Here is a 57,341-nt window from a genome sequence, read left to right as displayed (position 1 = left end):
GGCCGTTGAGCGCGGCCGTGCCCGCCCGCGCGAGCGCGTCCCCGCCCCCGATCGTGTACGCCGCCGCTCCCGCTGCAACCACCCGCTCGGCCAGCGCGACCGTACCGGACAGCGTCGGGCTGTTCTCGGCGGCGACCAGCAGCGCCGGGGTGTCGGCGTCGACCACCGCGATGGGGCCGTGCAGCAGGTCTGCGTACGACAGGCCCATGGCGTGCAGGTAGCAGGCCTCCTTGAGCTTGAGCGCGGTCTCCAGGGCCGTCGAGAACGCCAGCCCGCGCCCCGACACGACCACGCCCGGCTTGTCGAGCAGCCCCTCGACCACGGCCTCCACGTCCCCGGGCTCGGCGATCAGCTTCTCCACCGCCTCGGGCACCCGCCGCAGCTCGGCCACGTCCACGTCGGCGCCCAGCCCCAGCGCGAGCACCGCCAGCGCGGCGAGCTGCGTCGTGTACGTCTTGGTCGCCGGGACGGCTTTCTCCTCCCCCGCGACCGTGCACAGCGCCACGTCGGCGACCTGGGCGAGCGGGCTGCCGAGGCCTCCGTTGGTGATGCCGACGGTGCTGGCCCCGCAGTCCTTCGCCCAGCTCAGCGTCTCGACGATCTCTTCCGTCCGCCCCGACTGCGAGATCGCGACGGCCAGGACGCCGTCCAGGTCCAGTTTGCGCTTGTACGTGGTCGCGATCGACGGTGCGGCCAGCGCGGACAGCCGTCCCGCGTGCGATTCGACCAGGTAACGGCCGTACACTGCTGCGTTGTCGGAGGTGCCACGCGCGATGAACAGCAGTTGGCGAGCCCGCTCGCCCACCGCCCTCACCTCGCCGATCCTAGGGAGCAGGGAGTCCAATGTGGCCCGCAGCGCGGCCGGCTGCTCGGCGATCTCGCTGCGCATCTTCGTGGTCATCGTGGGCTCATCCCTCAAATCAGTGCGGCTCGGACTTGACCGTCTTTAACGATATATGGTGGTCTAGTCCGGACTAGACCAGTACGAACCATAACCTATGGCCTAGGTCAAGACGAGGGGAGGATCCGTGGCGCACATCGATCCGGACAGCCCGGTGCCCAAGTACTTCCAGCTTCGCGAGATCCTGCTGGACCTCATCGACAGCGACGAGCTCAGCATCGGCGCCGCCATCCCGTCCGAGCGCGAGCTGTGCCAGCGTTTCGGCCTTTCCAGGATGACCGTCCGGCAGGCCGTCGACCACCTCGTGTCCGAGGGCCGTCTGCACCGGGTGCCGGGCAAGGGGACGTTCGTCGCCCGGCCGAAGATCGAGCTGGCGCTGCAGCTCACGTCGTTCACCGACGACATGAGGGCCCGGGGCATGATCCCGGGCTCGCGCGACCTCGACAGGAGGGTCGTGCGCGCCAGCGCACACCTGGCCAAGGAGCTGGGGATCCAGCCGGGCGAGGAGGTGCACTTCATCGAGCGCCTGCGTACCGCCGACGGGGAGCCGCTGTCCATCGAGCGGGCGCACATCCCTGTCAAGCTCGCCCCAGACCTTGCCTCTCATGATCTGTCGGACAAATCACTGTACGAGCTGCTGGAGAGCCGCTACGGCCTCGTCATGGACGCCGGCGAGCTCACCATCGACGGCGGCATCGCCGACCCGAGCGACGCCGACCTGCTGAAGCTGCCGCGCGGCGGCGCCGTGCTGCTGCTGCAGCGCAGGTCCTTCTCCGGCGGCCTCTGCGCGGAGCTGGGCGTGTCCACCTACCGCGCGGACCGCTACCAGCTGCGCACCATTCTCGAAATGCCCGTAAGACGGGGCTGAGGGCCTTACCCCGCCGGGGCCGCCCCGGCTCCACCCCCCGGAGGAACGCCCGGTGAACGAGACCGCCGCCGCCCGGCCCTCGCCGTTCGCGCGCGTCATGACCGTGCTCCAGCGACTGGGCCGCTCACTGATGCTGCCCATCGCCGCCCTGCCCGCGGCCGCCCTGCTGCTGCGCTTCGGCCAGCCCGACATGCTCGGCTCCAACGGCGGCGAGCCCGGCGGGCTGGCCGACTTGGCCGGGTTCGCCTGGATGAGCCAGGTCGCCGAGGTGCTGGCCGCGGCCGGCGCGGCGCTGTTCGAGAACCTGCCGCTGCTGTTCGCCGTGGGGGTGGCGATCGGCTTCGCCCGCAAGGCCGACGGCTCCACCGCGCTCGCCGCTGTGGTCGGCTACCTGGTCTTCGACCGCGTCACCAAGGTGATGTTCTTCGGCTCCGACATCCGGGACACCGTCCTGATCAGGGAGGTCCAGGAGCAGGGCATCAAAGAGATCATCAACTACGGCATGCAGAACCCCACCAAGGTGCTCGGCGGCATAGTGATGGGCCTGGTCACCGCACTCCTCTGGCAGCGTTTTCACCGCATCAAGCTGCCGTCCTGGCTGGCGTTCTTCGGCGGGCGCAGGTTCGTGCCGATCATCACCTCCATCGTGGCGCTGCTCATCGGCGTGCTCTTCGGCTGGCTCTGGCCGGTGATCGGCGAGTGGATCCGGCACGCGGGCGAGGCCCTGACCGCGCTCGGGCCCGTCGGCACCGGCATCTACGGCGTGATCAACCGTCTGCTCATCCCGCTCGGCCTGCACCACTTCGTCAACTCGGTCGTCTGGTACGTGGTCCCGCAGTGCGACGTCGGCGGCCGGGTGCTCGGCGGCGACTGGAACTGCTACTTCGGCGGCGCCCCGGTCTCCGGCCAGTTCATGGCCGGGTTCTTCCCGATCATGATGTTCGCCCTGCCCGCCGCCGCCCTGGCCATGTGGCGGGCTGCCCCCAAGCACCGGCGCGCCACGGTCGGCGGCATCATGCTGTCGGCGGGGCTGGCGTCGTTCGTCACGGGCATCACCGAGCCGATCGAGTTCGCCTTCATCTTCGTGGCGCCGCTGCTGCTGGTCGTCCACGCGCTGCTGACCGGCCTGGCCATGGCGCTGACCACGCTGATCGGCGGCCAGCTCGGCTTCGGGTTCTCCGCGGGCCTGCTCGACATGCTGCTGAACGCCAGCAAGTCGAACACCGAGAACTTACCCGGCATCCTGCTGCTCGGCGCGATCTACGGCGTCGTCTACTACGTCGTGTTCACGTTCCTGATCCGCCGGCTCGACATCATGACCCCGGGCCGCGAACCCGAGCCCGACGTCGACTCGGGCGAGACCTAGCGCGGTTTTCCCCGCAGGCGGCCGTGGTAGGAACCCACCATTCCCCCGCGAACGGACCACCGAGCGGGGGTGAGTGCGGCGATGGGCGACGGCTCGGCCTGGTCATCGGCCTTCGCGGTGCTGCAGCGCATCGGCCGCTCGCTCATGATGCCCATCGCGGTCCTGCCCGCCGCGGGCCTGCTCTTCCGCTTCGGCCAGGACGATCTCCTCGGCGCGGACGGCCTCGGCGGCGTGCTGCCCTGGCTCCTCCCGGTGGCGGCGGTGCTGGCGGCCGCCGGCGGCGCCCTCTTCGAGAACCTCCCCGTCCTGTTCGCGATCGGCGTGGCCATCGGCTTCGCCCGCAAGGCCGACGGCTCGACGGCTCTAGCTGCCCTGGTCGGCTACCTGGTCTTCGACCGGGTCACCAAGACGCTGTTCTTCGACGCGGGCGAGGGCGCGGTCTATGAGAAGGTCCTGCTCGTCCTCCAGGACGGCACCCGTACGCTCAACGTGGGCGCCCAGAACCCGACGGGCGTCCTGGGCGGCATCGTCATCGGCCTCACGGCCGCCGCGCTGTGGCAGCGCCTCTACCGGGTCAAGCTGCCGTCGTGGCTGGCCTTCTTCGGGGGCCGCCGCTCGGTCCCCATCGTCACCGCCGTCGCCGCCCTCGTCCTGGGAGTCGGCTTCGGCCTGCTGTGGCGGCCCGTCGGCGACTGGCTGACCGGGGTGGGCGACTGGCTCTCCGCCCACGGCACCGCCGGCACCGGCATCTACGGCGTCGCCAACCGCCTGCTCATCCCGCTGGGCCTGCACCACTTCCTCAACACCATCGTCTGGTTCACGCTCCCGGAGTGCCGCGCGGGCGTGAACGGCGCGATCCGGGACGCGACCGGGGACCTGAACTGCTATTTCGCCGGAGAGCAGGGTGCGGGCATCTTCATGACGGGTTTCTTCCCGGTCATGATGTTCGGCCTGCTCGGCGCGGCCATCGCCTTGTGGCGCGCCGCCCCGCCCGACCGCCGCGGGCCGGTCGGTGGCATCATGCTGTCCGCGGGCCTGACCTCCTTCATCACCGGAATCACCGAACCGCTGGAATTCGCCTTCATCTTCGTGGCGCCGGTGCTCTTCGCCGTACACGCGGTTCTGACGGGCCTGTCGATGGCGCTGATGGCCGAGCTCGGCGCCCGCCTCGGCTTCACGTTCTCGGGCGGCGCCATCGACCTGCTGCTGAACGCCGGCAAGTCCAACACGCACGGCATGGGCCTGATCCTCGCTTTCGGCGTCGCCTATTTCCTCATCTACTACGCCCTCTTCGCCATCCTCATCCGCGCCCTGAACCTGCCCACCCCCGGCCGCGAGCCCACCGAGGTTACGGGCGCCACATAGCTTCACCAGCACCTGCCCGGAACTGCGCGGAAGGACTCCAGCTTTCGCCGACTTTCATCGTTTAAGCGACATAACCGCACGTGAATCGCGGAAGCTGGCGCCCCGCGTATATCCGAGCCGGGCCGAAAACTCTTATAAGCGTTTCTTTCTCCGCCCAGGAATTTGGAGGACGCGTGTCGGCAGCACCTCGCATCGGCCTCACCCCCGCCCCTGAGCCGCCCTACGACGACGATCGTTCGCCGGCGGAAGACCCGCACATAGACGGAGCCCTGGCTCTGGACCGCCATCCCTTGATCTGGGGACCGCCAGGCGCCATACCGGATGAGCGCAGGCTGCGCCACCTGGGACAAGCCCTGGCAGAGGTGCTCGCAGGCCGGCGCCCCCCGGAGACCGTGGCCGACCGGCTCACCGGCCGGGCCTACCGCGAGCTGGTGCGGGCGGGGCGGATGATCCAGTCGAGCCGCCCGCCGTTCGCCGGCAGCATGCACGTGAAAGAGCCCCGGGACGGCGCGGTCGAGATGTGCGTGCTCGTCCACTGCGGCGAGCGCAACCACGTCCTCGCCGTACGGCTCGAACGCCGCGGCGTCCAGTGGTTGTGCACCGACTTCGAAACCGCCTAGCTAGATGAGAGAACCCCCGCCTCGGGGAGGCGGGGGTTCTTGTGACCTACCGGATCAGCCCGCGTGCTTCGGGTCGCCGTGGCAGCGCTTGTACTTCTTGCCCGACCCGCACGGGCAAGGCGCGTTCCGCTCCACGTTCCCGTACGCGGCCCGCTCCGCAGAGCTGGTGCGCACCTTGGTGTGCTCGACCCCGCCCTGCTCTCCGGGCGCGGTGTATTCGAGCTCGGCCGGCCGCTCGGGCCCGCGCAGCCCGCGCGCGATGATCGAACGGGTCTCCGCGATGACCGCGTCCTCTTCCTCCACGATCGGGTTTTCCTGCACCTCGACCTCGAGGTTGAACAGGAAGCCCACGGAGTCCTCCTTGATGCCCTCGAGCATCGCGGCGAACATCTCGTAGCCCTCACGCGCGTATTCGATCTTGGGGTCCTTCTGCGCGTAGGCCCGCATGCCGATGCCCTCGCGCAGATAGTCCATCTCGTAGAGGTGCTCGCGCCACTTGCGGTCGAGGACGGACAGGATGACCCGGCGCTCGAGGTCGCGCGTGGTCTCCGGGCCGAACTCCGCCTCACGCCTGGCGTACGCCTCCAGCGCGTCCTTCTTGATCTTCTCGCTGATGAACTCGGCGGTCAGCTCCTCGCGGTTGCCGGCCTCCTCGACGAGGTTGTCGATCGTGACCGTGACCGGGTAGAGCTCGCCGAACGCCTTCCACAACTTGTCGAGGTCCCACTCCTCGGCGAAGCCCTCGGCCGTGGCGCCCTGGACGTAGCCCTCGATCACTTCGCCGATGAAGCCACGCACCTGCTCGTGCAGGTCGGCGCCTTCCAGCACGCGGTGGCGCTCGGCGTAGATCACCTTGCGTTGACGGTCCATCACCTCGTCGTACTTCAGAACTTCCTTGCGGATCTCGAAGTTCTGCTGCTCGACCTGGTGCTGGGCGGAGGCGATGGCCTTGGAGACGATGCCGGACTCGATCGGCTGGTCCTCCGGGATGTTGAGCCTCGTCATGATCATCTCGACCCTGGCCGAGTTGAACAGGCGCATGAGGTCGTCGCCGAGCGACAGGTAGAAGCGCGACTCGCCGGGGTCACCCTGACGGCCGGAGCGACCGCGCAGCTGGTTGTCGATGCGGCGCGACTCGTGGCGCTCGGTGCCCAGGACGTAGAGGCCGCCCAGGTCGGTGACCTCGTCGTGCTCGGCCTTGACCGCCGCCTTGGCCTTCTCCAGCGCCTCCGGGTAGGCCTTGTCGTATTCCTCCGGCGTCTCGACCGGGTCGAGGCCGCGCTGACGCAGCTCGAGGTCGGCGCGGAACTCGGGGTTGCCGCCGAGCATGATGTCGGTGCCTCGACCGGCCATGTTGGTGGCGACGGTGACGGCGCCCTTGCGGCCCGCCTCGGCGATGATCGTCGCCTCACGCGCGTGGTTCTTCGCGTTGAGCACCTCGTGCTGCACGCCGCGGCGCTTGAGCGCCTTGGACAGCCGCTCGGACTTCTCCACCGAGGTCGTGCCGACGAGCACCGGCTGGCCGCGCTCGTAGCGCTCCTTGATGTCCTCGACCACCGCGTTGAACTTGGCGTCCTCGGTCTTGTAGACCACGTCCGCCTGGTCCTTGCGGATCATCGGCCGGTTGGTCGGGATCGGGACCACGCCCAGTTTGTACGTCTGGTGGAACTCGTTGGCCTCGGTGGCGGCCGTACCGGTCATGCCGGACAGCTTCTCGTAGAGGCGGAAGTAGTTCTGCAGGGTGACCGTGGCGAGCGTTTGGTTCTCGTCCTTGATCTTCACTGCCTCTTTGGCCTCGATGGCCTGGTGCATGCCCTCGTTGTAGCGGCGGCCGTGCAGGATGCGGCCGGTGAACTCGTCGACGATCAGGACCTCGCCGTCGGCGACGATGTAGTCCTTGTCCTTCTTGAACAGCTCTTTGGCCTTGAGCGCGTTGTTCAGGAAGCCGACGAGGTGGGTGTGCTCGGGCTTGTAGAGGTTGTCGATGCCGAGCCAGTCCTCCACCTTCTCGACGCCGGACTCCAGGATGCCGACCGTGCGCTTCTTCTCGTCGACGATGTAGTCGCCGGTGCTCTCCTCGCCGGGGTTCTTCGCCTCGACGCCCCTGCGCAACCGGGGCACGATCTTGGCGAACTCCTGGTACCACTTGCCCGACTGCTCGCCCGGGCCGGAGATGATCAGCGGCGTCCTGGCCTCGTCGATCAGGATCGAGTCGACCTCGTCGACGACCGCGAAGAAGTGGCCGCGCTGCACGCACTCCTCGAGAGACCACGCCATGTTGTCGCGCAGGTAGTCGAAGCCGAACTCGTTGTTCGTGCCGTACGTGATGTCGGCTTCGTACTGCTTGCGGCGCTCGTCCGGCTGCTGGCCGGACACGATGCAGCCGACCTCGAGGCCGAGGAAGCGGTGGATCCGGCCCATGGTGTCGGCGTCGCGCTTGGCCAGGTAGTCGTTGACCGTGACGACGTGGACGCCCTTGCCGGACAGCGCGTTGAGATACGCCGGCAGAGTACAGGTCAGCGTCTTGCCCTCACCGGTCTTCATCTCGGAGATGTTTCCCATGTGAAGGTTGGCGGCGCCCATGATCTGCACGTCGTAGGGCCGCTGGCCGAGCACGCGGCGGGAGGCCTCGCGCACGGTCGCGAACGCTTCGGGAAGCAGATCGTCGAGGGTTTCGCCGTCCGTATGGCGCTGCTTGAACTCGTCGGTCAGCGCACGCAACTCCGCGTCGGACAGGCTTGTGAAGTCGTCCTCGATGGAGTTGACCTGGTCTGCGATCCGCTTGAGCTTGCGCAGGATCTTGCCTTCGCCGGCACGTAGGATCTTGTCGAGAATGGCTGCCACTTTATGTAAAGCTCCTCGCAGGTCTACCCCGGCGGCGCCGCCAGGAGGAGAGGCCGAGACAAACTTCCCCGTTGCCATCGTAGGCGGTTCCGCAACCAGACACAGCCACCGTGACGACGAGGCCGCCAGACCCGTCTGGGAGAATGGGGTCAAGGCAGAGGGTATGCCGGTTGAGCGCCGGCTCGCACCAATAGCGAGATATCCGGCAAAGGAAGGATTTGTCATGGTTGAGGGGAAGAAGGCGGAGCATACGGAGAATCTCGGCAGCCACGGCGGACGTGCATCATCGTGGCTGGCGGTGACGGTCATGCTGGCCGGATTCACCGTGGCCGGCTTCGGGCTGGTCGCCGAAAGCTGGACGCTCATCTGGATCGGCGCCGGAGTGTTCGTCGTGGGCGGCGTCCTCGCCCTCGTCTTCGATATCTTCACCGACGTCGTGATCGACGCGCCCCGCGCGGGCATGCACGCTGAAGATCACCGCTGACGCAGCCTTCACAGGCGGGCATCCGATCCCATCGGCTGCCCGCCTTTTCCCTTCCCACCCACAGCACCGCGTCTGTCCGGCCGCCGCCGCCGAACCTCTGCCAGCCGCGTGGCTCAAGTGCGGGAGGCGGATACGAGGTCGAGGGCGAACTGAGGCGCGGGCCCGCATTGCGCTGGTGGCCTGGCACGCGTGGCGGGTTGGGGCCGCTGTGACCTGGGCCCGCGTAGCGGGTTGGGGCGGAGCGAATCGGCGCGCTCGGCGTTTTGTCGGTGCCCGCCGCTAGGTTTCTCACATGCATCGCCCTACGGAAGCGCAGAAATGATGACCGGTCCGATCGGCCTGACGGCCGATGAGGCGCGCCGGATCATCCTGCGCTCGCAAGGTCTGATCGGCGCCGACGCGCGCAAGAGCGGGGTGCCCGCCATGCTGCGCAGGCTGGGCGCCGTGCAGCTCGACACGATCTCGGTCCTGGCCCGCTCCCACGAGCTGGTCGCGTACGCCCGCCTGGGCGCGGTGGACAGGACCAAGGTCGAGCACGCCTACTGGCACAATCCCGCCCAGAGCTTCGAATACTGGTGCCACGCCGCGTGCATCCTGCCCATCGAGCACTGGCCCCTTTACGCGTTCCGGCGCCGCGCCTTCCGCGACCGGCGCTACCGCTGGCACGAGGTCCCAGACAACGTGGAGAAGCTGCTGGAGCAGGTGCGCGAGTCGGGGCCGCTGATGACCTCCGACGTGGGCGGCGCCAAAAACGGCGGCCCGTGGTGGGACTGGTCGGACTCGAAGATCGGCCTGGAGTGGCTGCTGGACATCGGCGAGCTGGTCTGCACCCGTCGCGTCGGCTGGCGCCGCGTCTACGACCTGGCCGAGCGCGTGGTCCCCGCCGGCCTCCTGGCCGACGACCTGTCCGACGAGGAGTGCATCGTCCGCCTGGCCGGCATCGCCGGTCGCTCGCTGGGCGTGGCCAACCGGACCGACCTGATCGACTTCCTGCGGCTCAAGGGCCCCTTCGCGGCGATACTCGACGAGGTGCTGCTCAGCGGCGCGGCCGGTCTCGTGCCCGTGACCGTCGCGGGCTGGCCGGGCAAGCAGGGCCAGGCCAATGCCTGGGCGGATCCCGCAGCCCTGGAGTCCGAGCCGCGCGGCCGCCACCGCACGACGCTGGTGTCGCCGTTCGACTCGCTCATCTGGCACCGCGGCCGCACCGAGCGGGTCTTCGGCTTCCAGTACACGCTCGAGCTCTACGTCCCCAAGCACAAGCGCGTCCACGGCTACTTCACGATGCCGGTGCTGGCGGGCGGCCGCCTGATCGGCCGCGTCGACCCCGCCCGCGAGGGCACCACGCTGGTGGCCAGGCAACTCAGCCTGGAGCCCGGCCTCTCGCCGGCCAAGTGGGCCGGCGCGTTAGCCGACGCCCTGTGGTCGGCGGCCGAGTGGGTGGGCTGCGACTCCGTACGCGTCGAACGCGCCGACCCGCCGGAGCTCGTGCCGATGCTGAACATGACCCCGCCTCGACCGGGATGAGCCGCGCCCGTAGCCCGTTGGACGAATCAGCAGGCTACGGGCTCGCTACGTGATCTCCAGCATGCGCTCACGCACCGCGTACACCACCGCCTCCATCCGCGAGTGCAGCTGCAGCTTGTCGAGAATGTTGCGGACGTGGTTCTTCACGGTGTTCTCGGAGATGAACAGCTGCTTGGCGATCTCGCGGTTGTTCATGCCCTTGGCCACCAGCCGCAGGACCTCCATCTCGCGCTCGGTCAGCCGCGGCACGGGGAGCTGGGGCGGGCGTTCGGCCTCCTTGCGGCTCATGTTCGCGAACTCGCTGATGAGCTTCGCCGCCATCGCCGGGTTGATTAACGACTGGCCTTCGTGCACGCCGCGCACCGCGGCGGGGACGTCGTTGATCTGGACGTCCTTGAGCAGGTAGCCGGTCGCACCTGCCTTGATGGCCTCGAAGAGGTCCTCTTCCTCGTCGCTCACCGTCAGCATGATGATGCGGGTGCTCGGAACGGAGGCCTTGATGCCCTTCGCCGCCTCGATCCCGTCCTGCCGTGGCATGCGCACGTCCATGAGCACGACATCAGGCATGAGGCGATCGGCCATTTCGATCGCCTCCCGCCCGTCGCTCGCCTCACCGACCACCTCGATGTCATGCTCAGCGGCCAGCGCCAACGCCAGGCTCCGCCTGATCAGCTCGTGGTCGTCCACGATCAGCACGCGGATCGGCTCGCTCGCTGGCGTGCGGGCCTCGCCGGACTCGGTCACAAGGCCTCCTTGATCCGCCTCGCGACAGCCGTTCGCTCGCTTCGCTCGCTCATCTGAACCTGACTGAGCTCGCTCACGTCTCCTCCTCGTCGGGGGGGCCAGAGCCGTTGAACCGCCATGATGGCACGTATGCCGCGGTTCTCGGGTGGTCGAGAAGATCTTTTAGCGCGCGATCAGGGCTCTACGAGCCGCAACACGCCGTAGTTGTACCCGCGTCTGTTGTAGACGACGCTCGGCTGGCCGCTCTCCTTGTCGCGGAACAGGTAGAAGTCGTGCCCGACCAGCTCCATCTCGAGAAGAGCCTGGTCGATCGTCATGGGTTCGGCTCGGTGGAACTTCTCCCGCACGACGAGCGGCCCCTCGCCGTCCATCTCGATCGGGACGATGTCGTCGTAGAGCTTGTCGCTGCGCTGATGTAGCTCGTCCTCCTCGGGCTCGGCCCGCTCGGGGACGGTGGGCTCCATCTGCGGCGCCAGGCCGGCGACGTCAGGGACCGTCGCGGTGATCTCCGCCACCGAGGGCGGGCAGTGGCTGCCGTGATGGACCTTGCGCCGGTCGGCCAGCCGCCTGAGGCGGCCTTCCAGCTTGTCGAGGGCTATGTCGAGGGCTGTGAATCGGTCGTCGGCCGAGGCCTCGGCGCGGATCGCCGGTCCTCGAGAGTGAATGGTGAGCTCGACGCGCTCGCGCTGGTTGGCGAGACGCGGATTGCGTTCCTTCGACACCTCCACATCGACTCGGATGAGTTTGTTGTCCAGACGTTCGATCCTGGCCAGCTTGGTCGTCACGTGGTCGCGGAACCGATCACTCACTCCGGTGTGCCGGCCCTTGACGATGATGTCCATGCAACAGCCCCCCTTCCGTCTAACGACTGAGCAAGAGCGCCCGACTACTTGCATGCCGGACGGGGTCTTCTGTCTGCCTTTCTGTCACCGTTACCCTCTTCCGACTCGCGGTTACCGGGAACTCGCATGGCACCCGCCCGGCCGACCTGGTCTTCGACCCCACATCCGCCTGCTGAGGATTTCGCAGCTCTGTTGCCACTACTGCCCTTCTCTTCTGGCGAGGGGCATCTGACCCCTCGGGAAGGCAGGACTTATCCCTAAGCCGCACCGTGATCGGTCGACAAAGAGTCGCCTTACGTGGACCGTTTTGCCTGCGGCTGGCATCGGCTAGCAGAGCCGGGAACCCCGACCCTGCGCAACCACGGACCCGAACGGGTGCCATGTCAGAACGCTATCCGCATCCTGGGCGAATGTCAGCCGGAGGATCGGCCAAAGGATCACTTTCCGTGATTTCCACAGGGCGCTCGAGCCCTGCTTGATGCCCCATTTAACCGATCGGCAACCCCTATGAGTACGGGTCTCGCATCCGCTGAGCTGCCCTGCCGCGTCTCCGGGGGAAGCGACATGTGGCCTTCTGGTGAGGGTCCTGTTTTGGATCTTTCTTTACCGACTGTCACCGTAATGCTTTTCAAGATCTTCGGCGTGTCGCCGCGACAGTCACCGCCATGGGCACGCTGACCCCCGCCGACCGCAGCGCTCTGGAAGCTTCCAAAAGACTGGCACCGGTCGTGACGATGTCGTCCACAAGCAGCACACAGGCCGCTGGAGCCCCATTCGCGGCTCCCGTGACCCGGAGGGACCCCGCGAGGTTGGCGGCCCTCTCCGTGCGGCTCAGGCCCGCCTGGTCCGCCACCGGTCGCGCCTGGCTCAGCGCCGCCCACGGCTCGGCGGGCAGGCCGGACGCCCGCAGCCGGCGCGCCGCCAGCCCCGCCAGCCGCCCCACCGGGTCGTGCCCCCTGGCGCGCACGCTCCCCCGCCCGCTGGGCACGGGCACGACGGCGAACCTCCGGGTCGCCCAGAGCGCCCCGGTGCGCCCGATCGCCGTGACGGCGGTGAACGCCAGCGCCTCCGCCAGCACGCCCGCCAGCGCCACCGCGCCCCGCTCCTTGTAGGCCACGATCGCCTTGCGCACCGCGCCGTCGTACGTGCTCGCGGACCAGCAGTCCGGCGTGCCTGGCAACCGCGGCCGGGGCAGCCGCCTGCCGGGGTGGGCGGTCAGCTCGGCCAGGCAGCGCCCGCAATACCGCGCCCCTTTGGCGCGGCAGCCCGCGCAGGTCTGCGGAAGGACCAGATCGAGTACGGCGCTCAGCACGCGGACCAGGATGCCGCCCGCCACCGACAGTTCCCGCCCGGCCCCAAGCCCGGGACCGCAAGCCCGGACCGCAAGCCCCGTTCAGGGGCGCGGGCCTCAGCCCAGGGGGAAGAGCGGGGTCTCGGCGTCGGAGTCGATCTTGGCGGTCCAGCTCTGGTCCGGGTTGAGCTCCAGGATCTTGGAGCCCTTCCCCTTCTCCGCCTCCGCCTGGGCCAGGACGCGCTCGTTCAGCGCCACCACCGACCTGAGCCGATCCTTCAGCGGAATCTCGGTGATCTCCCCGTCCCCGATGTCGATCTCGTTCAGGATCTGCCCCGCCTTGCTCTTGAGGAGCACGAGCAGGTGCTCGTCATCCCGCCACGCGAGGTCCTCGATCTCGTCCCCCACAACGGTCGCGGTCAGCAGCCGGAAGTTGCCCAGCTTGAGCCCGCCCGTGACCGTCAGCGCGCCGATCTGGACGGTGTTCTTGCCGGTGGTCACCACCACCCGCACCCCGTCCCTGGCGATCCGCAGCCTGGTGACGTCCAGCCCCTTCAGCCCGGGCGCGTCGATCCGCTCGGGCGGGCGCCTGCCGGCCGGGTCGTACCGCAGCGCGACCCCGTTCTTGCGGTCGAACGTCCACAGGGACCCGTCCCGGTGCCACGACGGCGGGGTGAGATCGTTCACGCCGCCCTGGATGACCTCCTGCCACTGCGCCTCCGACATGAGGCCGGCCACGGAGATGCCGGTGGAGGTCTGGGCCGCGACGAGGAGGCCGTTCTGCTTGGACATGGCGAAGTTGGAGTAGCCCTCGCGCTGCTCCCCGGCCGGGCCGGGCACGGTGCCGCCCGGACCCTCCGAGGTCATGTAGTGGACCGCGCCCTTGCTGACGTAGTAGGCGTTGTTGCCGCTGTTGTCCAGCCAGCGCTGTTCGGAGCTGGGCTGGTAAACGGAGTATTGCTCCCCGTCCACCATGACCCAGATGCTGCGGCCCTTGGCGACGTCGTTGTTGTTGAGGCTGTACCTGATCTGCATCATGAGGGCGTCCTCGCCGCCCAGGTCCAGACGATCGAGCGGGCCGGACAGGTCGATCATCACGCGCTCCTCCTCGCCCGACTTGACCGACTCGATCTTGGTGCCGGCCGGGAAGCTCGAGGTCGCCGCGCCCTGCAGGGCCGCGCTCGGACCCTTGAGCAAACGCTCAAGGATGATCTTCGCGTACGTCTCCGTCGGCTTCAGCCGCAGGCGCACGCTGTCCACGACGGGCCGGTCCTGCGTGCCGTTCAGGTAGTAGAGCTTCGTCGCCCGGTACGCGCGCTCCACGTCGGACCTGGTGAGCACGAGCCCGTCGGGCAGGCTCCTGACGCGGTAGCCGCCCCCTTGGACCTCGACCAGTTCGAAGGGCCGCTCCCAGTTGCCGGCCAGGGGGACGTACGTGTCGTCCTCGTCGATGCGGGCCACCTGTTTGGCCTTGACCGTGACCTTCTGCAGCTCCTCCGTGCCGTCGTGCTCGAACTGCAGCCCGTCGTCCACCACCGTCACGGCACCTGACGGGGTCCAGTCGGCCAGGGCCTCGGGGGTGAGGTATTGGGGCAGGATCGTCGGGTCGTCCGCGTACGCGGCCATGGCGGCCTGCAGGCCCTCGAGGGTCTCCCTCGCGGTCCAGCCGCGCTGCGGCGGAGTGGCGATCATGCGCTGGAACGGCTTGCTCAGCGGGTCGCCGCGACCGGCGTCGTTGACGGTGTACGGGCCACTCACCGGGATCACCGTGCAGCCGGTGCCCGCGCAGGCCACGGCGGCCGCGACCGCGACGGCCACCACGAGCCTCCTAGTCCTCGTCATGAACGTCCCCCGAAGCCGGCAGCAGCACGGGTGTCATGGCCCCGCGCCACGTGCGCCGCATCTCGATCTCCGGTGGCACCAGCGACAGCGGCGAGCCCTTCAGGTCGGACCCGGCCGACCTGGGCAGCGTCAGCCTGAACTGCGAGCCCTCGCCCGGCTGCCCCCACGCCTGCAGCCAGCCGCCGTGCAGCGTGGCGTCCTCGCGCGAGATCGCCAGCCCCAGCCCGGTGCCGCCGATGGTCCTCGCCCGCGAGGGGTCGGCCCGCCAGAACCGGTCGAACACCATCGTGTCCTCGCCCGCCTTCAGGCCGATCCCGTGGTCGCGTACGGCGACGGCCACGGCGTCCCTGTCGGCGCCCACGGTGACCACGATGTCCCTGCCCTCGCCGTGCTCGATGGCGTTGAACAGCAGGTTGCGCAGGATCCGCTCGACCCTGCGGTTGTCGATCTCGGCCATGCACGGGTCCGCGGGCAGCCGCAGGTCGAAGCGGGTGCCGTGGCGCTCGGCCAGCGCCTCGGAGTCCTCGATCGCCCGCAGCACCACCTGGCGCACGTCCACGGGGTCGAGGTCGAGGGTGGCGGCGCCGGCGTCGTACCGGCTGATCTCGAGCAAATCGGCCAGCATCGACTCGAACCGCTCCAACTGCGCCTGCATGAGCTCGGCCGAGCGGGAGGCCATCGGGTCGAAGTCCTCGCGGGCGTCGTACAGCAGGTCGGCGGCCATGCGCACGGTGGTCAGCGGCGTGCGCAGCTCGTGCGAGACGTCCGAGACGAACTGCCGCTGGACCTGCGAGAGCTCCTCGAGCTGGTGGATCTTCAGCGCCAGGTTGGCGGCCATCTCGTTGAACGAGTTCGCCAGGCGGGCCAGGTCGTCCTCGCCGCGCACCTTCAGCCGCTCGTCCAGCTTGCCGGACGCGAGCCGTTCCGCGGCCTGGCGCGCCAGCCGTACGGGTGTGACGACCTGCCGGGCGACCAGGTAGGCGATGGCGGCCAGCAGCAGGACGAGCCCGAGGCCCACCACGACGATGGCGAGCCTGACGTTGGACAGCAGCTCCTCTTCCTCGTTGAGCGGGAAGAAGTGGTAGACCTCGTAGTTCTGGCCGGTGGACAGGTCGTGCACCACGCCGCCGACCACGTACGTGAGCCTGGGCTGGCTCTGCCCGGCGAACGTGAGCCGTTCGATGGAGACGACGTTCTTGTCGTACTCGGCCTTGGACACCTTGTCCTTCAGGTTCGTCCTGAGGCGGGTCGGCACGTTGGCGAGCACGACGCTGCCGGAGGCCCGGGACTGGCCGGGGCTGGCCTCGTTGACTATCAGCACGTCGTAGCGCTTCTTGGAGCCGTCGTCGCTCGTGCCGGTGACGGTGTCCATGACCTTGTCCAGCGGGTTGGCCGAGACCTTGCCACCGTCGGCCGGCAGGGCCTGGTCGTCCGTCTCGGGGGTCAGCGCGTCGGCGATCTGCAGCCGGTCGGCGAACGCCTCGCTGACGGAGGACTGCGTCCGGCTGTCGATGACCGACTTGTTGATCTGGGTGGACAGGAACGCCCCCAGCACGACCACCACGATGACGGAGATCACCAGCGTGCTGGTGACCACCTGGAGCTGGAGCGATCGCCGCCAGATGCGGCGTGCCCTGCCGGCCGCACGACGCACCCGCCGGCGGACTCCGCCGAGAATCTGGCGGAGTGTCCGTCGGCGGGACCTCTTCTTCGTCGTCGGGGGCATGGCGGGGGAGAGTGAGGACTACGCGGGGCCGGCTTTGTAGCCCACGCCGCGGACCGTCACGACGATCTCGGGGTGCTCGGGGTCCTTCTCGATCTTGGCCCTGAGCCGCTGGACGTGCACGTTGACCAGCCGCGTGTCGGCCGCGTGCCGGTAGCCCCACACCTGCTCGAGCAGGACCTCACGGGTGAACACCTGGCGCGGCTTGCGGGCCAGCGCGACGAGCAGGTCGAACTCGAGCGGCGTGAGGTTGATGGTCTCCTCGCTCCGCTTGACCGAGTGGCCCGCCACGTCGATGGTGATGTCGCCGATCTGCAGGATCTCCGGGGTCGGCTCGTCGGTGCGGCGCAGCCGCGCCCGCACCCGTGCGACCAGTTCCTTCGGCTTGAACGGCTTGACGATGTAGTCGTCGGCGCCGGACTCCAGCCCGAGAACGACGTCGATCGTGTCGCTCTTGGCGGTGAGCATGACGATCGGAACCCCCGACTCCGCCCTGATCCTGCGCGCGACGTCGATGCCGTCCGCCCCCGGCAGCATCAGATCGAGCAGCACCAGGTCCGGGCGTGTATCCCGGAACGCGTCGAGGGCCTTGTCGCCGTCGGACACAAAGGATGGTTCGAAACCCTCGCCCCGCAGCACGATCCCCAGCATCTCGGCGAGAGCGGCGTCGTCGTCGACGACCAGCACGCGACCTTTCATGGCCCCTCATTCGTTCTACGCATTGTGGGACATACCCGCCCGATCGCTGAAGGTTACCCTTGGTGAGCCCATGAGTGTGACCCGAGCCCGGCAAAAGGCCAATTTTAAGCCCGTCCCCGCGACCGTAATCTCAGTCTGCGGTAACAGAGCGACTTTCGGCCATCCCCGGACACGAAGCTTGCACCGATTCGCCCAAGAATGCGGCCAAGATGAAGCGGCGAATCCACTCCGTGACACCAAGGCCCCGTTCAGCATGCCAGGATTGGGATATGTCAGACGGTCACGGTCCCACGCCCGAGACGCCATCAGGCTGGTCGGCCGAACAGCCCCCGCCCTACAGCGCCCCGCCGGCCTCCCCGTGGACCGCGCCAGGCTCGCCACAGCAGGCTCCCTACGGGCAGCCCCCGCAACAAGAGCAGCCCCACGGACAGCCCCCGCAACAACAATCGCCTTACGGACCTGGGCCCCAAACACCATATCCGCCCCAGCCGCAACCGGGTTACGGCTACATGCCGCCGCCTCCGATGGCGCTGCGGCCGGGCATCATCCCGCTGCGCCCGCTGGGCCTGGGCGACATCCTCGACGGCACGATCAAGCTCATCCGGTCCAACCCGAAGGCCGTGCTCGGCCTGTCCGCCATCGCCGCCCTGCTCGCCGCCGTGCCCCTGGCCGTGGGGCAGGCGTTCGTGCTCAACTCGATGGGCGGCGTGCTGACCGACCCCGAGAGCACCACCGCCGCCGACCAGCTGAGCGGCGTCTACGGCGTCGCCGCCCAGTGGGGCGGCACGCTGGTCTCGTACGCGGTCCAGTTCGTCGTGGTCACCCTGCTGACCGGCGTGATCACCCGCATACTCGGCCGGGCCGTGTTCGGCGGCACCATCACGGCCGGCGAGGCCTGGCAGCTCGTCAAGGGCCGGATCCCGGCGCTGTTCGGCGTCGTGGGGCTGATGGCCGTCATCATGCTGGTGCCCGTGATCGTCTTCGTGCTCCTCATGGTGGCGATCTCGCTGAACGCCACCTCCACCGACTCCATCGGCTTGGTGCTCGGGCTGACCGTCCTGTTCCTCATCGTGTACATCGCCTATTACCTGTTCTTCAGGACCCGCTTCGCCTTCGCCTCGCCCGCCGTGGTCCTGGAGGGCAAGGGCCCGATCGAGGCCATGCGACGCTCGTGGCACCTGGTCACCGGCGACTTCTGGCGGGTGTTCGGCATCCTGCTGCTCACCTCCCTGCTCGTCGGGCTCGTGGCGGGTCTCCTTTCGGTGCCGTTCACGCTGGCGGGCACGCTGTTCGGCATGTTCGGCGCGGGCTCCGTGGCCACGGCCGTCGTGTCCGCCGTGCTGATCGCGATCGGCGGCACGCTCGGCGCGATGTTCACCTACCCGTTCGAGGCCGGGGTCGCCGGTCTGCTCTACGCCGACCGGCGCATGCGCAGCGAGGCCTTCGACCTCGTGCTGCAGACGGCGGCCATCGAGCAGCAGCGCCAGGGCTGGGTGCACGCCTCGGCCGACGAGCTCTGGCACCCGTCCAACTCCGCCAGGTCGTGAGCCCGATCGACAGGGAGGAGGCCGCGCGGCGTGCCGCGGAGGAGCTCCTCAAGCCTGGCTACGAGAAGGAGTCGCTGCTCGACCTGCTCTACCGGCGGTTCGACCAGTTCCTGGGCGACCTGGTCGACGCGGCCACGGGCGGCGGGCCGGTGGGCGGGATCATCGCGAGCGCGGTGATCGTACTGATCATCATCGGGGTGATCGTGCTGATCTCCTGGCGGCTGCGCAAGACCGCGCGGAGGAACGCGCTGGCCGTGGGCGCGCTGTTCGGGGAGCGCGCGATGAGCGCGGCCGAGCACCGGCAGGCCGCCGAACGGCTGGCCGCCGAGGGGCGCTGGGGCGAGGCCATCCAGGAACGGCTCCGGGCCATCGCCCGTGACCTGGAGGAACGCGCGCTGGTCGACGGCATGCCGGGGCGCACGGCCGACGAGCTGGCCGCGGAAGCCGCGCTGGCGCTGCCGGGCTTCGCCGCCGAACTGGCTGCGGCGGCCCGGTCGTTCGACGACGTCACGTACGGCGGGGTGCCCGGCACCCGAGAGGCTTACGAGGCGATGAGCCTCCTCGACGACCAACTCCGCCAGGCCCGCCCTGTCCCCCTCGCCACCCCGGCCGGGGTCGGCACCGGGGTCCCGGCCGGCGCCGGACCCGCGATGGGCCGCCCGGTCCCAGGCCCCGCCGGGCCGCCGGCGAGCGCGCCACCGCCACCGCGGGGCCCGTCCGGCGGGCCCGGGGAAGGGCCGGCGCGGGAGCAGGATGGAGGGGTGTCATGAGCGTGGTCACGCGTTCCAGCTCCGCACCCGGCGGGCCGCCTCCCCCCACGGCGGCCGGCGGCTCGCAGCCCACCTCCGCGACCGCCCGCTCCACCTGGCGCGCGAGCCGCATGATCGTGCTGCTGGGCGCCATCATCGTCCTGGCCGCGGTCGTCGGGGTGCTGATCGGCCCGCAGCGCGGCCCGTCGCGCCCTCTCGACCCGTCGGACACCTCCCTGGCCGGCTCAAAGGCGCTGGCCGAGCTGCTGCGCGCCCGCGGCGTCACGGTCGACAGGGTCGACTCGGTGCAGGCGGCGGCCGACAAGGCGGCGACGGGCAACCGGTTGCTCCTGATCACGGGCATGACCTACTTCGACGAGTACGAACTGGCCAGGATCCGGGGCGACCGCCTGATCGTCGGCGGATTCTTCGGCCTCGACGCCCTCGCCCCCGGCGTGCGCACCCGCCCGGAGCCGGCGCGCACCCGCTCCCGCGAGCCCCAGTGCGAGCTGCCCGCGGCCAAGCTGGCGGGCAGCGCGTACATGGGCGGCGTGGCGTTCGACCGCCCGGCGGGCGGCACCGGTTGCTACCCGGCGTCCGGCGGGGGGTACACGCTGGTCAGCTACCCGAACGCGGACGGCGTCACGACGGTCGTCGGCGACGGCTCCTTCATGACGAACCTGCGCCTGGCCGAGGACGGCAACGCGGCGCTCGCACTCAACCTGATCGGCACCGGCAGGCCCGTGACCTGGCTGGTGAGCCCCGACAACCCGCCCCCGGGCGAGCTGGCCGGCGAGCAGGGCAAGTCGATGTACGAGCTGATGCCCGACAACATCCGCTGGACCATCTACATGGCCATCATCACGGTGGCGCTCGCCGCGTTCTGGCGCGGCAGGCGGCTGGGGCCCGTGGTGGCGGAGCGGCTGCCCGTCGTCGTGCGGGCGGCCGAGACGGTCGAGGGGCGCGGCCGGCTCTACCGGGCCAGGCGCGCCAGGCAGCGGGCGGCCGACTCGCTCCGCGCGGGCACGATCGACCGGCTGACCCCCAGGCTGGGCCTCGGCTCCGGCGCGGACCGGCACGAGGTCGTCGCGGCCCTGGCCGCCCGTACCGGGCAGGACCCGCACCAGGTCGGCGCGGCACTGTACGGGCCGCCGCCGGCGGACGACGCCGGCCTCGTCGCCCTGGCCGGATACTTGGACTTCATCGAAAGGCAGGTCAGTGAACTCTGAGGAGACTTTCCGCGTGACGAGCTCGGCCGACTCGGCCAGAGACGCGCTGGCCGCGCTCCGTACCGAGGTGGCCAAGGCCGTGGTCGGGCAGGACGCGGTGGTGACGGGGCTGGTCATCGCGCTGCTGTGCCGGGGGCACGTGCTGCTCGAAGGCGTGCCGGGCGTGGCCAAGACGTTGATGGTGCGCACGCTGTCGGCGGCTCTGTCCTTGGACTTCAAGCGGGTGCAGTTCACGCCGGATCTGATGCCGGGCGACGTGACCGGGTCGCTGATCTATGACGCGAAGACCGCGGAGTTCGAGTTCCGCGAGGGCCCGGTGTTCACCAACCTGCTGCTCGCCGACGAGATCAACCGTACGCCGCCGAAGACGCAGGCGGCGCTGCTGGAGGCGATGGAGGAGCGGCAGGTCAGCGTGGAGGGCTCGGCCCGGCTGCTGCCGGACCCGTTCGTGGTGTGCGCGACCCAGAACCCGGTCGAGTACGAAGGCACATACCAGCTTCCCGAGGCGCAGCTCGACCGGTTCCTGCTCAAGCTGACCGTGCCGCTGCCGCCACGCGATCAGGAGATCGCGGTGCTGGAGCGGCACGCCAGGGGCTTCGACCCGCGCGACCTGTCGGAGGTCAAGGCCGTGGCCACGGCCGACGATCTGGCGGCGGGCCGGGAGGCGGCGGGGAAGGTGCACGTGGCGCCCGAGGTGCTCGGGTACATCGTGGACGTCGCCCGCGCCACGCGGAACTCCCCGTCGCTGCAGCTCGGCGTCTCCCCGCGTGGTGCGACGGCGGTGCTGGCCGCCGCACGGGCGTGGGCGTGGCTGTCCGGCCGGCACTATGTCACACCCGACGACGTGAAGGCGCTGGCCAGGCCCGCGCTGCGGCACCGCATCCAGCTCCGGCCCGAGGCCGAGCTTGAGGGCGCGACCGCGGACGGCCTGCTCGACGGTATCCTGGCCTCCGTCCCGGTCCCGCGCTGATGGCTCTGACGGGACGCGCGGGACTGGTCGCGGTGGTGGTGCGCTGATGGCTCTGACGGGACGCGCGGGACTGGTCGCCGCGCTCGGGATCGTGGTGGTGCTGCTCGCGCCTCAGCCCGGGGCCGCGCTGGCGGGTGTCTGCCTGCTGCTGGCCGCCGCGATCGTGGTGGACCTGGTGTTCGCCGGCGGGGTGCGCGCGCTGCGGTTCCACCGCTCCGGTGACACGCTCGTACGCCTGGGCCAGCGGGCCACGGTGGAGCTGATCGTGGAGAACCCGGGGAGCAGGCGCGTACGCGGCGTGCTGAGGGACGCCTGGCCGCCCTCCGCGGGAGCCACCCCGCGGGTCGCCCGGCTGGACGTGCCCAAGGGCGAGCGCCGCAAGATCGTCGTGACGCTCGACCCGACCCGGCGCGGCGACCGGTCGTCGGTGGCGGTCACGGTACGCTCGCTCGGCCCGCTCGGCCTGGCCGCCCGCCAGGGCAGCCACCGGGCCCCGTGGACGGTACGCGTGCTGCCGCCGTTCCTGTCGCGCAAGCACCTGCCCTCCCGGCTGGCCAGGCTCCGCGAGCTCGACGGCCAGCACCCGGCGCTGGTGCGCGGGCAGGGCACCGAGTTCGACTCCTTGCGCGAGTACGTGGTCGGCGACGACGTGCGCTCCATCGACTGGCGGGCCACCGCGCGCCGCCACGACGTGGTGGTACGCACCTGGCGCCCGGAACGCGACCGTCGCGTGCTGATCGTGCTCGACACCGGCCGCACCTCGGCGGGCCGGGTGGGTGACGCGCCGATCCCCATGGCGGGCTCCTGGGCGGCCACGGCGGGCGGCGGCGGGCTGCTGGTCAGGCCGGATACCCTGCCCGCGCCCGGCTGGCCGCGGCTCGACTGGTCGATGGACGCGGCGCTGCTGCTGGCCGCGCTCGCCGCCCGGGCGGGTGACCAGGTGGACTTCCTGGCCTACGACCGGGCCGTACGGGCGTGGGTGAGCGGGGCGTCGCGAACCGAGCTGCTGTCATCGCTGGTCAACGTGATGGCGCCGATCGAGGCAGAGCTGATCGAGGCCGACTCGCAGGGCATGGTGGCGGCCATCCTGTCGCGGGCCAAGCGGCGCTGCCTGGTCGTGCTGCTGACCGACCTGAACTCGGCGGCCCTGGACGAGGGGCTCATGCCGGTGCTGCCCCAGCTGTCGTCGCGCCATCTGGTGCTGGTGGCCGGGGTGTCGGATCCGCGGGTGGCGGCGATGGCGGCGCGCCGGGGGTCGGCCGAGGAGGTCTACGACGCGGCGGCGGCCGAGCACGCCCAGCTCGAACGCCGGCGCATCACGGCCCGGCTGCGGCGGCACGGTGTGGAGGTCGTGGACGCGCCGCCGGAGGACATCGCGCCGGCGCTCGCCGACGCGTACCTGGCGCTCAAGGCCGCCGGACGGCTCTAAGACGGGCCGGACCTCGATCCCCGGCCCCGGATCTCTCCCGCGGCTTGCCGGTGAGGGGTCCTCCGCAGGGTCGGGGTGTCGGTGGTGGCCGTTCAGGCCGTCGGGGCGACGTCCGGGGCGCGTTCGATGTCGCCGGTCTCGTGCTCGCGCAGGGCCCGCCGGCCGAAGACGATCACGTACGTCAGGAAGACCACCTCAGCGAGCACCCCGATGCCCACCCGCGCCCACGTAGGCAGCCCCGACGGCGTCACGAACGCCTCGATCAGCCCCGACACGAACAGCACCACGACCAGCCCCAGCGCCACGCTCATCACAGCCCGCCCCTGCTCGGCCAGGGCCTCGACCCGCCTGCGCCGCCCGGGGTCGATGACCGCCCAGCCCAGGCGCATGCCCGCGGCCCCCGCCAGGAACACGGCGGTCAGCTCCAGCAGCCCGTGCGGCATGATCAGGCCGAAGAAGATGTCCAGCTTGTCCCTGGAGGCCATCAGGCCGCCCGCGATGCCGACGTTCTCGGCGTTGGCATAGAGCACGTACGGGATCGGCAGCCCCAGCAGCACCGAGTAGATGATCATCTGGGCGGCGACCCACGCGTTGTTGATCCACACGCGGCTGGCGAAGGACGCGGCCGGATTCTCCGAGTAGTAGTCGGCGAAGTCGTGCTCGACGAGCTGGGTGATCTCGTCCTCCGTGTAGATGGACGCCTGGACCTCGGGATTGCCCGCCACCCACGCCCCCATCGCCCAGGACACCACCAGGAACGCCACCGCGCTGGCCAGCCACCACCACCGCGCCCGGTACGCCACCACGGGGAACGACACGGTGAAGAACCTCACCAGCTCCCGCCACGCGGGCGTGTGCGCGCCGGTCACCGCCGATCTGGCCCTGGCGACCAGCGCGGACAGCCGGCCGGTCAGCACCGCGTCGCTGGACGAGGAGCGCACGATGGACAGGTGCGTCGCCACCCGCTGGTAGAGGTCGACCAGCTCGTCCACCTCGGCGCCGGTCAGCGACGAGCGATTTTTGACCAGGTGGTCGAGCCTGTCCCATGCCGGGCGATGTGCTGCGATGAACGCGTCGATGTCCACCCGAACATTCTGGCCGCTCGATCACCCCCGCATAGCCGTTAGGCTCCACATATGTCAGAGGTTGTGACCGGCGACGCCGTCGTCGTCGAGGTGCGGGTGGCGCAGATGCCCTCCCGCGCCCTGGCGATCATCATCGACATGGCCGTGCAGCTGACCGTGCTGATCGGGGCGTACGCGATCTTAGGCGCGTTCGCCGTCATCTCGGACTCGGCCATGTTCGCCGCCGTCATGATCGTGCTGCTCGTCCTGGTGATGGTCGGCTATCCCGTGCTGTTCGAGTCTCTCAGCAGGGGACGCAGCCTCGGCAAGCTGGCGCTCGGGCTCCGCGTGGTCAGCGATGACGGCAGCCCTGAGCGGTTCAGGCAGGCGCTGTTCCGCGGGCTGGCCGGGGTGGTGGAGTTCTGGATGCTCTCCGGCGCTCCCGCGTTGATCGCCTCGCTGGTCTCACAGCGGGGCAAGCGGCTCGGCGACGTCTTCGCGGGCACCATCGTGATCTCCGACCGGGCGCCGCGCGACAGCGGGCAGGTCATCATGATGCCGCCGCCGCTGGCGAGCTGGGCGGCCAGGCTGGAGCTCTCCCAGTTGCCCGACGAGGTGGTGCAGGCCGCCCGGCAGTACCTGTCTCGGTGGCACGACCTGTCGCCGCAGGTCCAGCACGAGATGGGCGTCCGGATCGCGACCCAGACGGCGGCGTTCGTCTCGCCCGCCGCGCCGCCCGGCGTGCCGCCGCACGCGTACCTGAGCGCCGTCCTGGCCGAGCGCCGCAGGCGGGAGGAGGCGCGGCTGGCGAAGCGCGCCGGCGCGAACGGCATGCCGTACCAGGGGCCGTACCCGCAGGCGGGCGCTCCGCAGCCGGGACAGCCCGCGCCGTACCCACAGGCCGCACCGCCTCAGTCGGGGCCGTACCCGCAGCCCGGGCCGTACGCCCAGCCGGGGCCGTACACCCAGCCGGGGCCGTATGCGCAGCCGCCGGCCGGGACGCCTCAGCAGCCGCCGGCCCGGCCGCCCGCGCCGGAGCCGCCGCAGGCGACTCCGGGCGGGTTCGCGCCGCCCCAGTGAGGGAGCGGCGACGCGGTCAGCTCAGTGCCACCAGGACAGGTACGACTCCTGGGTCTGCACGTTCAACCGATCGGTACGGACGAACTTGGCGCTGTCCGTGAGCGGATCACTGATCTTGACGATGTCGAGGCCCTCGTGGAAGTCGGCCCCGTAGATGTAACCGTTGTAGTAGTAGGCGGACCAGATGCCGCCTCCGCCGCCCGCCGAGCGGGGACCGCGCTCGAAGTAGCCGATCTCCCTCGGGTTGGCGGAGTCGGTGAAGTCCCAGACCGACAGCCCGCCCATGTACCAGGCCTGCACCATGATGTCGCGGCCCTTGACGGGGATCAGCGAGCCGTTGTGCGCGACGCAGTTCTCCGTGTCGGCCTGGTGGCGCGGGATCTTGAAGTAGCTCTTGAACGTGAGCTGCCCGTTCGAGATGTCGTAGATCGCGTCCGCGCCCTTGTTCGGGCCCGTCGCCTCGTTGCAGGTCGCCCCGCCGCCGCCGCCGAGCTCGTCGGTGAAGACGACCTTCTTGGCATTGTTGCTGAAGGTGGCCGAGTGCCAGAAGGCGAAGTTCGGGTCGGTGGTCCTGGCGGTGACCTTCGGGTCCAGCCGGTCGGAGATGTCGAACAGCACGCCGTCACCCATGCACGCGCCCGCCGCGATGTCCTTCTCGGCGTAGGCGGTGATGTCGTGGCAGCCGCTGGTCGGCACGAGCAGGCCCGGCTGGGTCTCGTTGCCGCCGTCGGGGAAGACGACCGGGGTGGCCGCGACCGCGGCCGCGGCCGGGTTATTGAGCGGCACCTTGATGATCGAGATCTTGTCGTGCGGCGGCAGACAGTCGGGGAAGTTCGCGGCCGGCAGGTACGACGACACGTAGATGTAGACGTTCTTGTACCGGTCACGCCCCTTGCCCGGCACCAGGGTCAGGGTGTGGGAGCCGCAGTTGGTCTCGACGGACTTGATGTACTTCGGGTTGGCCTTGTCGGAGACGTCGAAGATCCGTACGCCCTCCCACGACTCCTTGATCGCGGCGGACTGCCCCGTGCTGGCGCACGAGTCGTTGTTGCGCGAGGAGTCGACGGCGGTGAACAGCAGGTTGCCGTACACGCTGAGGTCCATCTGGGCGCCCGGGCAGACCACTGAGCTGACGACCGTGGCCTTCTTGGGGTTCCTGATGTCGTAGATCGAGAAGCCCCCGTAGTTGCCGACGTAGGCGTGGCCGTCCTGGAACGCGATGTCGGTGTTGATCGTGGCGGCGATCGGGGCGGGCTTGGGGATGTTGAGCACGTGGGTCACGTTCGGGCTGGTGACCACGGTGTCGGGGGGTGGGATGTCGGCGGCCAGCGCAGGTATTCCGGTCAGCGCTAACGCGAAGGCCGCTGCGACCGCCATGAGGGCACGGCGCGGATTGGACATTCGGGAGCCTCCTTGATCACGTATGTCCCGATGATGCTGGCGGCGAGGACCCACGACCGGGGTCCTCGCCGGGGTCGATGACAGATCAGTGGCCGTAGCCGTGTTCGGGGTACGAAGCCTGCGTCTGCGCGTTCAGCGAGCGCATCCTGACGCTGCCCGCCTGGTTCGTACGCCAGTCGTTGATCTTCAGTACGTCCAGCCCCAGGTTGAAGTCGGAGCCGTAGATGTAGCCGTTGTAGTAGTACGCCGACCAGAAGCCGCCGCTGAGTGCCGGCGCGGTGTTGTCCGGGCCGCGCTCGAAGTAGGCGATCTCCTGCGGGTGCGCCGAGTCGGTGAAGTCGACCACGGAGATCCCGCCCTGGTACCACGCCTGCACCATGATGTCGCGGCCCTTGACCGGGATCAGCGAGCCGTTGTGGGCCACGCAGTTCTCCGTGTCGGCCTGGTGACGCGCGATCTTGAAGTAGCTCTTGAACACGAGCTGCCCGTTGACGATGTCGTAGTACGCGTTGGCGCCCTTGTTCGGCCCGATGGCCTCGTTGCAGGTGGCCCTGGTGCCGCCGCCGAGCTCGTCGGTGAAGATCACCTTCGTGCCCTTGTTGTTGAAGGTGGCCGAGTGCCAGAAGGCGAAGTTCGCCTCGTCGCGCACGGTCGCGGTGACCTTGGGCTGTTCGGGGTCGCGGATGTCGAGCAGGATGCCGTCACCCATGCAGGCGCCCGCGGCGATGCCCTTCTCCGGGTAGGCCGTGATGTCGTGGCAGCCCGTCGTGGCGGACTTGCCGTTCGGGTAGGGCGCCGACACGCCGCCGTATCCGCCGTCGGGGAACAGGTTGGGCGTGGCGATCACGGTCGCGGCCGTCGGGTTCCGCAGCGGCACCTTGATGATCGTGATGAGGTCGTGCGGCGGCTGGCAGTCCGGGAACGTGCCGCTCGGGTTGTAGGAGGAGATGTAGATGTAGACGTTCTCGCGCTTGCGGTCGGGCACCAGCGTGTGCGTGTGCGAGCCGCAGTTCGTCTCGACCGACTTGATGTACTTCGGATTGGCCTTGTCGGAGACGTCGAAGATCCTTATGCCCTCCCACGACTCCTTGATCGTGGCGCTCTGCGAGGTGCTGCTGCACGAGTCGTTGTTGCGGGAGGAGTCGACGGATCCGAACAGCAGATTGCCGTAGACGGACACGTCCATCTGGCCGCCCGGGCAGACCACGGAGCTGACCAGCGAGGTCTTCTTCGGGTTCTTGATGTCGTAGATGGAGAAGCCGTAGTAGTTGCCGACGTAGCCGTAGTCGCCCTGGAACGCCATGTCCGTGTGGATGTCGGCGAGGACTTCTGGCTTGGGCACGTTGGTGACATGTTTGATGTTGGGGCTCATGACGATCTCGCCGGGAGCCGGGATGTCCGCGGCTTGGACGGGCAGGGTGGTGCCCGCCAGCGCCACGACCGCCGCCACCAGAATGAGGGCTCTGCGGGGGGTGAACACGGGGCAACCTCCTATAAAGGGGGCATAAACCTAGGTAATCCTCGCTTCTCCGGCCTCCACAGACCAGCGGACAATGTGTCAAATTTAATTGCGATTCGCCCTCTTTCCTTGGGCGGATTTTTCGCTTAAAGTGCGCATTCTCCACCGAGTCAGCCAGGGAGGCTGAGTGCGCGGCGCGCTCATCGTCATCGCAGGCCCAACCATCGGCGCTGTCATCGCTCTCTCCGGCTGCACCTCCAGCACACCGCCGCAGGCTCCGCGCGCCGACTCCACCGCACCTGTGATCGCTCCCGGGCGCCCCGGGGAGCAGGCCGAGACGCTCTCTCCCGGCGAGGCCGCCACCGCCGTGCCCTCGCCCACGGCGAACGCCGCCGACGTCAAGTACGTCCAGGACATGATCGTCCATCACCGGCAGGCCCTCGACATGGCGCTGCTGGCGCCGAACCGGGCGGGCTCGGCCAAGCTGAAGAGCCTGGCAGACCGGATCAAGGCGGCGCAGGGGCCGGAGATCCAGTTCATGACAGGCTGGCTGCGCGACCTGGACCAGAAGGTGCCCGACCACCACGCCGCGCACGCCGGCATGCCCGGGATGGCGACGCCCGAGCAGTTGGAGGCGCTGAAGGCGGCCAAGAGCCAGGACTTCGACCGGCTGTTCCTGGAGCTCATGATCAACCACCACCTGGGCGCGATCAAGATGTCCGAGCAGGTGCTGGCCGGCGGCTCCCACATCAGGATCGAGGAACTGGCCGGCGACGTGAGCGTCACCCAGGCGGCCGAGATCCGCCGCATGCAGGAAATGCAGTCAGCCCTCTAGGAGCCGCTCAGGACGCGGTCGACGCGCTCCAGGAAGGCCTTGGGACCCTCTATAAGGAGGCCCTTGTGCCGGCCAATGCCCTAGGAGCCCACTCGCCACGAATGCAGGTATTCCTCCTGGTCGGCGGTGAGCGTGTCGATGCCGATGCCTGCGGCGGCCAGCTTGAGCCTGGCCACCTCGTGGTCGATCTCCCCCGGCACGTCGTAGACGCCGGGCGCCAGGTTCGCCCGCTCGCCGGCCAGCCACGCCACGGCGAGGGCCTGCGCGGAGAACGACATGTCCATGACCGCGGCGGGATGCCCCTCGGCCGCGGTGAGGTTGACCAGCCGCCCCTCGGCGAGCAGCAGCAGCCGGCGGCCGTCGGGCATGACGTACTCGTCGGTGTTGGGCCGCACGCCGCGGTGCACCTCGTGGGCCAGCTCGTCCAGCGCCCGCACGTCGATCTCCACGTCGAAGTGCCCCGCGTTGGCCAGGATCGCGCCGTCCTTCATGACCGACAGGTGCTCGGCCCCGATCACGTCGCGGTTGCCGGTGACGGTGACGAACAGGTCGCCGAGCATCGCCGCCTGGGCCATCGGCCGCACCTCGTATCCCTGGAGGGTCGCGTCGAGCGCCTTGACGGCATCGATCTCCGTCACGATCACCCGCGCACCGAAACCCTTGGCCCGCTCGGCCACGCCACGGCCGCAGTACCCGAACCCGGCGACGACCACGATGCGCCCGGCCAGCATGGCGTTGGTAGCCCGCATGATCCCGTCAAGCGTCGACTGCCCCGTGCCATACCGGTTGTCGAACATCCGCTTGGTCCGCGTGTCATTCACCGCCACGACAGGAAACCGCAACGCATCCTCCGCGGCCATCTGCCGCAGCCGAATGATGCCGGTGGTGGTCTCCTCACACCCGCCGCTCACCCGCTCCAGCAGATCGGTCCGCTCGGTGTGCAGGATGTTGACGAGATCACACCCGTCATCAAGCACAAGATCAGGCCCAAGATCGAGCGCCTGGTGAATATGCCGGTAGTACGTAGCCCGATCCACCCCGGCCCGCGCATGCACCGCGATCCCATATCCCCGCAGTGCATCGGCGACATCGTCCTGCGTGGACAGGGGATTGGACGCGGCCAGCGCGATCTCGGCACCACCCGCCTTCAAAGCCCCCATGAGCACGGCCGTCTCGGCGGTGACGTGCAGGCAGGCCGCGATCTTCAACCCGTCAAGCGGCCGTTCGAGCGCGAACCGCTCACCGATCGCGGTCAACACCGGCATCGAGCGAGCGGCCCACGAAATCTGCCGCTCACCGCTTTCACTGAGGTCCATGGCCCGCCTTTGAGCGAAGAACACGGCCAAGAATGCGCTCGTAACGGCGAGTGCCCCGTGAGCCTTCACGACCGGCCATGACAGACGGAGAGCAGCGTCGGCGAGTGCGGGTAACTTGGCCTGCCGTAAAAGAAGATTGGTGTGGTTGGCGCTCCGAAGGAGCGACTCCGAAGCGCCTACCTGCACATTTGTCAGTAGCGGTAGTGGTCGGACTTGTAGGGGCCCTCGACGTGGACGCCGATGTACGAGGCCTGCTCTTTGGTGAGCTCGGTGAGCTTGACGCCCAGGGCGTCCAGGTGCAGGCGGGCGACCTTCTCGTCCAGGTGCTTGGGCAGCGTGTAGACCCCGATCGGGTATTCGGAGGTCTTCGTGAACAGCTCGATCTGCGCGATCACCTGGTTGGTGAACGAGTTGGACATGACGAAGCTCGGGTGACCGGTCGCGCAGCCGAGGTTCATCAGCCGGCCCTCGGCGAGCACGATGATCGAGTGCCCGTCGGGGAAGACCCATTCGTCGACCTGGGGCTTGATGTTGTTCCTGACAATGCCCTCGGTGCGGGTCAGCCCGGTAATGTCGATCTCGTTGTCGAAGTGGCCGATGTTGGAGACGATCGCCTGGTGCTTCATCTTCGCCATGTGGGCGGCGGTGATGATGTTGAAGTTTCCCGTGGCGGTGACGAAGATGTCGGCGATGCCGACGACCTCGTCCAGGGTCGTCACCTGGAAGCCGTCCATGGCCGCCTGGAGCGCGCAGATGGGGTCGATCTCGGTGACGATGACGCGGGCGCCCTGGCCGCGCAGCGCGTCGGCGCAGCCCTTGCCGACGTCGCCGTAGCCGCAGACCACGGCCACCTTGCCGCCGATGAGAACGTCGGTGGCCCGGTTGAGGCCGTCGATCACCGAGTGCCGGCAGCCGTACTTGTTGTCGAACTTCGACTTGGTGACCGAGTCGTTGACGTTGATCGCCGGGAAGAGGAGCTGGCCGTTCTTGTGCATCTCGTAGAGGCGGTGCACGCCGGTCGTGGTCTCCTCGGTGACGCCCTTGATGCTCTCGGCGATCCTGGTCCACCTCTTGTCCGCGCTGACCGTACGGGTGAGCAGGTCGATGACGACGTGCCACTCCTCCGGGTCGTCGGCGCCGGCGGTCGGGACGGCGCCGGCCTTCTCGTATTCGGCGCCCTTGTGCACGAGGAGCGTGGCGTCGCCGCCGTCGTCGAGGATCATGTTGGGGGCGTCACCGTTCGGCCAGGTGAGGGCCTGCTCGGTGCACCACCAGTATTCCTCCAGCGTCTCGCCCTTCCAGGCGAACACCGGCACGCCCTGCGGGTCGTCGGCGGTGCCGTTGGGGCCGACGACCACCGCGGCGGCGGCGTGGTCCTGCGTGGAGAAGATGTTGCAGCTGACCCAGCGGACCTCGGCGCCCAGCGCCACCAGCGTCTCGATGAGGACGGCGGTCTGGATCGTCATGTGCAGAGAGCCCATGATCTTCGCGCCGCGAAGGGGCTGGGAGGCCGCGTATTCCTTGCGGACCGACATGAGGCCGGGCATCTCATGCTCGGCGAGCCGGATCTCCTTGCGGCCGAACTCGGCAAGTGAAAGGTCTGCGACCTTGAAGTCCATCGGGTTACCCCTCGCGCTGACGGATGGTTGTCGCGGACGAGTCTAGGCGCCGCCCGGCCGGGGTCGCATCAACACAACGCCGAATCTGACGTAAGAATGTAAGGATGCGCATCACGGAAGCAGCCAAGCGGCTCGGCATGTCCCCTCGAATGCTCCGATATCGGGAGGCGCTCGGGCTGTTGCCGCCGGTGCGGGAGCAGGGGGCGCACCGGCGGTTCGGGACGGACGAGCTGGCCGCCGTGGCTCAGGGGGTGGAGCTGGAGAAGCGGTTCGACGTGTCGCCGGCGGAGCTGGCGTTCGCGCTGCGGGCGCTGAGCGAGCCGGCGGTGGCGGCGGCCGTACGCGACCTCGGGGTGCGGATCGGCCGCATCCAGGTGCCGCGCAGGGCCCTCGACTTCGAGAAGGAGAAGGCCCTGCGGCTGCTGCGCCGTTAAGACGTGGTCGCCCTCGACCTGTCCAGGTCCGGCTCCAGGTAGATGACGCGGGCGATCGGCACGGCCTCGCGGACGCGCCGCTCGGCCTCGTCGATCCCGGCCGCCACCTCCGAGGCCGTCCCGTCGTGCGCCACGGCGATTTTGGCTCCCACCAGCAGCTCCTCCGGCCCCAGGTGCAGCGTGCGCATGTGGATGATCCTGTCCACCTCGGGCGAGCTCTCCAGCGCGCGGCGGATCTGCTCCTCCATCTCGGGCGTGGCGCCCTCACCGACCAGCAGCGACTTGGTCTCCATGGCCAGCACGACCGCGATGATCGCGAGCAGCACGCCGATCATGAGGGTGCCGATGGCGTCCCAGACGACGTTGCCCGTGACGACCGCCATCGTCACGCCGAACAGCGCGAAGATCAGGCCGAGCAGCGCGCCCAGGTCCTCCAGCAGGATGACGGGCAGCTCGGGCGACTTGGACCGGCGGACGAACGCGACCCACGACTGCTTGCCGCGGACGGCGTTCGACTCCTTGATCGCCGTGCGGAACGAGAACGCCTCCGCGATGATCGCGAAGATCAGCACCGCGAACGCCCAGATCGGCGCCTCCACCTCTCCCCCCACGGAGAGCTTGTGCACGCCCTCGTAGATCGAGAAGGCCGCACCGATCGTGAACAGCACGACAGCCACCACGAAGGCGTAGAAGTAACGCTCGCGCCCGTAGCCGAAGGGGTGCTCCTTGGTGCTGGCCCGGGTCGCCCGCTTGCCGCCGATCAGCAGCAGCACCTGGTTACCCGAGTCGGCGACCGAGTGAATGCCCTCCGCCAGCATCGACGAGGACCCGGTGAAGAACGCGGCCACGAACTTGGCCACGGCGATGGCCAAGTTCGCGGTCAATGCCGCAACGATTGCTTTGGTTCCGCCGCTCGCGCTCACCGATCTACTCCACTCATAATGATCACATACAAAGGCCTGGAAAGGATCCTATTGCGAAATCCTGGCCTTCAGCTCAGTGACCGCCGACACAGGGGTCGGATCAATGGCGTATCCCAGCGCCAGGTACGTGCTGGCGTAGTCGCCCAGCGCGATCAGCGTGGCCATCCGCTCCAGCGGGTGCACGCCCTCGGCCGCCAGCTCGGTGACCGGGACGTCGCGCTCACGCGCCAGCCGCAGCGACGCCTCGCGCCGCCGCGTCACCTGCGGGTGCTCCTCGAGGTCGCGCAGGACGACGAGCCGGAGCGTGCGCCCGGCCGTTTCGGCGAAGATGTCGCGCTCGGCCAGCGGCCCGTCGAAGGCGGCCACCTGATTGTGCCCGGCCTCGGGCAGCTCGCCGTAGACGGCGGGATATTTCGCGTTCGCGTTGAGCTGGCAGGCCAGCCGGTACGCGGCCACGGACGCCACCGCCGACGACCCCCAGATCATCGGCACGCTCTCGGCCACGTCCATGGCGAGCGACTTGCCGGGGTTGATGAACGACTCGCTGGACGGCCGGCACCGGTGCGCGATGTCCTCCAATGCCTTGGCCACCCGCTCGAACAGGTCCGCGTCGGCCTGCAGCAGCCGCAGCGCGGCGCCGACCACGATCAAGGGGACGGTCAGCAGCCAGATGTTCGCCCTGGACTGCCCGCTGACGGGCACCGCCACGTAGACGGCCGACGCCTGGGTGGCGATGGCCTCCAGCGGGGAGCCGGCGGGCCCGACGCCGAGCAGCGTGCAGCCGCGCCGCACGGCCTGGGTGGCGATCTCCACCGTCTCCTCGCTGCCGCCCGAGCCGGACACGGCGATGACCAGGTCCGTCGCGCCGACCCAGCCGGGGAGTTGGTAGGAGCGCAGGGTCAGGATCGGCAGCGGCGCGCCGTTGCCGGCGACCGCCGCGAGGATGTCGCCCGCGATGCCCGAGCCTCCCATGCCCGCGACCAGGATGGCGCGCGGGCGCCCCTGGCCGGAGAGGCGGTCGACCCGGGCCTCGACGGCGGCGCGGTAGCCGGTGCGTACGTGAGCCGCGGAGGCGGCGACCGCCGGCAGCATCCCGCCAGGGTCGCCGTCGCTGAGGTGAGCCTGGTCGTCGAGCCGCCCCGGCTCCCAGGTCACGGCTTCCTGGCCTCGTCGACGAGCAGGACGGGGATGTCATCCCGGACCGGATAGATCAGGCCGCAGCCCGTGCAGGCCAGCTCCTCTGCCTCGTTCTCGGCACGCAGGGGCGCCTTGCATGCCGGACAGGCCAGAATCTCCAGCAGCCAGTCGTCGATCTTCACACTGACACCCTTCCCACGATGGCGAGGACCTCTTCCTTGATCGCCGTCATCTTGCTCTCGTCGGCCGCCTCGGCGTTCAGCCTGAGCAGCGGCTCGGTGTTGGACGCCCGGAGGTTGAACCACCAGTCGGGCCCGGTCACGGTCAGCCCGTCGAGCTCGTCGAACTCGCCCCGCCCCGCGAACGCCTCGCGTACCCGCCGCAGCGCCGCGCCCTGGTCGGAGACGGCGCTGTTGATCTCGCCGGAGGCGTGGTAGCGCGAGTAGGCCGCCACCACCTCCGACAGCGGCCGCTCCTGCCCGCCGAGCGCCGCCAGGACGTGCATGGCGGCCAGCATCCCTGAGTCCGCGAACCAGAAGTCGCGGAAGTAGTAGTGGGCCGAGTGCTCGCCGCCGAAGACCGCCCCGGTGCGCGCCATCTCGGCCTTGATGAACGAGTGCCCGACGCGCGTCCGCACGGGGACACCGCCGTTCTCCCGCACGATCTCGGGAACCCCGAGTGACGTGATCAGATTGTGAATGACCGTCGCCCCGGGATATTTGGCCAGCTCGCGCACGGCGACCAGTGCGGTGATGACGGACGGCGACACGGACTCGCCCCGCTCGTCGATCACCCAGCACCGATCGGCGTCGCCGTCGAAGGCCAGCCCGAGGTCCGCCCCGCTCTCCACGACGGCCCGCTGCAGGTCGACCAGGTTCTGCGGCTCCAGCGGGTTGGCCTCGTGGTTGGGGAAGTTCCCGTCGAGCTCGAAGTAGAGCGGCACCAGCTCGAGCGGCAGCCCGTCGAACACGGCGGGCACGGTGTGGCCCCCCATGCCGTTGCCCGCGTCCACGACGACCTTGAGCGGCCTGATCGCCGCCAGGTCGACGAGCGTGCGCAAATGGTGGGCGTATCCCGAGAGCAGGTCCTTCTCGATCAGCGACCCGGTGGGCGTGGCGGTCACGCCGACCAGCTCGGCGGCCCGGTCGCGGATCTCGGCCAGCCCGGTGTCGCCGCCGATCGGCACCGCCCCGGACCGGCACATCTTCATGCCGTTGTAGCGGGCCGGGTTGTGGCTGGCGGTGAACATCACACCCGGCAGCCCGAGGCTGCCGCTGGCGTAGTAGAGCAGATCGGTGGAGCCCAGCCCGGCATGTACGACATCGGCACGGCGCGAGCGGGCCCCTCGGATGAAAGCGTCGGCCAGCGGCCCGGACGACTCGCGCATGTCGTACGCGACCACGACCGATTCCGCCCCGGTCACCTCGACGAATGCCGCACCCACGGCCTCGGCGGTCGGCTCGTCGAGCTCATCGGGCACCACCCCGCGAACGTCGTACGCTTTGAAGATCTTGGCGAGGTCGCCCACTCTCCAGCTCCGCCCTTAGGTCGTTTCCTCGTGGTAAAACGAGCCTACCGGTCGCGATGCTGCTGGGCCGACCTCAGAACGCGCAGATGCCCTCGGCGGCCGACCTCGACCCCTTGGCCGACCGGCTCGCCGCTGCCGGACGGCGTCGGCCTGGCGGCCTCCCTGACCGCGTTGGCCAGCGCCTCTAGATCGTCGGAGCTGGGAGAGGCGGCGTCCGTCGGCAGCCGTACCACCTCCCAGCCGCGGGGGGCGGTCAGTCGCTCGGCGTGTTCGGCGCACAGGTCGTAACAGTGTGGCTCCGCGTACGTCGCCAGGGGGCCGAGAACAGCGGTCGAATCGGCGTATACGTACGTGAGCGTGAAGACTGCAGGCTGGCTGCAGGCGGTGCGGGAACAGCGGCGGACGGGGCTCACGGAGGGACCGTATCTGGTAAGAGTGCGAGGCGCCACTATCTGAGCGCTCTTAACGAGCGTGTCGCCACAATTCGGACACCTGTCGCAGCCTTTCCACCCACATGCCCCGAAGACGCCAACCCCTGCTACCTGGCCGGATCGGCCCCGCCACTCTCGGAACCGGCGCGGCGTCCCCTTAGACTTGCCTCTGTGACTCCGAAGCGCGGTCCCAGACGGCGCGATCGCCACGGTCGTGGCCTCCGCGGCCCGCTCGCCCCCTCCCACGTCCCCATGGCCAAGGCCCGCAGCGAACGCTTCGACGACCTCGTCCTCGACGCCGTCGACCGCCTCCGCCCCCGCTGGGAACGGCAACTGTCGGCCGTGGAGTTCGCGGTGGAGGAGGTGCCGCCGCTGAGCGAGCTGGGCGACGGACCGAGCCTGAGCCCCGACCCGATCCCGTTCGGCCGCGCGGACGCGGCGAGCGGCCAGAGCCCGGCGTCGGTGGTGGTCTACCGGCGCCCGCTTGAGGCCAGGGCGAGAGACCGCGAGACCCTGGGCGCCATGGTCCACGACACGGTGGTGGAACAGGTCGCCACCCTCCTCGGCCTCTCCCCCGAAACCGTCGACCCGGGATACGACGACCGCCGCTGACAGCGACTCCGAAGTACTGCGCGCGCCTGCTCAGGTCCCATGTGACAAGTACGTTTCGCCCCTTGCGTCAGCCGACTAGTCCGTGTTCGGATTAATTCGGTCACCGGATTCGGATCACCCATCCGCGGCCCTCGCGGCCCGCGATCGTCCGTGTCCGGACTAACGGTATGTGATCATGGGAGGGTCGATGGACCAGAACCTGTTGAACGAAATCTGCCTGCGCCAGCTGACACTCAGCGGCGTGCACGAGGGCGAGACGGTGGCAGTCCTGTCAGAGGGCGCGGAACGCCTCGACTACGCCGACGCGTTCCTCTACGCGGCCAAGCGCCTCGGAGCCGCCGCCTACCACCTGCGCCTCCCCGCTCCCACCTCCGCGTCGGGCGCATGGGCGGTCGGCCAGTCCGAACTCGCCGCGAACCCCCACGCGGTGGAGGCGCTCAAGCAGGCGGACATGCTCGTCGATCTGAAGTTCCTGCTGTTCAGCAAGGAACAGTTCGCCATACAGGACGCGGGCACGCGGATTCTCACCGCGGTCGAGCCCGCACCGCTGCTCGCCCGCCTCATGCCCACCCCCGAGCTGCGGGAACGGGTCGAGGTGGGCGCCGAGCTGCTGGGCAAGGCGGGCACGATGCGCATCACCAGCCCGGGCGGGACCGACGTCACCTACCGCCTCGGGGTCTATCCGACGATGAGCGAGTACGGGTACACCGACCAGCCCGGACGCTGGGATCACTGGCCCGCCGCGTTCGTCTTCACCGGAGGCGCCGACGACGGCGTGGACGGCACGATCGTGCTGTCTCCCGGCGACGTGCTGCTCCCGTTCAACACTTACGTACAGCAACCGGTCACGCTCACCATCGAGCAGGGGTTCATCACCGACATCCGCGGCGGCCTCGATGCCGAACTGCTGTCGTCCTACATCAAGTCGTTCGACGATCCTCGCGGCTACGGGATGTCCCATGTCGGGTGGGGGCTGGACGAGCGGGCCCACTGGCACGGCCTGATGCAGTTCCCCGGCGGGATGGGCATGGAGCTGCGTTCGTTCTACGGCAACGTCATGTTCTCCATCGGCCCCAACAACGAGCTGGGTGGGCCGAACGACACCTCCTGCCACTTCGACATCCCCATGCGCGGCTGCAGCCTCTTCCTCGACGACGAGCCCGTGGCCGTGGACGGCGACGTCGTCGTGCGGGAGATGCGCCCGGCCGGACGCCGCTGACCACCTGGAGGGTCGGTGTTGAACCGGCCCCTCAGGCCACCAGTTCGCGCAGGATGTCGCGGACGGCCTCCAGGCCGGCTCGCGGGTTGTCCCAGAAGACCATGTGTCCCGCGTCAGGGATCTCCACCAGGCGCGCGCCGACGTTCGCGCGGGCCGCCTCCTGCGCGCCGAGGGCGCTCACCACCGGGCTGTCCGCGCCGTACACCAGGACGGCGGGCGCGGGCACCGACGGCCAGAAGTCGAAGAAGTCCTCGCTCTCGAAACCCCGGTGGGTCTCGGCGACGGCGTCGTCGCCGCAGCTGGTCAGCCATCGCGCCCTCAGCTCCTGCTCCCGCCGTGGCCACCGGGGCCAGGACCGGGCGACCTCGTCGGCGTCGGTCCCGCGCCGCGCCTGCTGGAGCTGGCCCTGGAACGCGGCGAGCGTGGTCGGGTACGGCCCGCGCCCGGGACCGCTCATCGGCGGATCCACGAGCACCGTCCCGCGCAGCGCGACCTGTCCCTTGGCGGCCGTCAGGCCCGCGATGCGCGCCCCCATCGAGTGGCCAAGCAGCACGGCGCCGTCGAGTCCGAGCTCCGTGATCACTGCCTCCGTGTCGGCGGCGTAGTCCTCCAGCGTGTACGACGGGCCGTCGTCGGAGAAGCCGCGGCCCCGCACGTCCAGGACGATGGGACGAACCAGGCCGGTCAATTCGCGTGCGACGAAGTCCATGGCGATCGCCGGGCTGGTGATCCCGGGCAGGACCAGCACCGGCACGCCGTCGCCGCCGTAGTCGAGGGCATGCAGCCGGATCGGGCCGGAGGCGACCCACCGGCTTCGCGCGGGCACGCCGGCGAGATCCGCGAGGGCCGGCTGGGTGAGGATGCGTTCAGACATCGAGGGTGACTCCTTGGGCGAGCTCGACGAGGTAGCCGGCGGCCTCCGCGAGGTCGACGACGTCGCCGTACTTGGCGTGGATGTCGAAGAGGTTGGCCTCATGAGGGCCCGGCGCGCGGTCGCCGACGCATTCGCGCGGCACCAGCACCGAGAACCCGGACTGGACGGCGTCCACCGCGGTGGCCCGTACGCAGCCGCTGGTGGTCGCGCCGCAGACCAGGACGGTGTCACGGCCGAGCCCGGTCAAGAGCGAGGCGAGGTTGGTGCCGAAGAAAGCGGAGGCCCCCTTCTTCACCACGAGGACGTCTTCGGCGCGGCGCGGAAGCCGTTCGTCGATCGCCACCGCGGGGCTCCCCTCGCGCATGGCGCGCATGCCGGGGGCCTTGTGCAGCCAGGCCACCGCCTCGCCGTCGGCCTCGGCCGGCGTGTAGGCGATCGTGGTGAAGACGACCGGGACCCGCGCCGCGCGGGCGTGCCCGATGAGCGTCGCGGTGGCGGCGACCACCTCCGACAGGTCGGATCCCGAGGGATGGGCGGGATCGGTGAAGCCGTTGGTGAGGTCCACGACGACGATCGCCGGACGCTCGCCCCGGCGCGCCGGAGCACCGAAGCCGGCGTGCGCGTAGGTGTCGTCGGTCCGCTGGCCGTACATCCCGTCAGCCACGACGCAGCTCCTTGATCAGCTTGGCCTGGGCGCTCACCTTGCCGAGCAGCCAGCCCTGGAAGAGGCCGACCGCGAAAGCGGCGGCGATCGGCGCGTACCTGGCCACGCCCGGCGGCACCAGCATCGACAGGCCGTCGAGCTCCTCCGCCGCTCCCGGGGCCGTGACGACCGCGGGGGCCGCCGTCGGGCCACCGGAGCGGTCGGCCTCGATCAGGGCGGCGAGGTTCCCGGCGAACTGCCGCAGCAGCTTGTCGGAGACGGCCGTGATCGCGCCCTTGCCGAACTGGACGATCTTTCCCCGGATCAGCAGGTCGGTCCGCATCCGCAGCACCGCGCCACCTGCCAGCTCCTCCACCGTCAGGGTGACCTCGGCCTCGGCGTCGCCACCGCCGTGGGTGTCGGCGCCCCGGCCCTGCAGCCGCAGCCGGCGCCGGCCCGGGTCGACCTCCAGGAAGCGCACGGTCCCGGCATATGTGGCGGTGATGGGGCCGACCTTGACCTTGACGCCGCCCCGGTAGGCGTCGCCGTCGCGGCCGTCGAGCGCGGCGCCCGGCAGGCACGTCACGACCCGTTCCACGTCGTTGATCAGCGCGAACACCTCGTCCGGCGAGGCGTTCACCGCGATCTCGTTGTCCAGGATCATCGGGGTTCCCCCACTTCGCGGCGCCGCCCTCGGGCGCAGTCCTCGATCGCGTCGACGATGGTCTGATAGCCGGTGCACCGGCAGAGGTTGGCCGACACGACCTCGCGGATCTCCGCTCTGGTCGCGTCAGGCCGCTCGGCGAGAAAGCCCTCGGCGAGCATCAGGAAGCCGGGCGTGCAGAACCCGCATTGCAGGCCGTGATGGGCGGAGAACGCCCGCTGGAGGTCGTTCATCTCACCGCTCTCGGCCAGCGACTCGACCGTGCGGATCTCCTGGCCCTCGGCCTGGGCCGCGAAGATCAGGCACGCGCGCGCCGGAGCGCCGTCGAGCAGGACGGTGCAGGCGCCGCAGACGCCGTGCTCGCATCCGACATGCGTGCCGGTGAGGCCGAGCCGGTGCCGGAGCACGTCCACCAGCGTGTGCCGGGACTCCACCACCAGGTCGTCGTGCCGCTCCCCGTTCACCGTCAGGCTGATCAGCAGTTTCTCCGTCATGCGTTCGCTCCGATCGCGCGCTGCACCGTCTCGGGCCGGATGGGGGTGTCGTCCAGCTCCACCCCGGTGGGGCGCAGGGCGTCGTTCACGGCGTTGAGCACCGCTGCCGGGGCGCCGATCGTGCCGCCCTCCCCGGCGCCCTTCGCCCCGCTCTCGGTGAACGCGCACGGGGTCTCCAGATGGCGGATCTCGATGTCGGGGATCTCGTTCGCCGTGGGCACCTTGTAGTCGATGAAACTGGCGCACGACGGCTCACCCTGCGCGTCGTAGGTCACCTCCTCGAACAGCGCCCCGGCGATGCCCTGGGCGATGCCGCCGCGGCACTGCCCCTCGACGACCTGCGGGTTGATGGCGACTCCGCAGTCCTCCACGCAGACGTACCGCAGGAACTCCACCCGGCCGGTGCCGGGGTGCAGCTCCACGACCACGCCGTGGGCCGCGTTGGAGAACGTCCCGTCGCCGTGCACGTCGAAGGACGCGCTCGCGGTCAGGCCGGGCTCCGCGTCCTTGGGGAGCAGGTTGGCCTTCAAGTAGGCGATGCCGGCCAGCTCCCGATAGCGCAGGGCACGCCCATGGTCGTCGCGCCTGCGTACGTGCCCGTCGTGCAGCTCGACGTCGTCGGTCTCCAGCAGGTGCGCGCCCAGGTGCAGCAGCCGGTCCGCCAGCTTGGTGGCCGCCCGCGCGACCGCGCTGCCGCCGATGGTGGCCGACCGGCTGGCGAACGTCCCGAACCCGTAGGTGATCCGGTCGGTGTCGCCCTGATGGATCTTGATCTGGGCGAGGTCCAGGCCGAGCCGGTCGGCGACGATCTGGGCCAGCGTGGTCTCGTGGCTCTGCCCGTGGCTCATGGTCCCGGTCGTCACGGTCACGCCGCCGGTGAGGTCCATCTTGATCTCGGCGAGGTCGAAGCCCGGCACCACGGCCATCTTGCGCTTGGCGAACGCGCCGGAGCCGTATCCGGTGCGCTCGCTGAAGCAGGAGTAGCCGATGCCGAGGAGGCGCCCCTCGGCGGCCGCCTGTTCCTTCCGCTCGTACCAGCCCTCGTCCCTGATCATCCGCTCGCAGAGGTTCAGCGATTCCAGGTAGGAGCCCGGGTCGTAGGTGACGTCGTTGATCCCGGCGTACGGGAACTCGGTGATCAGGTTCCGCCGCCGGATCTCGACCGGGTCCAGACCCAGCTCCCGGGCCGCCCGTTCGAAGACCCGTTCCACGACCATGACGATCTGGGGCCTGCTGACCCCCCGGTACGGCGCCGACGGCGCCTTGTTCGTGGTGACGGCCCGGCCGCGGACCCGGTAGGCGGGCACGCGGTAGACGCCCGGCAGCTCCGCCGACGCCATCAGCGGCTCGATTCCGGCGGTGAACGGGTAGCAGGAGTAGGCGCCCATGTCGCACACCACATCGGCGTCGAGGGCGAGGATCCGTCCGCCTTCGTCGAACGCCGCGCGCACGTCGTAGCGCTGCTCGCGAGCCAGGAACGAGGCGGTGAGCGCGTCCCGGCGGTCCTCGATCCACTTCACCGGGCGGCGCAGTCGCAGGGCCGCCGCCCCCACGGCGATCTCCTCGCGGCCGACGACGCACTTCTGCCCGAAGCCGCCGCCCATGTCCGGCACCACCACCCGGACGCCCCGTTCGCCGAGGCCGAGGCACTCGGCCAGCACCGTGCGGACCTGGTGCGGGACCTGGGTGCAGGTCTGCACCAGGAGCTGCTCCTCGCGCGGGTCCCAGCTCGCGACGGCACCCCTGGTCTCCAGCGGCAGCGCGTTCTGCCGGCCCGTCCTGGACCGCACGCGCACCACGCGATGGGCCGCGGCGAAGATGTCGTCGATGCCCTCGGTCGCGAACATCGACACGTCCACCAAGATATTTCCGGCGGCCGCCGCGTGCACGAGCGGTGCGCCCGGAGCGAGCGCCTGCTCCTCCGAGAGCACCGGCGTGCCCGCCTCGTAGGTCACCCTGGCGGCCTCCAGGCCGTCCTCCACGGAGTACGCGTCCTCGGCGAGCACGATGGCGATCGGCTCGCCGACGAAGCGGACCCGGTCCCGGGCGAGGACGGGCATCGCGGTCGGCACGAATTCCGAAAGCGGCCGGTCGAGGACGGCTGTGATGTCTTCGATCTCCAGGTCCCCGGCGGTGAAGGCGGCGACGACTCCCGGCACGGCCAGCGTTCCTGACAGGTCGACGCCGGTCACGGTCCCGTTGGCGATCGTGCTGCGGACGAACTGCGCGTGCAGCATGCGGGGAAGGTGGATGTCGTCGACGAACCTTCCGTTCCCGGTCAGCAGCCGCGGATCCTCCCGCCGGGCGGCCGACCTCCCGACCCAGCTCATCGCAGCATCGCCTCCTCGCAGGCCCGGACGAGCAGGGTCCTGGTGAGGGCCCTGCGGTAATCGGCGCCGCCGCTGCCGTCCGCCGGCGGGTCGATGGCCGCCGCGGCGGCCTCGGCGCATTCGGCGAACGTGCCGCCGCGCGCGAGCACCGCCTCCGCCTCCGGGACCCGCAGCGGCACGGGGGCCACGCCGCCGAGCACGACGCGTTCCGCGTCCAGGTCGACGGCGGCGGCCACGACGGCGTAGTCGCCCCGCCGCTCGGCGAACTCGGTCAGCGCGGCGTGCGGCGCGGGCCGCGGGAAGACGACCTCGACGATCATTTCCTCCGGCTCCAGCGCCGTGGTGAAGAAGCCGAGGAACAGCTCCTCGGCCGGGACCAGTCGGAGTCCGGCCGTCCCCTGGACGACGACCTCGGCGCCCAGCAGGACGGCGAGCAGGCACCACTCGGCGGTGGCCTCGCCGTGGGCGAGGCTGCCGCCCACCGTGCCGCGCGTGCGGATGGGCAGGTGCCCGATCCATCCCATCGCGTCGCGGAGCACGGCGAAGCCGGGATCGAGCGGCGCGTTCTCCACCTGGTGGTGCGTGGTCAGCGCCCCCAGACGCAGCACGCCGCCGTCGGTGCGGATGTAGGCGAGCTCGCCGCGCAGGCCGCCGAGGTCGACCAGGTGAGCCGGGCGGGCGAGGCGGAAGTTCATCATCGCGACCAGGCTCTGGCCGCCTGCGATGTACTTGGCGTCCTCGCCCAGCTCGGCGAGCAGGGCGACCGCTCCGGCGACGTCCCTGGCACGGTGGTAGGTGAACGGCGCGGGTTTCATCACGTCCCCATGGGCACCACGTCGCCGGCGGGCTCGATGATGTGGTCCAGCTTCCGGCCCTTGGTCTCCGGCGCGGCGGCGGCCATCCACAGCACGACCGCCAGCACCACGACGCCGAGCACGACGAAGGTCATGGTCAGGCCGAGCACCGGCCAGAGCACGCTGCCGAAGATCAGCGGGATGAAGCCGGAGGCCACCCGGCTGACCGATGAGGCCCAGCCGAACCCGCTGGCCCGGATTCGGGTCGGATACAGCTCGGCGATGTAGGCGTACAGCACCGGGATGGCGAGCTGGATGATGAAGCCGAAGACCCCGAGCCACACCAGCGCGGCGGACCTGATGTCGAGGGACGCCGCGAAGGCCACCAGTGCGGCCGCGGCCACCGGCGCCGACACCCCGATCACCCACTTGCGGCCGACGGCCTCGATCAGCCAGGCGGAGACGAGCACGCCGACGATGCCCACCGCGCTCATCAGGGTGGTTCTGGCGAAGGCCGCGTAGTCGCTGTAGCCCCCCGACTTGAGGATCGTGGGCATCCAGCTCAGCGCCACGTAGTACGTGGTCATCACGGCGATGAACAGCAGCCAGGCAACGGAGGTCACCCGCGGGCTGAAGCTCCAGACCTGGCGGAGCTGGTCGAGCGCCGCCCGCATCTTCCCCGAACCGGCCGCTTCCGCGGCCGGGGCCTCGATGACGTACGGCTCGGCGGGGGCGCCGGTCCGGGCGACCAGATCGTCGATGACCGCGCGCGCCTCCTGCTCACGACCGTTCTTGGCCAGGTAGAGGGGCGATTCGGGAATGCCACGACGCACCCAGAAGAGCAGCAGCGCGGGCAGGATCATCACGGTGAGCATCCAGCGCCAGTTGCCCTGCACCGGAGACAGCACGGTGGCGACCACTCCGCACAGCGTCGCGCCGATCGGCCACCAGACGTCCATGGCGGCCAGGATCTTGCCGCGCAGCCGGCTCGGCGAGAACTCCCCCACCAGCGCGTAGTCGACGGGGATGCAGCCGCCCAGACCCACCCCGGCCAGGAAGCGGAACACCAGGAAGATTCCGTAGCTGGGGGCCAGGGCGCCGACGACGGAGAAGAGCGCGAAGATGAGCAGGGTCAGGCTGAAGGCCCGCTTGCGGCCCACGCGGTCGGCGATCGTGCCCCACATGACGGCGCCGACCGCCATGCCGATGAGGTTGGCGGTCGCCACCAGGCCCCGCTCGCCGACCGACAGGCCGAACTCGGTGCCCAGCAGCGGCGTGAGAAACCCGTTGAGTGCGACGTCCCAGGCGTCGAACATGTAGCCGAGGCCACCGATGATGAAGATCTTGCCTTGGACAGGCCATTTCCACGGCAGGTCCTGGACGATCTGGTCTCCTGTTTTCATGATTTTCCACCCTGATGTGAGGTGTTCGGGGGGAGACGGGAGCGCGGTAGGGGACGCGTCCCCAAGGGGTGGCCGGACCGGCCGGTCCGCGGCCCGGTCAGTCGTGGAACTGGTAGGAGAAGGTTTCTTCGTCGGGGTCGTTCAGCGGGGTGCCACGCCACAGCCACCGGTAGGAGACGTCGGACTCGCCGTCGAACCGCTTGAGTTTCTCGTCGCGGGCCCGCTGCTCGGGCCCGTCGGGCAGGTGGTAGAAGGACATGTTGCGCCAGGCGGCGTCCTGGACCATCCCGGCGTGCTTGGCGCGGCGCGCCACGTACCGCATGAGGGCGGCCCGGATGCCCTCGGCAGGAACGGCGCCGAGCTCCTCCGCGATCACGGCCGCGTCCTCCATCGCCTGCGAAGCGCCCTGTGCCTGGTAGGGCAGCATGGCGTGGCAGGCGTCGCCCAGCAGGGCCACGTGGCCGTCCACCCACACCGGGTCGCGGCGGCGGTGGTACATGGCCCATGCGGAGATGTCGCCGTCGGCCTTGGAGAGCATCGCGGCGACCCGGTCGTCCCAGCCGGGGAAGGCGTCGATCAGCTCGTCCACCGTGGCGGGAACCGTCCACCGCTCCTCTACCTCGGGCGAGCAGGGCACGATCGCGACGACGTTGAGCCACTCGCCGCCGCGGATCATGTAGTGGACCAGATGCCGGTCCGGGCCGTACCAGATGGTGCTCTGGAAGCGGTCCACCAGCCAGCGCGTCACCGGATCCGCGGCGATCTTGTCTCCGGGTATGAGCACGCGGTAGGCCATCTCGCCGGAGAAGAGCAGGTTGCCGGGCAGGCCGAGCGCGTCGCGTACCCGGGACCTGATGCCGTCCGCGCCGATCAGGACGTCCGACTCGTACCGGTCGCCCGCGGCGGTGACCGCGACGGGCCGGACGGGGTCGGTCCGGTCGACCGCCACGACCTCGTTCCCGGTCCGCACGTCCACCACGGGGCCGGGCCGGTCGTCGTCCACGCACGCATCGAGCAGCACCTTGTGCAGGTCGGCGCGATGGTAGTGCCAGTAGGGGGCGTTGTACTCGCGCTTGCAGAACTCGCCCAGCGGGGTCAGTCCGATCACGCTGCCGTCCTGCCAGCGGCGGCGCACCTGGTCCAGGGGCTCGGTGTGGATCTTCTCGAGGGCGGCGCGCAGCCCGAGCCCGAGCAGGATGCGGCTGGCGTTCGGCGCGGTTTGGATGCCCGCGCCCACCTCTCCCAGCTCGGCGGCCTGCTCCAGGACCGTGACGCGCAGGCCGCGCTGCCGCAGTGACAGCGCGGCGGTCAGCCCGCCGAGGCCACCGCCGACGATCGTGACCTGGTACGACTGACTCACCTGGCTCGCCGCCAACGCTCCTCCAACTCTTCGGAATATGATCACGGATGCCGTCTCCACCGCGAGGCCGGCATCGGTCCGGTCGTTCTCCGGGCATGCGGATCACAGCCATCCCGCCATCGCGGCGAGCCTCGGGGCGGTGCCCGACGAAACTAATCCGAACACGGACGATCTGGAAAAAGCAAGAGATGCCGCCGGATGTAACTCCAGCGCAACGGGAGGAGCAGGCGGGACACCCGGGCTTTACCCGCCGCCTGCGGGCGACGTCATTCGTCGCCCATGAGCGCCTCCCACTGGGCCGCCAGCGCCGTGATCTCGCGCAGCACGCGCTCCCGCTCCGCCTGCGAATAGCCCTTCAACAACTGCTCATCGAGCTCTCGGGCGCGCCGGTTCACCTCTTCGAGGCGCCGCGACCCCGCCTCGGTCAGGTGCAGCAGCTTGCGGCGGCCGTCGTGCAGCGCGGTGTGCCGGACGATCAGCCCGTTGTCCTCCAGCCGGCGGACGATGTCGGCCATCGTGGACCGGTCGAGCGCCACCGACGAGGCGAGCGACCCCTGGTCCACGCCGGGATAGTTGTCCACCGCGGTGAGCACCGCGAACTGCGGGCCGGTCAGGACCGGGTCGACCGCGCGCGTCCACAGGGCGACATAGGACTGGTAGAGCCGCCGGGCCACGTAGCCCGGCGCGGCGAGGAGCTCAGCAGGGGTGGTGATCGCCTCTCCGCCGGCTCCCCTCGCCGCCGTCGTTTTACCCGCTTCACGCGCCATGCACCTACCTAACCATGAAGCCGCCGGGCGCCTTCAATCGCCTGGACCGACTCCCCGCGAGCCGGCCGATTCGCGGTGGCCCTGAGGATCCTCTAGGGCAGGACTACGCGTGGAGTGTCCGTGAGCGGTGGGAGCAACGTCCACTTCCGGGCCGGGGCCAGTGGTTGCGCCGTGATCAGCAGCCCGCTCTTCAGGCGCTCCTCCACCACCCGGCTCCCGTAAACCTCTCCGGAAACGGGCGTCACGACGACCGCGAAGTCGCCCTTCGCCTTGAGCCGTACGTTCCTCGTCCGTCCCGCCGGCACGTTCACCTCGAACGGCTGCTCCGCCGCCCCTTTCCCCGGCACCACCTGCACCCGCACCTTGCCGGGCCCGCCGAGCGCCGTGAGGACCAGCCGGGAACCGGTGCCGTTGCGGGCGACCGCGCTGCCCAGATCCAGGGAGGACGTGCCGGCGGTGAAGGCGATGTCCGAGCGCTGCCCGGTTCCCGTCAGGACCAGGCCGGCCACGATGGGGGTCGGTGAGGTGAGGACCAGGGCGCCCGAGGAGCCGCCCAGTCCGATGGTCACGTCGACCGAGACGACGCTGCCGGCCGGTACGTCGATCGACTCGCGGCCGCTCATGGCGTACTCGGCCTCCTCGCTCACCGCCTTGAGCTGGACCACCGCGTCGGTCTCCCCGGGGGCGGCGACGAGGAGTTCGCGGCGGCCGCCTCCGCCCGGGATCCCGGGTACGACCACGCGCGTCGCGGGCGGTGCGGCGGCCGGGAGCCAGTCGACGCCCCCGGTGCCGAGCGTGGTCCTGGCGGCCACGGCGACGCGGCCGAAGATGGCGGTGACGCTCACGGCCATGATGTCGGCCGAGGGGGCGAGCGTCTTCAGATCGATCTCCCGGTGTTCGCCGGGGGCGATCTCCAGGCCCGTTCCCTTGTCGCCGGAGACCGGGCCCTCGGCGGCGTGGACGTGTACGTCGGCCAGCGCAAGCGCCTTGTCGGCGTTCGTCAGGTGCAGGATCACACTGGCGTTCGCGGGTCCGGGGCCGAGCAGCCAGGTCGTGGGGGTGGGCTCGGTGCAGCGGACGCCGGCCAGGCCGCGCCCGGCGCCACGCGTGGTGCGGGTGGTGTAGCCGGCCTCCAGCTCGGCGGGGCCCTTGGTCACGTACGGCTTGCCGTTCGCCATCGCCTCGTGCGTCAGGGTGCCGGGCAGGTAGACGCCGACCTTCTCGCCCTTCGCGCCTGGGCATACCGCGGTGACCGATTCGACCGGCACCCTCCGCGGCCCGTCGGCGACGGGGGCGGCAGGGGCGGGCCTGGTGACGTACGCGACGCCGTACATGGCCGCCAAGGCGACCACGACCAGCACGAGCAGGCCGAACCTGTTCTCCGCGAACGCCTTCATGACGCCCCCGCGACCAGGACCGAGGGAGCCGGCTCCACGACCTCCTGAGCGCGCCGCCCCGGCGCGGCCAGGACGGCGGCCACCAGCACCAGCAAGCCCTGCGCCCACAGCCACGGCCGGTGCAGAGCGCTCTCCGGCTGGGCGGGCACGCGGGTGACCGGTTCGATCACGCGCCACAGGCCGCCCGCGTCCGACAGGCTCATGCGCTGCAGCGACGGCTGCGAGTCGAGCGTCTTGACCAGTTCGGGCGCGACGGGTGGCGCCACGGCCACCATCGCGACGCCGTGCTGCGCCAGCGTGGCCGCGTCCCCGCCGCGCCCGCCCGCGAGCCCCTGCGCCGCCGTGGCGACCCGGGCGCGCGCGTCGGACGCGACGGGCAGCTCCGATTCGCCGATCAGCGGGGTACGCCCGTGCAGCACGGTGAACCCGGACCCCTTGATCACCAATGTCCGTTCCCCATGGACGGTACGTGAGGCCGCCAGAGCGGGGAGCACATCGGGCGCGTTCCCTGTGAGCGGTCCCCGTACGCCCGTGACCACCCAATAGCCGGCGGCCAGCAGCGGCGTGCTGAACGCCACCGCCACCAGCACGGTCGCCCCCAGCCGCCGGAGCCCGCCGCCGGCGCGCAACTCGGTCAGCCGGTGCGCGGTCAGGCCCACGAGGACCACCAGCCCCGCCCCCGCGAACGCCAGCGGCGCGCCCGGCCAGGCCCGCGCGCCCTCGACGGTGACGCGGCCGACCAGGATCGCGGCCAGCACGCCGTACAGGGCGAGGCCCCAGCCGATGGCGACGATCACGCGCTGGCGGCGCATGAGGAGCGCGGCCAGCGCGGCCACCATCAGGCCGGCGGTCACCCAGAACGGCGGCAGCCCGGGCCCGCCGGGGCTGAGCGCCAGCAGCGACTCGGGGGTCAGGGCGGCGCCCACCAGGGCCGAATCGTGCAGCCCTGCCTCCAGCAGCAGCTTGCCCGGGTCCGTCACCAGCGAGGCCAGCCACGGAAACAGCAACGCCACAGGGAAGAGGAACGCGATGGCCATGGACGTCAGCAGGTCCCGCCGCCGCGCCACGCCGTCGCGCCGCGCCACGCCATCGCGCCCCGCCGCACCATCGCGCCCCGCCACGCCGTAGCGCCGTGCCGCGCGGGCCCGCCGTGCCAGGCCGCCCCGCCAAACCACTGCCAGAGCCACCGCACCGAGCACCGCGACCAGCGGATACACCAGCGGCACGAACGCCGTCCCCACCGCCAGCAGAAGCCCGAGGGTCCAGGCGGCGCGACGGGCGCGGCGCCGCTCGGCGGACAGCAGGATCGTGGCGAGCGAGGCGTAGACCGGCACGAGCACGAACACCACCGCCGTGCCCAGCCGTCCCCCCGCGATCGCGCCGGACGCGACGGGCAGCAGCGCGTACGTCCCCGCCGCCCACGCCCGCGCCGGCACCGCCGGGACGATGTGCCGGGTGGCCAGGTACGCGGTGGCGCCCGCCAGCGGCACCGAGCCGAGCAGCAGCACCGAGACGGCCAGCCACGTCTTGCCGAACGCGAGCGTGGACAGGGTGGCCACGACCGCGACGTACGGCGGCGCCCAGGCGTCCGAGCCGAGCCCGATGTCGTGGAAGCCCTCCGTGTAGAACGCCCAGAGGTCCCCGGCACCACCGGCGACCGGGACCAGCGCGCCCCCGCCGAGCCGTTCGCCGCCGAGCAGCGACCGCTCGGCGACCAGCGAGATCGCGGTCAGCGCGAGCATGAGCACGACGCCGGGGCGGGCGAGGAAGCGCTTGACCGCGCCGGTGTCCGGCGGCACGACCTCGTCGTCCTCCGCCACGGACGCGTGGTGGTGGCGACCGGCCGAGTCGACGGGGGCCTCGCCGGCGAGAAAGCTCTGCACCATGTCGACCAGCCGCCGGTAGGCCGCGCCGCGAGGGGTCATCAACCGCTTTATGCGGATATATCCCTTCTTGCGGCCGTCGCGGCGGGCCCGACGGGCCCTGAGCAGCCGGAACGGGTGCACCAGCACCGAGCCCATGGCCACCATCTCGTCCAGCGCGTTCGCGGGCTGCTTGCTCACGATGAACAGCAGCGTGCGGAAGGCCGACCCGAGCACGTTCCGCAGCAGCGCCCACAACATCGCGCGGAACGGCAGGTTCGCCATGACCACGAAGATCGCGTTCCGCCGGTCGAGCCGGCGCGGGTGGTCGCCGCTGACAGTGATGCGCCGCCGCCTGCGTGCCGCCGCCTCGGCGTGCCAGGCCACCGCAGCCGTCACGATGACTACCTTGTGGCCGGCGTTGCGTACCCGCCAGCACAGGTCGAGGTCGTCGCGGAACAGCGGGAAGAACGGATCCAGCCCGCCGGCCCGCTCCCACACGTCGCGGCGGATCAGCATCCCGGCCGTGGACACCGACAGCACCTCGCGCGTGCCGTCGTGCTGCCCCTGGTCGAACTCGCGCGGCTCCAGCCCCGTGTCCCTGCGCCCGGTACGGCCCACGGTCACGCCCACCTCGAGCAGCCGCCGCCGGTCCAGCCAGTCGCGCAGCTTCGGGCCGAGCACGGCCGCCTTGGGGTCCTGCTCGGCCGCGGTGAGCAGGGCCTCCAGCGCGCGCCTGTCGGGGGCGCAGTCGTCGTGGAGCAGCCAGATCCACTCGTCGGGCCCGTACGAGGGAAGTCTGCCGAGCGCCTCGGCGACGGACTCGGCGAAGGCGGTCGAGCGCGGCAGGGAGATCACGTTGCCGCTGCCGAACGTCTGGGCGAGCAGGTCGGCCGAGCCGTCCCTGCTGCCGTTGTCGACGCCGGCCACGCGGTCGGGCCTGCGGCTCTGGCCGGCCAGAGCCCGCAGCGTCTCCCCGAGCCAGCGCGCGCCGTCGTGGGCGACGACGATCGCGGTTACGCAGGGACGGGCCATGGGGGTGACTCCTGGGGGGATGATCAGGCGCGCTCACCCTACAGGGGAGAGCCGATCAGAAGATGCGAAAAAGGGTCACACGGCGGCCCCGCGTGACCCCTTCGCCTCTATGACTAAACGGCCTGGCGCTTGATTCGTCTGCGCTCCCGCTCGGACAGTCCACCCCAGATGCCGAATCGCTCATCGTGCTCGAGTGCGTATTCGAGGCACTCGGCACGGACCTCACAAGATCGGCAGACCTTCTTGGCCTCTCGGGTGGAGCCGCCTTTCTCCGGGAAGAACGCCTCCGGATCGGTCTGCGCGCACAACGCGCGCTCCTGCCAGCCGAGTTCTTCAGCGTCAAGCTGATCCTGTGCGATGACCGGATCGGTCACTGCACACCTCCCTGCCGCCCGCCCGCAATGGAGCCCCCCATGGACGCCTTCCTTATTACCCACCCACTGGAAGGCGTAACAACATGGTTGTAATTACACGCGCGTGCCGTAGCTGACGTCAAGCGGCATGCGAGTATCCGGGGAAAGACCAGATCTCGCCCCGGTGTGCTTGGCATGTGATGTTCGCACCCGGCAGACACCCATCTGCATGGGGTCGGCCTGGCTTGTTCAACGCTGTCAGCGGTCCGAACCGTACCAGGGCGGGATAGACGCCCGCCCGTGGCCCACCTTCTCTCTAGCCGTTCATTGCCGCTCCGTTACCTGCGTGGATCGTTGGGCGTGTATATGGCGGTCGGGTCGATGGGATCGTCTCCGGGGCGGCGCGGTTCGCCGCCGAGGGCGTCTCCCCTGAGTGACGGGTCCAGCCGTATCGTGGACTCCGCCTGCCCGTCGGTCCAGCCGGTGGGTGCCTGGTGGGTCGGCTGGTAGGAGCGAGGCTCGTACGCTCCCATCTGAGGTTCGTACGCGCCCTGCTGAGGCTCGTACGCGCCCTGCTGGGGTTGCTGCGGATGGCCGAACGGGTCGTCGTACGACCCGGGCCGGTCGGCGTAGTCCGGCACCCGCAGGTCGGGCGTGGTGCCGGCGGCCGTCGAATGCTGGTACGTCTCCGCCTGCTGGTATGCGTCCAGGAGCTGCTGGGACCGCGGGTCCACGGGCGGGTCGGGCTCCTGGTACGCGGCCGGGGTGGAGTATTCGGAGCCCGAATAGCCGGTGAACGGCGTGCCGCCGCCCTGCTGCGGCTGGTCGAACGCGCTCTGCCCGAAGTACGGCTGCGGCTCCGCCGGCGGGTACGGCACGCTCGGGGAGGTGTCGCCCGTCGGGTAGGCCTGGTCGACCGGGGCGGCGAAGACGCCGGGCCCGGGGTCCGGCGGCGCGTACGGGTTCTGCTGGTCCGCGGCGGCGGGCGGCGCATAGGGGTTGGGCTGGTCGTTCGCGGGGGACGCGTACGGGTTCGGGCTCGGCTGGCTGTAGTGGCTCGGCTGGCTGTCGGCCGGGACGTACGGGGCCGGCTGGTATTCGGCGGCGGGCGGAGTGTTGTACTCCTGGGCCGGAGGGGTGTTGTACTCCTGAGCCGGGCGGTCGACTCTCGGCGCCGTGTCGGCGGGCGCGTAGGCGGCCTGACCGAAACTCGAATCCGGGCCGAAACCCGAATCCTGCCCCAACCCCGGGTTCTGCCCGAACCCGGAGTCCTGGCCGAAGCCTTGCGGCGGGTAGGCGGTCTGGTCGGGCTGGCCACCGCCGAACCCCTGCGGCTGCTGGTCGGCGAGAGCCGGCGGCAGCGCGCCCCTGATCGGCTGCTGGTAGGGCTCCTGCCGCTGCGGCGGAGCGTACGAGGACTGCGCAGGCTCGGCGAACGGCGGGTATCCGCCCTGCTCGGGCTGCCCGCCACCGAAGCTCGGAGGCTGCTGCCCATAGCCGTTCTGCTGCCCTGAGGGAGGCTGCTGCCCGTAAGCGCCGAAAGGCTGCTCCTGCGGGCCGGGCGGGGGCTGCTGACCCGAGGGAGGCTGCTGGCCGTAAGCGGCGGGGGGCTGCTGGCCGTAAGGAGGCTGCTGCCCCGACGGGGGCTGCTGGCCGTAGCCGGGACCGGGCTGGGGCTGCTGCCCGTACGCCGGAGGGCCGCCGGCGTACGGCGGTTGCTGGCCGAACTGGGGATGCGGGTAGACCTGCGCGACCGGACGCTCGGGCAGGACCTGCGGGATCAGATAGACCAGCGCGACGGCGGTGAGCGCCAGCGTGGGCACCCCCAGGAGCACGAACTCGATCGTCGCGCGGATCCCGCCTCCGGCGAACAGGCCGAGCAGCAGCGCCAGCATGCCGAACACCGCGCCCAGGAGCAGTCCGACCGCCGCCCCGTACGTGATCGGCTTCGCCTTGGGCGACGGTTCCCCGACCTTCGTGACCAGCAGCACCGCCCCCAGCAGCAACGCCGTCACGACCGGACTCGTCAGGCTGGAGAAGTTTGAACCCGCGCGATCCATGAAGGACGAGCCGGACGAGCCGATCAAGATGTGGCCGATCGCCAGCAGCACGTTCACCAATCCGGCGACGAGCATCATCCAGGCGGCCGGCTCCCTCAGCCGGGCCACGTCAAATTTGCTCACAAGTACCCCCATCGGACCCTTTAGCCCGAAGGGAGTTTGCCACATCGCCCTGACACTCTGCCGGAGTCCCAGGAACCCCATACATCTCAATTCGGCCTATACCGGCCAGTACGCCGTCTCACCCGGGGAAACCCACTCCCCCGGCAGCACTGCCGGAGGCCGGTGAAAGACTGGGCCGCATGCACATCCTGTCACTCGCCGGCGGCATCGGCGGCGCCCGTTTCCTGCGCGGCCTGCGCGCGACCGCGCCGGCCGCCTCGATCACCGTCATCGGCAACACGGGTGACGACATCACCCTGTTCGGCCTGCGCGTCTGCCCCGACCTCGACACCGTGATGTACACCCTGGGCAACGGCATCGACGAGGAGCAGGGCTGGGGCCGGGCCAAGGAGTCCCACGTCGTCAAGGAGGAGCTCGCCGCGTACGGCGTGGAGCCGCAGTGGTTCGGGCTCGGCGACCGCGACTTCGCCACCCACATCGTCCGCTCGCAGATGATGGAGGCGGGCTACCCGCTCTCGCAGATCACCGAGGCCCTGTGCGCGCGCTGGCAGCCGGGCGTGCGGCTGCTGCCGATGACCGACGACCGCTGCGAGACCCACGTGGTGATCGAGGACGAGCACGGCAAGCGCGCCATCCACTTCCAGGAGTGGTGGGTACGCCTGCGCGCCTCCGTCCCCGCCCAGTCGTTCGCGCTGGTCGGGGTGGACACGGCCAAGCCCGCGCCGGGCGTTCTCGAGGCCGTCGAGCAGGCCGACGTGGTCATCCTGCCGCCGTCCAACCCGGTCGTGAGCATCGGCACGATCCTCCAGATCCCCGGCATCCGCGCCGCCCTCACCGCCAAGACCGTGGTCGGCGTCTCGCCGATCATCGGCGGCGCGCCGGTGCGCGGCATGGCCGACGCCTGCCTGAGCGCCATCGGGGTGGAGACGACGGCCCAGGCCGTGCTGGAGCTGTACGGGTCCGAGCTGATCGACGGCTGGCTGGTGGCGGAGGAGGACGAAGGGGTCGCGCTCGACGGCGTCCGGGTGGTCGCCCGCCCGATCCTCATGCACGACACGGACGCCGCCGCCGACATCGCCCGCACGGCCCTCGACCTCGCCCTGGAGCTCGCCCGATGACCAGCCCCGCACCCCCCGCCGCGGCGTTCCCGCGCCGTCCTGAGGAGACCGCACGATGACCTCTGCCGAACACGTGAACACCCCCCGGCGTCTCGAGGTGATCCCCGTGGCGGGCATCGGCGAGGTGCGGCCCGGGGACGACGTGGCGGCCCTGCTCATGGACGCTGGCCTGCGCGACGGCGACATCGTCGTCGTCACCTCCAAGATCGTGAGCAAGGCCGAGGGCCGGATCCGCCAGGCCCCCGACCGCGTCCAGGCGATCGAGGACGAGACCGAGCGCGTGGTCGCCAGACGCGGCGACACCGTGATCTCCCAGACCCGCCACGGCTTCGTCATGGCCGCCGCCGGGGTCGACGCCTCCAACACCGAGCCCGGCACCGTCCTGCTCCTCCCCGAGGACCCTGACGCCTCGGCGAGACGCATCAGGGCGGGCCTGGCCGCACGGGCCGGCGTGATCATCTCTGACACGTTCGGCCGGCCGTGGCGCAACGGGCTCACCGACGTGGCGATCGGGGCGGCGGGCGTGCGAGCGCTGGACGACTTCCGGGGCACGTCAGACGGATACGGCAACCCGCTCAACGCCACCGTGACGGCGCTGGCCGACGAGATCGCGGGCGCGGCGGAGCTGGTCAAGGGCAAGCTCGACGGCGTTCCCGTGGCGATCGTGCGCGGGCTGCCCCACCTGGTCACCGACGACGACGGGCCGGGGGCCAGGCCGCTCGTGCGGGCGGCCGACGACGACCTGTTCCGCTACGGGTCGCGGGACGTCGTGTTCGCCCGCCGTACGATCAGGGAGTTCTCCGACCTGCCCGTCGATCCGGAGGCGGTACGCCGGGCGGTGGCGGCGGGCATCGCCGCGCCCGCGCCGCACCACACGACCCCGTGGCGGTTCGTGCTGGTCGAGTCGCCGGAGACGCGGACGAAGCTGCTCGACGCGATGCGCGAGGCGTGGATCGCGGACCTGCGCGGCGACGGGTTCGGTGAGGAGTCGGTCGCCAAGCGGATCAGGCGCGGTGACGTGCTGCGCAACGCTCCCTACCTGGTGGTGCCGTGCCTGGTGATGGACGGGTCGCACACCTACCGCGACGACCGGCGCAACGCCTCGGAGCGGGAGATGTTCGTGGTGGCGACCGGCGCGGGGGTGGAGAACTTCCTGATCCAGCTCGCTGTCGAGGGGCTCGGCTCGGCGTGGGTGTCGTCCACGATGTTCTGCCGCCCGGTCGTCCGCGAGGTGCTCGATCTGCCGGATTCCTGGGACCCGATGGGCTGCGTGGCCGTGGGTCACGCGGCGGCCCCGCCGCGTGATCGCGCGCCCCGCGACCCGGCCGATTTCATCGTGACGCGCTGACCGGCTTTCAGAACAAGGGTAAGCAAGCAGTTTACCCTTAGGAAAGTTTCCTTTACATTTGGGCCATCCCCCCATGTAAAGGAGCCGCTTTCATGCGAAGGACGCTCACGTTAATCGCCGTGGTGGTGATCGCCGTCGCCACCACGCTCTTCAACACCACCCCGGCGTTCGCGCACGGGTACGTCAACTCGCCCCCGAGCCGGCAGGCCAACTGCGCCCAGGGCAAGGTCCCCAACTGCGGCAACATCATCTACGAGCCGCAGAGCGTGGAGGGCCCGAAGGGGCTGCGCAGCTGCCACGCCAACCTGTCGCAGTTCGCCCAGCTCAGCGACGAGAGCAAGCCCTGGCCCGTCGCCTCGGTCGGCACCACGGTGACCTTCACCTGGACGTTCACCGCCAGGCACGCCACGGCCAACTACGAGTACTACATCGGCAACACCAGGGTGGCCGTGTTCAACGGCAACGGCCAGCAGCCCCCGCAGACGGTTTCGCACACGGTGAACCTGTCCGGCTACTCCGGCCGCCAGAAGGTCCTGGCGATCTGGAACATCTCCGACACCACCAACGCCTTCTACTCCTGCATCGACGTGCGGATCGGCGGCGGCACCCCGAGCCCCACCC

The 57,341-nt window shown here is 70.2% G+C and carries 50 protein-coding genes (1 of these 50 running past the window's edge); 19 read left to right on the top strand and 31 right to left on the bottom strand.

Translation table 11 applies throughout. The features are described from left to right. Positions 1-901, bottom strand: the 5' portion of a protein-coding gene (locus EJK15_RS13860) for an SIS domain-containing protein (protein ID WP_138710804.1). Its footprint begins 134 nt before the window's first position; 901 of the gene's 1,035 nt are visible here — the first part of the coding sequence; it begins with the start codon at positions 899-901; its stop codon lies off the left edge, out of view. Between the two features lie 127 nt (positions 902-1,028). Between EJK15_RS13860 and EJK15_RS13855 the strand changes: the two genes are divergently transcribed. The 4 genes from EJK15_RS13855 (at position 1,029) to EJK15_RS13840 (ending at position 5,120) form a co-directional block, all read left to right on the top strand. Then, a complete protein-coding gene (locus EJK15_RS13855) occupies positions 1,029-1,769 on the top strand; it encodes a GntR family transcriptional regulator (protein WP_138710803.1) in 741 nt (246 codons plus the stop codon). A 52-nt stretch (positions 1,770-1,821) separates the two neighbouring features. Beyond that, entirely contained in the window at positions 1,822-3,135 is a 1,314-nt protein-coding gene (locus EJK15_RS13850; RefSeq protein ID WP_138710802.1) for a PTS transporter subunit EIIC, read from the top strand. Positions 3,136-3,216: 81 nt separating this feature from the next. After that, the gene (locus EJK15_RS13845; protein ID WP_138710842.1) at positions 3,217-4,500 is read left to right on the top strand and encodes a PTS transporter subunit EIIC; all 1,284 of its coding nucleotides are present in this window, start codon (positions 3,217-3,219) and stop codon (positions 4,498-4,500) included. A gap of 173 nt (positions 4,501-4,673) precedes the next feature. Continuing rightward, positions 4,674-5,120, top strand: coding sequence for an Rv3235 family protein (locus tag EJK15_RS13840; RefSeq protein WP_240776956.1), 447 nt, complete (start codon positions 4,674-4,676; stop codon positions 5,118-5,120). A 54-nt stretch (positions 5,121-5,174) separates the two neighbouring features. On the opposite strand, the gene secA is transcribed toward EJK15_RS13840, so the two are convergent. Next, the gene (gene secA / locus EJK15_RS13835; protein WP_138710801.1) at positions 5,175-7,964 is read right to left on the bottom strand and encodes a preprotein translocase subunit SecA; all 2,790 of its coding nucleotides are present in this window, start codon (positions 7,962-7,964) and stop codon (positions 5,175-5,177) included. 223 nt (positions 7,965-8,187) lie between these two features. Here secA and EJK15_RS13830 point away from each other — a divergent pair, with 223 nt between their 5' ends. Both EJK15_RS13830 and EJK15_RS13825 read left to right on the top strand, forming a co-directional pair. Continuing rightward, positions 8,188-8,448 carry an HGxxPAAW family protein gene (locus tag EJK15_RS13830; protein WP_138710800.1) on the top strand — a complete coding sequence of 87 codons (261 nt, stop codon included), beginning with the start codon at positions 8,188-8,190 and terminating at the stop codon, positions 8,446-8,448. A 318-nt stretch (positions 8,449-8,766) separates the two neighbouring features. Continuing rightward, positions 8,767-9,972 carry a winged helix-turn-helix domain-containing protein gene (locus tag EJK15_RS13825; protein ID WP_138710799.1) on the top strand — a complete coding sequence of 402 codons (1,206 nt, stop codon included), beginning with the start codon at positions 8,767-8,769 and terminating at the stop codon, positions 9,970-9,972. A 45-nt stretch (positions 9,973-10,017) separates the two neighbouring features. On the opposite strand, the gene EJK15_RS13820 is transcribed toward EJK15_RS13825, so the two are convergent. The 6 genes from EJK15_RS13820 to mtrA all read right to left on the bottom strand — a co-directional run bounded on the left by EJK15_RS13820 (position 10,018) and on the right by mtrA (position 17,113). After that, positions 10,018-10,716, bottom strand: coding sequence for a response regulator (locus EJK15_RS13820; protein ID WP_138710798.1), 699 nt, complete (start codon positions 10,714-10,716; stop codon positions 10,018-10,020). 173 nt (positions 10,717-10,889) lie between these two features. Next, the gene (gene hpf, locus EJK15_RS13815) at positions 10,890-11,558 is read right to left on the bottom strand and encodes a ribosome hibernation-promoting factor, HPF/YfiA family (protein WP_138710797.1); all 669 of its coding nucleotides are present in this window, start codon (positions 11,556-11,558) and stop codon (positions 10,890-10,892) included. 628 nt (positions 11,559-12,186) lie between these two features. Next, positions 12,187-12,894 (bottom strand): ComF family protein, encoded by a 708-nt coding sequence (locus EJK15_RS13810; RefSeq protein WP_206060834.1) that lies wholly within the window; start codon positions 12,892-12,894, stop codon positions 12,187-12,189. Between the two features lie 72 nt (positions 12,895-12,966). Continuing rightward, complete coding sequence (locus EJK15_RS13805) at positions 12,967-14,691, bottom strand: LpqB family beta-propeller domain-containing protein (RefSeq protein WP_138710796.1); 1,725 nt, start codon at positions 14,689-14,691, stop codon at positions 12,967-12,969. Continuing rightward, a complete protein-coding gene (mtrB, locus tag EJK15_RS13800; RefSeq protein ID WP_138710795.1) occupies positions 14,678-16,417 on the bottom strand; it encodes an MtrAB system histidine kinase MtrB in 1,740 nt (579 codons plus the stop codon). Before mtrB ends, EJK15_RS13805 begins: the two co-directional genes overlap by 14 nt. Before the next feature lie 18 nt (positions 16,418-16,435). Further along, the gene (gene mtrA, locus EJK15_RS13795) at positions 16,436-17,113 is read right to left on the bottom strand and encodes an MtrAB system response regulator MtrA (protein WP_026213951.1); all 678 of its coding nucleotides are present in this window, start codon (positions 17,111-17,113) and stop codon (positions 16,436-16,438) included. Between the two features lie 509 nt (positions 17,114-17,622). Between mtrA and EJK15_RS13790 the strand changes: the two genes are divergently transcribed. From EJK15_RS13790 to EJK15_RS13770, 5 genes are read left to right on the top strand one after another with little or no spacing between them, the layout of a single operon-like run. Next, on the top strand, positions 17,623-18,660 hold the full coding sequence (locus EJK15_RS13790) for a DUF7847 domain-containing protein (protein ID WP_240776955.1): 1,038 nt from the start codon (positions 17,623-17,625) through the stop codon (positions 18,658-18,660). Next, positions 18,657-19,430, top strand: a complete 774-nt coding sequence (locus EJK15_RS13785; protein ID WP_138710793.1) for a DUF4129 domain-containing protein — start codon at positions 18,657-18,659, stop codon at positions 19,428-19,430. The genes EJK15_RS13790 and EJK15_RS13785 overlap by 4 nt, the downstream gene beginning before the upstream one ends. Beyond that, the gene (locus EJK15_RS13780; RefSeq protein ID WP_240776954.1) at positions 19,427-20,638 is read left to right on the top strand and encodes a DUF4350 domain-containing protein; all 1,212 of its coding nucleotides are present in this window, start codon (positions 19,427-19,429) and stop codon (positions 20,636-20,638) included. Before EJK15_RS13785 ends, EJK15_RS13780 begins: the two co-directional genes overlap by 4 nt. A gap of 13 nt (positions 20,639-20,651) precedes the next feature. After that, positions 20,652-21,608 (top strand): AAA family ATPase, encoded by a 957-nt coding sequence (locus EJK15_RS13775; protein ID WP_240776953.1) that lies wholly within the window; start codon positions 20,652-20,654, stop codon positions 21,606-21,608. A gap of 46 nt (positions 21,609-21,654) precedes the next feature. Further along, positions 21,655-23,037, top strand: coding sequence for a DUF58 domain-containing protein (locus tag EJK15_RS13770; RefSeq protein ID WP_138710791.1), 1,383 nt, complete (start codon positions 21,655-21,657; stop codon positions 23,035-23,037). Positions 23,038-23,129: 92 nt separating this feature from the next. Here EJK15_RS13770 and EJK15_RS13765 read toward each other — a convergent pair whose 3' ends face one another. After that, positions 23,130-24,122, bottom strand: coding sequence for a stage II sporulation protein M (locus EJK15_RS13765; protein WP_138710790.1), 993 nt, complete (start codon positions 24,120-24,122; stop codon positions 23,130-23,132). A 51-nt stretch (positions 24,123-24,173) separates the two neighbouring features. Here EJK15_RS13765 and EJK15_RS13760 point away from each other — a divergent pair, with 51 nt between their 5' ends. Further along, the gene (locus EJK15_RS13760) at positions 24,174-25,181 is read left to right on the top strand and encodes an RDD family protein (RefSeq protein ID WP_138710789.1); all 1,008 of its coding nucleotides are present in this window, start codon (positions 24,174-24,176) and stop codon (positions 25,179-25,181) included. Positions 25,182-25,202: 21 nt separating this feature from the next. Here EJK15_RS13760 and EJK15_RS13755 read toward each other — a convergent pair whose 3' ends face one another. Together EJK15_RS13755 and EJK15_RS13750 are read right to left on the bottom strand one after the other, a co-directional pair. Then, complete coding sequence (locus tag EJK15_RS13755; RefSeq protein ID WP_138710788.1) at positions 25,203-26,582, bottom strand: LVIVD repeat-containing protein; 1,380 nt, start codon at positions 26,580-26,582, stop codon at positions 25,203-25,205. Positions 26,583-26,667: 85 nt separating this feature from the next. Continuing rightward, the gene (locus EJK15_RS13750) at positions 26,668-28,062 is read right to left on the bottom strand and encodes an LVIVD repeat-containing protein (RefSeq protein ID WP_138710787.1); all 1,395 of its coding nucleotides are present in this window, start codon (positions 28,060-28,062) and stop codon (positions 26,668-26,670) included. A 166-nt stretch (positions 28,063-28,228) separates the two neighbouring features. Here EJK15_RS13750 and EJK15_RS13745 point away from each other — a divergent pair, with 166 nt between their 5' ends. Then, entirely contained in the window at positions 28,229-28,876 is a 648-nt protein-coding gene (locus EJK15_RS13745) for a DUF305 domain-containing protein (protein WP_138710786.1), read from the top strand. Between the two features lie 80 nt (positions 28,877-28,956). Here EJK15_RS13745 and EJK15_RS13740 read toward each other — a convergent pair whose 3' ends face one another. Then, positions 28,957-30,192, bottom strand: a complete 1,236-nt coding sequence (locus tag EJK15_RS13740) for an adenosylhomocysteinase (RefSeq protein ID WP_138710785.1) — start codon at positions 30,190-30,192, stop codon at positions 28,957-28,959. 191 nt (positions 30,193-30,383) lie between these two features. Then, positions 30,384-31,811 carry an adenosylhomocysteinase gene (gene ahcY, locus EJK15_RS13735; RefSeq protein ID WP_138710784.1) on the bottom strand — a complete coding sequence of 476 codons (1,428 nt, stop codon included), beginning with the start codon at positions 31,809-31,811 and terminating at the stop codon, positions 30,384-30,386. Positions 31,812-31,915: 104 nt separating this feature from the next. Between ahcY and EJK15_RS13730 the strand changes: the two genes are divergently transcribed. After that, the gene (locus EJK15_RS13730) at positions 31,916-32,245 is read left to right on the top strand and encodes a MerR family DNA-binding transcriptional regulator (protein WP_138710783.1); all 330 of its coding nucleotides are present in this window, start codon (positions 31,916-31,918) and stop codon (positions 32,243-32,245) included. Here the strand turns inward: EJK15_RS13730 and EJK15_RS13725 are convergent. From EJK15_RS13725 to EJK15_RS13705, 5 genes are read right to left on the bottom strand one after another with little or no spacing between them, the layout of a single operon-like run. After that, on the bottom strand, positions 32,242-33,168 hold the full coding sequence (locus EJK15_RS13725) for a cation diffusion facilitator family transporter (protein ID WP_138710782.1): 927 nt from the start codon (positions 33,166-33,168) through the stop codon (positions 32,242-32,244). The two genes, EJK15_RS13730 and EJK15_RS13725, sit on opposite strands and share 4 nt — an antisense overlap. A 48-nt stretch (positions 33,169-33,216) precedes the next feature. Next, the gene (locus EJK15_RS13720) at positions 33,217-34,323 is read right to left on the bottom strand and encodes an SIS domain-containing protein (protein WP_138710781.1); all 1,107 of its coding nucleotides are present in this window, start codon (positions 34,321-34,323) and stop codon (positions 33,217-33,219) included. Beyond that, the gene (locus EJK15_RS13715; RefSeq protein WP_138710780.1) at positions 34,320-34,487 is read right to left on the bottom strand and encodes a Trm112 family protein; all 168 of its coding nucleotides are present in this window, start codon (positions 34,485-34,487) and stop codon (positions 34,320-34,322) included. The genes EJK15_RS13720 and EJK15_RS13715 overlap by 4 nt, the downstream gene beginning before the upstream one ends. Then, complete coding sequence (locus EJK15_RS13710) at positions 34,484-35,833, bottom strand: phosphomannomutase/phosphoglucomutase (protein ID WP_138710779.1); 1,350 nt, start codon at positions 35,831-35,833, stop codon at positions 34,484-34,486. The genes EJK15_RS13715 and EJK15_RS13710 overlap by 4 nt, the downstream gene beginning before the upstream one ends. Before the next feature lie 44 nt (positions 35,834-35,877). Further along, on the bottom strand, positions 35,878-36,246 hold the full coding sequence (locus tag EJK15_RS13705; RefSeq protein ID WP_138710778.1) for a DUF3499 domain-containing protein: 369 nt from the start codon (positions 36,244-36,246) through the stop codon (positions 35,878-35,880). Between the two features lie 189 nt (positions 36,247-36,435). Here EJK15_RS13705 and EJK15_RS13700 point away from each other — a divergent pair, with 189 nt between their 5' ends. Then, a complete protein-coding gene (locus tag EJK15_RS13700; protein WP_138710777.1) occupies positions 36,436-36,876 on the top strand; it encodes a metallopeptidase family protein in 441 nt (146 codons plus the stop codon). 187 nt (positions 36,877-37,063) lie between these two features. Beyond that, positions 37,064-38,095, top strand: coding sequence for a 2,5-dihydroxypyridine 5,6-dioxygenase NicX family protein (locus tag EJK15_RS13695; RefSeq protein WP_138710776.1), 1,032 nt, complete (start codon positions 37,064-37,066; stop codon positions 38,093-38,095). Between the two features lie 31 nt (positions 38,096-38,126). Here the strand turns inward: EJK15_RS13695 and EJK15_RS13690 are convergent, their stop codons facing one another. The 13 genes from EJK15_RS13690 to EJK15_RS72740 all read right to left on the bottom strand — a co-directional run bounded on the left by EJK15_RS13690 (position 38,127) and on the right by EJK15_RS72740 (position 54,254). Further along, a complete protein-coding gene (locus EJK15_RS13690; protein WP_138710775.1) occupies positions 38,127-38,969 on the bottom strand; it encodes an alpha/beta fold hydrolase in 843 nt (280 codons plus the stop codon). Next, positions 38,962-39,633, bottom strand: coding sequence for an isochorismatase family protein (locus tag EJK15_RS13685; protein ID WP_276615392.1), 672 nt, complete (start codon positions 39,631-39,633; stop codon positions 38,962-38,964). The genes EJK15_RS13690 and EJK15_RS13685 overlap by 8 nt, the downstream gene beginning before the upstream one ends. Beyond that, the gene (locus EJK15_RS13680; protein WP_138710774.1) at positions 39,626-40,276 is read right to left on the bottom strand and encodes an SRPBCC family protein; all 651 of its coding nucleotides are present in this window, start codon (positions 40,274-40,276) and stop codon (positions 39,626-39,628) included. Before EJK15_RS13680 ends, EJK15_RS13685 begins: the two co-directional genes overlap by 8 nt. Next, the gene (locus EJK15_RS13675; RefSeq protein WP_138710773.1) at positions 40,273-40,770 is read right to left on the bottom strand and encodes a (2Fe-2S)-binding protein; all 498 of its coding nucleotides are present in this window, start codon (positions 40,768-40,770) and stop codon (positions 40,273-40,275) included. The genes EJK15_RS13680 and EJK15_RS13675 overlap by 4 nt, the downstream gene beginning before the upstream one ends. Then, positions 40,767-43,100 carry a xanthine dehydrogenase family protein molybdopterin-binding subunit gene (locus tag EJK15_RS13670; RefSeq protein WP_138710772.1) on the bottom strand — a complete coding sequence of 778 codons (2,334 nt, stop codon included), beginning with the start codon at positions 43,098-43,100 and terminating at the stop codon, positions 40,767-40,769. The genes EJK15_RS13675 and EJK15_RS13670 overlap by 4 nt, the downstream gene beginning before the upstream one ends. Further along, complete coding sequence (locus tag EJK15_RS13665; RefSeq protein WP_138710771.1) at positions 43,097-43,915, bottom strand: FAD binding domain-containing protein; 819 nt, start codon at positions 43,913-43,915, stop codon at positions 43,097-43,099. Before EJK15_RS13665 ends, EJK15_RS13670 begins: the two co-directional genes overlap by 4 nt. Next, positions 43,915-45,297: an MFS transporter gene (locus tag EJK15_RS13660; protein WP_138710770.1), complete on the bottom strand. Its 1,383-nt coding sequence runs from the start codon at positions 45,295-45,297 to the stop codon at positions 43,915-43,917. Before EJK15_RS13660 ends, EJK15_RS13665 begins: the two co-directional genes overlap by 1 nt. A gap of 97 nt (positions 45,298-45,394) precedes the next feature. Further along, a complete protein-coding gene (locus EJK15_RS13655; RefSeq protein WP_240776952.1) occupies positions 45,395-46,672 on the bottom strand; it encodes an FAD-dependent monooxygenase in 1,278 nt (425 codons plus the stop codon). A gap of 251 nt (positions 46,673-46,923) precedes the next feature. Further along, positions 46,924-47,424 carry a MarR family winged helix-turn-helix transcriptional regulator gene (locus EJK15_RS13650; RefSeq protein ID WP_138710769.1) on the bottom strand — a complete coding sequence of 167 codons (501 nt, stop codon included), beginning with the start codon at positions 47,422-47,424 and terminating at the stop codon, positions 46,924-46,926. Between the two features lie 92 nt (positions 47,425-47,516). Beyond that, on the bottom strand, positions 47,517-48,821 hold the full coding sequence (locus EJK15_RS13645; RefSeq protein ID WP_138710768.1) for a DUF5719 family protein: 1,305 nt from the start codon (positions 48,819-48,821) through the stop codon (positions 47,517-47,519). Continuing rightward, positions 48,818-51,718 (bottom strand): glycosyltransferase, encoded by a 2,901-nt coding sequence (locus EJK15_RS13640; RefSeq protein WP_138710767.1) that lies wholly within the window; start codon positions 51,716-51,718, stop codon positions 48,818-48,820. The genes EJK15_RS13645 and EJK15_RS13640 overlap by 4 nt, the downstream gene beginning before the upstream one ends. A gap of 113 nt (positions 51,719-51,831) precedes the next feature. Further along, entirely contained in the window at positions 51,832-52,092 is a 261-nt protein-coding gene (locus EJK15_RS13635) for a WhiB family transcriptional regulator (protein ID WP_020546325.1), read from the bottom strand. A gap of 317 nt (positions 52,093-52,409) precedes the next feature. Then, positions 52,410-54,254, bottom strand: a complete 1,845-nt coding sequence (locus EJK15_RS72740) for a hypothetical protein (protein ID WP_206060833.1) — start codon at positions 54,252-54,254, stop codon at positions 52,410-52,412. A 179-nt stretch (positions 54,255-54,433) separates the two neighbouring features. On the opposite strand from EJK15_RS72740, the gene cofD reads away from it, so the two are divergent. The 3 genes from cofD to EJK15_RS13615 all read left to right on the top strand — a co-directional run. Then, the gene (gene cofD, locus EJK15_RS13625; protein ID WP_138710766.1) at positions 54,434-55,372 is read left to right on the top strand and encodes a 2-phospho-L-lactate transferase; all 939 of its coding nucleotides are present in this window, start codon (positions 54,434-54,436) and stop codon (positions 55,370-55,372) included. Between the two features lie 55 nt (positions 55,373-55,427). After that, positions 55,428-56,720 (top strand): coenzyme F420-0:L-glutamate ligase, encoded by a 1,293-nt coding sequence (locus tag EJK15_RS13620; RefSeq protein WP_138710765.1) that lies wholly within the window; start codon positions 55,428-55,430, stop codon positions 56,718-56,720. Between the two features lie 92 nt (positions 56,721-56,812). Beyond that, positions 56,813-57,341: lytic polysaccharide monooxygenase auxiliary activity family 9 protein (locus tag EJK15_RS13615; protein ID WP_138710764.1), on the top strand; the 529-nt coding region annotated here is incomplete at its 3' end.

The organism is Nonomuraea basaltis (assembly GCF_005893125.1).
Classification (GTDB): domain Bacteria; phylum Actinomycetota; class Actinomycetes; order Streptosporangiales; family Streptosporangiaceae; genus Nonomuraea; species Nonomuraea basaltis.
The sequence above is the reverse complement of the archived record's forward strand: the minus strand, read 5'-3'. Positions and strand labels throughout refer to the sequence as shown.

Bases quoted from the DNA above. Each gene is read 5' to 3' on its own strand.
- EJK15_RS13845 (WP_138710842.1), top strand. From the start codon at position 3,217: ATGGGCGACGGCTCGGCCTGGTCATCGGCCTTCGCGGTGCTGCAGCGC.
- EJK15_RS13830 (WP_138710800.1), top strand. From the start codon at position 8,188: ATGGTTGAGGGGAAGAAGGCGGAGCATACGGAGAATCTCGGCAGCCAC.
- EJK15_RS13825 (WP_138710799.1), top strand. From the start codon at position 8,767: ATGATGACCGGTCCGATCGGCCTGACGGCCGATGAGGCGCGCCGGATC.
- hpf (WP_138710797.1), bottom strand. From the start codon at position 11,558: ATGGACATCATCGTCAAGGGCCGGCACACCGGAGTGAGTGATCGGTTC.
- EJK15_RS13805 (WP_138710796.1), bottom strand. From the start codon at position 14,691: ATGACGAGGACTAGGAGGCTCGTGGTGGCCGTCGCGGTCGCGGCCGCC.
- mtrB (WP_138710795.1), bottom strand. From the start codon at position 16,417: ATGCCCCCGACGACGAAGAAGAGGTCCCGCCGACGGACACTCCGCCAG.
- mtrA (WP_026213951.1), bottom strand. From the start codon at position 17,113: ATGAAAGGTCGCGTGCTGGTCGTCGACGACGACGCCGCTCTCGCCGAG.
- EJK15_RS13790 (WP_240776955.1), top strand. From the start codon at position 17,623: ATGCCGCCGCCTCCGATGGCGCTGCGGCCGGGCATCATCCCGCTGCGC.
- EJK15_RS13780 (WP_240776954.1), top strand. From the start codon at position 19,427: ATGAGCGTGGTCACGCGTTCCAGCTCCGCACCCGGCGGGCCGCCTCCC.
- EJK15_RS13770 (WP_138710791.1), top strand. From the start codon at position 21,655: ATGGCTCTGACGGGACGCGCGGGACTGGTCGCCGCGCTCGGGATCGTG.
- EJK15_RS13760 (WP_138710789.1), top strand. From the start codon at position 24,174: ATGTCAGAGGTTGTGACCGGCGACGCCGTCGTCGTCGAGGTGCGGGTG.
- EJK15_RS13755 (WP_138710788.1), bottom strand. From the start codon at position 26,582: ATGTCCAATCCGCGCCGTGCCCTCATGGCGGTCGCAGCGGCCTTCGCG.
- EJK15_RS13740 (WP_138710785.1), bottom strand. From the start codon at position 30,192: ATGGACCTCAGTGAAAGCGGTGAGCGGCAGATTTCGTGGGCCGCTCGC.
- ahcY (WP_138710784.1), bottom strand. From the start codon at position 31,811: ATGGACTTCAAGGTCGCAGACCTTTCACTTGCCGAGTTCGGCCGCAAG.
- EJK15_RS13730 (WP_138710783.1), top strand. From the start codon at position 31,916: ATGCGCATCACGGAAGCAGCCAAGCGGCTCGGCATGTCCCCTCGAATG.
- EJK15_RS13695 (WP_138710776.1), top strand. From the start codon at position 37,064: ATGGACCAGAACCTGTTGAACGAAATCTGCCTGCGCCAGCTGACACTC.
- EJK15_RS13690 (WP_138710775.1), bottom strand. From the start codon at position 38,969: ATGTCTGAACGCATCCTCACCCAGCCGGCCCTCGCGGATCTCGCCGGC.
- EJK15_RS13680 (WP_138710774.1), bottom strand. From the start codon at position 40,276: ATGATCCTGGACAACGAGATCGCGGTGAACGCCTCGCCGGACGAGGTG.
- EJK15_RS13675 (WP_138710773.1), bottom strand. From the start codon at position 40,770: ATGACGGAGAAACTGCTGATCAGCCTGACGGTGAACGGGGAGCGGCAC.
- EJK15_RS13670 (WP_138710772.1), bottom strand. From the start codon at position 43,100: ATGAGCTGGGTCGGGAGGTCGGCCGCCCGGCGGGAGGATCCGCGGCTG.
- EJK15_RS13665 (WP_138710771.1), bottom strand. From the start codon at position 43,915: ATGAAACCCGCGCCGTTCACCTACCACCGTGCCAGGGACGTCGCCGGA.
- EJK15_RS13660 (WP_138710770.1), bottom strand. From the start codon at position 45,297: ATGAAAACAGGAGACCAGATCGTCCAGGACCTGCCGTGGAAATGGCCT.
- EJK15_RS13650 (WP_138710769.1), bottom strand. From the start codon at position 47,424: ATGGCGCGTGAAGCGGGTAAAACGACGGCGGCGAGGGGAGCCGGCGGA.
- EJK15_RS13645 (WP_138710768.1), bottom strand. From the start codon at position 48,821: ATGAAGGCGTTCGCGGAGAACAGGTTCGGCCTGCTCGTGCTGGTCGTG.
- EJK15_RS13640 (WP_138710767.1), bottom strand. From the start codon at position 51,718: ATGGCCCGTCCCTGCGTAACCGCGATCGTCGTCGCCCACGACGGCGCG.
- cofD (WP_138710766.1), top strand. From the start codon at position 54,434: ATGCACATCCTGTCACTCGCCGGCGGCATCGGCGGCGCCCGTTTCCTG.
- EJK15_RS13620 (WP_138710765.1), top strand. From the start codon at position 55,428: ATGACCTCTGCCGAACACGTGAACACCCCCCGGCGTCTCGAGGTGATC.